The 57,671-nt window shown below is 42.3% G+C and carries 38 protein-coding genes, 2 tRNA genes, 3 rRNA genes and 2 pseudogenes (1 of these 45 only partly in view); 29 read left to right on the plus strand and 16 right to left on the minus strand.

Annotated features, from left to right (window positions below; genetic code table 11):
* Window positions 1-293 precede the first annotated feature (293 nt).
* The 8 genes from J5A56_RS13535 (at window position 294) to J5A56_RS09425 (ending at window position 10,563) form a co-directional block, all read left to right on the plus strand.
* A complete protein-coding gene (locus J5A56_RS13535; RefSeq protein ID WP_021671950.1) occupies window positions 294-551 on the plus strand; it encodes a hypothetical protein in 258 nt (85 codons plus the stop codon).
* A 111-nt stretch (window positions 552-662) separates the two neighbouring features.
* Entirely contained in the window at window positions 663-1,004 is a 342-nt protein-coding gene (locus tag J5A56_RS13540) for a carboxypeptidase-like regulatory domain-containing protein (protein WP_021671951.1), read from the plus strand.
* A gap of 4 nt (window positions 1,005-1,008) precedes the next feature.
* Window positions 1,009-1,743, plus strand: coding sequence for a carboxypeptidase-like regulatory domain-containing protein (locus J5A56_RS09400; RefSeq protein WP_211815592.1), 735 nt, complete (start codon window positions 1,009-1,011; stop codon window positions 1,741-1,743).
* Window positions 1,744-1,754: 11 nt separating this feature from the next.
* Complete coding sequence (locus J5A56_RS09405) at window positions 1,755-2,462, plus strand: carboxypeptidase-like regulatory domain-containing protein (RefSeq protein WP_211815593.1); 708 nt, start codon at window positions 1,755-1,757, stop codon at window positions 2,460-2,462.
* A gap of 11 nt (window positions 2,463-2,473) precedes the next feature.
* On the plus strand, window positions 2,474-3,178 hold the full coding sequence (locus J5A56_RS09410; protein WP_021671953.1) for a carboxypeptidase-like regulatory domain-containing protein: 705 nt from the start codon (window positions 2,474-2,476) through the stop codon (window positions 3,176-3,178).
* Window positions 3,163-3,783 (plus strand): radical SAM protein, encoded by a 621-nt coding sequence (locus tag J5A56_RS09415; protein WP_021671954.1) that lies wholly within the window; start codon window positions 3,163-3,165, stop codon window positions 3,781-3,783. The genes J5A56_RS09410 and J5A56_RS09415 overlap by 16 nt, the downstream gene beginning before the upstream one ends.
* A gap of 88 nt (window positions 3,784-3,871) precedes the next feature.
* Window positions 3,872-9,418 (plus strand): alpha-2-macroglobulin family protein, encoded by a 5,547-nt coding sequence (locus J5A56_RS09420; protein WP_021671955.1) that lies wholly within the window; start codon window positions 3,872-3,874, stop codon window positions 9,416-9,418.
* Between the two features lie 146 nt (window positions 9,419-9,564).
* On the plus strand, window positions 9,565-10,563 hold the full coding sequence (locus J5A56_RS09425) for a 4-hydroxy-3-methylbut-2-enyl diphosphate reductase (RefSeq protein ID WP_021671956.1): 999 nt from the start codon (window positions 9,565-9,567) through the stop codon (window positions 10,561-10,563).
* A gap of 478 nt (window positions 10,564-11,041) precedes the next feature.
* Here the strand turns inward: J5A56_RS09425 and J5A56_RS09430 are convergent, their stop codons facing one another.
* Entirely contained in the window at window positions 11,042-13,477 is a 2,436-nt protein-coding gene (locus J5A56_RS09430) for a DEAD/DEAH box helicase (RefSeq protein ID WP_021671958.1), read from the minus strand.
* A 161-nt stretch (window positions 13,478-13,638) separates the two neighbouring features.
* Between J5A56_RS09430 and J5A56_RS13935 the strand changes: the two are divergent.
* Window positions 13,639-13,889 (plus strand): annotated as a pseudogene (locus tag J5A56_RS13935) (IS1380 family transposase); the annotation flags it as partial.
* 814 nt (window positions 13,890-14,703) lie between these two features.
* Here the strand turns inward: J5A56_RS13935 and J5A56_RS09440 are convergent.
* Genes J5A56_RS09440 through J5A56_RS09450 form a run of 3 tightly spaced genes read right to left on the minus strand, consistent with a single transcriptional unit; the run spans window position 14,704 to window position 15,593 of the window.
* Window positions 14,704-15,009 (minus strand): hypothetical protein, encoded by a 306-nt coding sequence (locus J5A56_RS09440; RefSeq protein ID WP_021671960.1) that lies wholly within the window; start codon window positions 15,007-15,009, stop codon window positions 14,704-14,706.
* 4 nt (window positions 15,010-15,013) lie between these two features.
* The gene (locus tag J5A56_RS09445) at window positions 15,014-15,367 is read right to left on the minus strand and encodes a phage holin family protein (RefSeq protein ID WP_021671961.1); all 354 of its coding nucleotides are present in this window, start codon (window positions 15,365-15,367) and stop codon (window positions 15,014-15,016) included.
* A gap of 10 nt (window positions 15,368-15,377) precedes the next feature.
* Entirely contained in the window at window positions 15,378-15,593 is a 216-nt protein-coding gene (locus J5A56_RS09450) for a YtxH domain-containing protein (protein WP_021671962.1), read from the minus strand.
* A 230-nt stretch (window positions 15,594-15,823) separates the two neighbouring features.
* Here J5A56_RS09450 and J5A56_RS09455 point away from each other — a divergent pair, with 230 nt between their 5' ends.
* The 5 genes from J5A56_RS09455 (at window position 15,824) to thrS (ending at window position 20,203) form a co-directional block, all read left to right on the plus strand.
* The gene (locus J5A56_RS09455; protein WP_021671963.1) at window positions 15,824-16,318 is read left to right on the plus strand and encodes an SPOR domain-containing protein; all 495 of its coding nucleotides are present in this window, start codon (window positions 15,824-15,826) and stop codon (window positions 16,316-16,318) included.
* Entirely contained in the window at window positions 16,318-16,737 is a 420-nt protein-coding gene (gene ruvX, locus J5A56_RS09460) for a Holliday junction resolvase RuvX (protein ID WP_021671964.1), read from the plus strand. The genes J5A56_RS09455 and ruvX overlap by 1 nt, the downstream gene beginning before the upstream one ends.
* Before the next feature lie 65 nt (window positions 16,738-16,802).
* Window positions 16,803-17,363, plus strand: a complete 561-nt coding sequence (gene def, locus J5A56_RS09465) for a peptide deformylase (RefSeq protein WP_021671965.1) — start codon at window positions 16,803-16,805, stop codon at window positions 17,361-17,363.
* A 4-nt stretch (window positions 17,364-17,367) separates the two neighbouring features.
* A complete protein-coding gene (locus J5A56_RS09470; protein WP_036919895.1) occupies window positions 17,368-17,979 on the plus strand; it encodes a tetratricopeptide repeat protein in 612 nt (203 codons plus the stop codon).
* A gap of 274 nt (window positions 17,980-18,253) precedes the next feature.
* The gene (gene thrS, locus J5A56_RS09475) at window positions 18,254-20,203 is read left to right on the plus strand and encodes a threonine--tRNA ligase (protein WP_021671967.1); all 1,950 of its coding nucleotides are present in this window, start codon (window positions 18,254-18,256) and stop codon (window positions 20,201-20,203) included.
* Between the two features lie 679 nt (window positions 20,204-20,882).
* Here thrS and J5A56_RS09480 read toward each other — a convergent pair.
* The 5 genes from J5A56_RS09480 to J5A56_RS09500 all read right to left on the minus strand — a co-directional run bounded on the left by J5A56_RS09480 (window position 20,883) and on the right by J5A56_RS09500 (window position 28,312).
* Window positions 20,883-22,298: a hypothetical protein gene (locus J5A56_RS09480; RefSeq protein WP_021671968.1), complete on the minus strand. Its 1,416-nt coding sequence runs from the start codon at window positions 22,296-22,298 to the stop codon at window positions 20,883-20,885.
* A 349-nt stretch (window positions 22,299-22,647) separates the two neighbouring features.
* Window positions 22,648-25,632, minus strand: coding sequence for a TonB-dependent receptor (locus J5A56_RS09485; RefSeq protein ID WP_021671970.1), 2,985 nt, complete (start codon window positions 25,630-25,632; stop codon window positions 22,648-22,650).
* Window positions 25,633-25,771: 139 nt separating this feature from the next.
* Window positions 25,772-27,040 (minus strand): porin family protein, encoded by a 1,269-nt coding sequence (locus J5A56_RS09490; protein ID WP_021671971.1) that lies wholly within the window; start codon window positions 27,038-27,040, stop codon window positions 25,772-25,774.
* Between the two features lie 10 nt (window positions 27,041-27,050).
* The gene (locus tag J5A56_RS09495; RefSeq protein WP_021671972.1) at window positions 27,051-27,602 is read right to left on the minus strand and encodes an RNA polymerase sigma factor; all 552 of its coding nucleotides are present in this window, start codon (window positions 27,600-27,602) and stop codon (window positions 27,051-27,053) included.
* 26 nt (window positions 27,603-27,628) lie between these two features.
* Window positions 27,629-28,312, minus strand: a complete 684-nt coding sequence (locus tag J5A56_RS09500; RefSeq protein WP_021671973.1) for a NigD-like protein — start codon at window positions 28,310-28,312, stop codon at window positions 27,629-27,631.
* A 334-nt stretch (window positions 28,313-28,646) separates the two neighbouring features.
* Here J5A56_RS09500 and aroB point away from each other — a divergent pair, with 334 nt between their 5' ends.
* Window positions 28,647-29,693, plus strand: a complete 1,047-nt coding sequence (gene aroB, locus J5A56_RS09505) for a 3-dehydroquinate synthase (protein ID WP_036919904.1) — start codon at window positions 28,647-28,649, stop codon at window positions 29,691-29,693.
* Window positions 29,694-29,803: 110 nt separating this feature from the next.
* On the opposite strand, the gene J5A56_RS09510 is transcribed toward aroB, so the two are convergent.
* On the minus strand, window positions 29,804-30,406 hold the full coding sequence (locus J5A56_RS09510; protein WP_021671975.1) for a DUF4738 domain-containing protein: 603 nt from the start codon (window positions 30,404-30,406) through the stop codon (window positions 29,804-29,806).
* A gap of 393 nt (window positions 30,407-30,799) precedes the next feature.
* Window positions 30,800-32,338, minus strand: a complete 1,539-nt coding sequence (locus tag J5A56_RS09515) for a DUF438 domain-containing protein (protein ID WP_021671976.1) — start codon at window positions 32,336-32,338, stop codon at window positions 30,800-30,802.
* A gap of 296 nt (window positions 32,339-32,634) precedes the next feature.
* Between J5A56_RS09515 and J5A56_RS09520 the strand changes: the two genes are divergently transcribed.
* From J5A56_RS09520 to J5A56_RS09550, 7 genes are read left to right on the plus strand one after another with little or no spacing between them, the layout of a single operon-like run.
* Window positions 32,635-33,249: a DNA alkylation repair protein gene (locus tag J5A56_RS09520; protein WP_021671977.1), complete on the plus strand. Its 615-nt coding sequence runs from the start codon at window positions 32,635-32,637 to the stop codon at window positions 33,247-33,249.
* An 8-nt stretch (window positions 33,250-33,257) separates the two neighbouring features.
* Entirely contained in the window at window positions 33,258-33,788 is a 531-nt protein-coding gene (locus J5A56_RS09525; RefSeq protein WP_004359402.1) for an AAA family ATPase, read from the plus strand.
* Between the two features lie 24 nt (window positions 33,789-33,812).
* Window positions 33,813-34,058 carry a DUF3781 domain-containing protein gene (locus J5A56_RS09530; protein ID WP_021671979.1) on the plus strand — a complete coding sequence of 82 codons (246 nt, stop codon included), beginning with the start codon at window positions 33,813-33,815 and terminating at the stop codon, window positions 34,056-34,058.
* 7 nt (window positions 34,059-34,065) lie between these two features.
* A complete protein-coding gene (locus J5A56_RS09535; protein ID WP_021671980.1) occupies window positions 34,066-34,599 on the plus strand; it encodes a ClbS/DfsB family four-helix bundle protein in 534 nt (177 codons plus the stop codon).
* A 60-nt stretch (window positions 34,600-34,659) separates the two neighbouring features.
* Complete coding sequence (locus tag J5A56_RS09540) at window positions 34,660-35,220, plus strand: GNAT family N-acetyltransferase (protein ID WP_021671981.1); 561 nt, start codon at window positions 34,660-34,662, stop codon at window positions 35,218-35,220.
* A 15-nt stretch (window positions 35,221-35,235) separates the two neighbouring features.
* The gene (locus J5A56_RS09545; protein ID WP_021671982.1) at window positions 35,236-35,769 is read left to right on the plus strand and encodes an HXXEE domain-containing protein; all 534 of its coding nucleotides are present in this window, start codon (window positions 35,236-35,238) and stop codon (window positions 35,767-35,769) included.
* 10 nt (window positions 35,770-35,779) lie between these two features.
* Window positions 35,780-36,577, plus strand: coding sequence for a class I SAM-dependent methyltransferase (locus J5A56_RS09550; RefSeq protein ID WP_036919908.1), 798 nt, complete (start codon window positions 35,780-35,782; stop codon window positions 36,575-36,577).
* Window positions 36,578-36,923: 346 nt separating this feature from the next.
* Here the strand turns inward: J5A56_RS09550 and J5A56_RS09555 are convergent, their stop codons facing one another.
* The 3 genes and pseudogenes from J5A56_RS09555 to J5A56_RS13850 all read right to left on the minus strand — a co-directional run.
* On the minus strand, window positions 36,924-39,485 hold the full coding sequence (locus J5A56_RS09555; protein ID WP_036919899.1) for a C10 family peptidase: 2,562 nt from the start codon (window positions 39,483-39,485) through the stop codon (window positions 36,924-36,926).
* A 189-nt stretch (window positions 39,486-39,674) separates the two neighbouring features.
* On the minus strand, window positions 39,675-40,301 hold the full coding sequence (locus tag J5A56_RS13545) for a choice-of-anchor J domain-containing protein (protein ID WP_349251580.1): 627 nt from the start codon (window positions 40,299-40,301) through the stop codon (window positions 39,675-39,677).
* Between the two features lie 1,826 nt (window positions 40,302-42,127).
* A pseudogene (locus J5A56_RS13850) lies at window positions 42,128-44,119 on the minus strand (choice-of-anchor J domain-containing protein); the annotation flags it as partial.
* Window positions 44,120-45,223: 1,104 nt separating this feature from the next.
* Here J5A56_RS13850 and J5A56_RS09565 point away from each other — a divergent pair.
* The 7 genes from J5A56_RS09565 (at window position 45,224) to tnpB (ending at window position 54,634) form a co-directional block, all read left to right on the plus strand.
* Window positions 45,224-48,094, plus strand: a complete 2,871-nt coding sequence (locus tag J5A56_RS09565; protein ID WP_021671987.1) for a cation-translocating P-type ATPase — start codon at window positions 45,224-45,226, stop codon at window positions 48,092-48,094.
* Between the two features lie 596 nt (window positions 48,095-48,690).
* Window positions 48,691-50,221 (plus strand): 16S ribosomal RNA (locus J5A56_RS09570).
* Window positions 50,222-50,424: 203 nt separating this feature from the next.
* Window positions 50,425-50,498 (plus strand) — tRNA-Ile (locus tag J5A56_RS09575).
* A gap of 63 nt (window positions 50,499-50,561) precedes the next feature.
* Window positions 50,562-50,635: transfer RNA gene (locus tag J5A56_RS09580), tRNA-Ala, on the plus strand.
* A gap of 190 nt (window positions 50,636-50,825) precedes the next feature.
* Window positions 50,826-53,728, plus strand: a 23S ribosomal RNA gene (locus J5A56_RS09585).
* A 216-nt stretch (window positions 53,729-53,944) separates the two neighbouring features.
* Window positions 53,945-54,057: ribosomal RNA gene (gene rrf, locus J5A56_RS09590) — 5S ribosomal RNA — on the plus strand.
* The 16S, 23S and 5S rRNA genes sit together here with 2 tRNA genes alongside, the layout of an rRNA operon.
* Window positions 54,058-54,289: 232 nt before the next feature.
* Window positions 54,290-54,634 carry an IS66 family insertion sequence element accessory protein TnpB gene (tnpB, locus tag J5A56_RS09595; protein ID WP_211815505.1) on the plus strand — a complete coding sequence of 115 codons (345 nt, stop codon included), beginning with the start codon at window positions 54,290-54,292 and terminating at the stop codon, window positions 54,632-54,634.
* Window positions 54,635-54,694: 60 nt separating this feature from the next.
* On the opposite strand, the gene J5A56_RS09600 is transcribed toward tnpB, so the two are convergent.
* Window positions 54,695-56,575, minus strand: a complete 1,881-nt coding sequence (locus J5A56_RS09600; protein WP_211815506.1) for an IS1634 family transposase — start codon at window positions 56,573-56,575, stop codon at window positions 54,695-54,697.
* Window positions 56,576-56,795: 220 nt separating this feature from the next.
* Window positions 56,796-57,671, minus strand: the 3' portion of a protein-coding gene (locus J5A56_RS09605; protein WP_211815507.1) for a hypothetical protein. The gene runs 474 nt beyond the window's last position; only the last 876 of its 1,350 coding nucleotides appear in the window; its start codon lies off the right edge, out of view; it ends in the stop codon at window positions 56,796-56,798.

Below are 57,671 nucleotides of genomic sequence, written 5' to 3' on the forward strand. Positions count from 1 at the left end.
GCACCACATGTGCGGAGCATCAACACGAGGTTAGAATAGGGCTGGTGAACTTTGTAACTATCATTTTATTTGTGGCAAGAAATAAATAGCAGATATACAAGGGATGTTTTAAGTAAGCGGTGTAAATATGTTGTCATCTGTTGATAAGCTAATATTTTTTATGTGCATTTTATTGTGAACGTTTAAATTTATCGTCACGTAATAACAAAAATGTCAGTTTGTTTTTGTTTATCTTCTTTTTTTTATATTTTTGTAGCAAAATCTTTTATTTACTAACGCTTAAATAATTATTTATGGACAAGAGTAGAGCTATTTGTAAGGTCTTGAAGGATGTCCGTCAGAAGATTGCAAATGAGAATGGAATAAGCTATCATCCTGAAGAGTGCCACCATAAGGGTGAATGTACAGGTACGTGCCCTGGTTGTGAGAAGGAAATCCGTTACCTTGAAGAACAACTAAAGAATAAGCAGCATAGTGGTTTTGGCTTGAAGGTGGCTGGCATCGCTGCTGGCGTCTGTGTGACCGTATTGCCAATGATGGCTATGGTATAGCCTGAGGAAAAGATTAATCCTGAACAGAAAACTCCGGTTGTAAAGGAGGATAGTGTAAAAGTAGTAGACCTGACCAATGGGAACCCTGATGCTGTTCTATTACGTGGTCAGGTGCTTGATGCAAAGACAAAGGAGACTATTATTGGAGCCGTTGTTATGTTGAAAGGGTCAATGCCACCAAATGGATTGGGGACATGTACCAATCAGGATGGGTGGTATGCAGTAAAAGCTCTACCAACCGACACCTTAGATGCAAACTTTGTAGGCTATCATAAGTCGTTTTTGACGGTTAAAGAACTGTTAGCGACAAAGGATAAGACGATTTATCTTGAGGAGGATACTACCTATAAGCATGTTATTTTCACCGTTGGAGGCATAGAAGGAACAACAGGAAAGTATCGTCCTAAGAAAGGACCTAAGTCGCATAAGGAAAAGAAGTGTAATAAGAAATAAAGTTATGACGAAAGGAAAGAGTACTTGTAAGCTACTGAAGGATATTCGGCAGCAGATAGCGGATGCGAACGGTATCAGCTATCAGCCTAAAGAGTGTCACCACAAGGGGGATTGTGCAGGTACTTGTCCTGCTTGTGAGGAAGAAATACGTTATCTTGAACGTGAGTTGAAAGCACGTAAGGGTAATGGCTTCGGTATGAAGGTAGCTGGTATCGCTGCAGGTATTTGTGCTACGGTTATGCCGATGACTGCTGCTGCGCAAGGTGTTAAGCCCGATAGTACTTCTAATCTTCCTGTGCGTACAGCCAAGAATGATTCTGTAAAGATTGTAGACTGCTCAAATGGTAATGCAGCTGCTGTGGTTGTACGTGGAATGGTAATAGACGGTGATGATAAGGAACCTTTGATAGGTGCTTCTGTTTTAATAGAGGGCACAAACAAGGGTGTGGCAACAAATATTGATGGACTTTTTGCATTGAAGTTACCATCAGACACTTCGTTGGCTATTTCATATATCGGATACAAGACCAAGAAGGTTCTTGTAAGCTCTCTTTTGCATTCTGATGATAATGTTATAGTGCTTGAGGAAGATAGAGATGCAATGTTAGATGGCATTGTAACAATTGCTACACCACCTACCTGTAAAGGTGAAAATAAAGGTAATAAAGATGACCAGAGTGGTCGTAGAACTGATAAGCCTAAGTCGCATAAGGAGAAGAATAAAAAGAAGTATAAGTAAAGATTAGTATTATGGCAAAAGGGAAGAGTACTTGTAAGCTACTGAAGGATATTCGGCAGCAGATAGCGGATGCGAACGGTATCAGTTATCAGCCTAAAGAGTGTCACCACAAGGGGGATTGTGCAGGTACTTGTCCTGCTTGTGAGGAAGAAATACGTTATCTTGAACGTGAATTAAGAGCACGTAAGGGTAATGGCTTCGGTATGAAGGTAGCTGGTATCGCTGCAGGTATTTGTGCTACGGTAATGCCAATGACTGCTGCTGCGCAAAATGTTAAGCCCGATAGTACTTCTAATCTTCCTGTGCGTACAGCCAAGAAAGATTCTGTAAAGGTAGTAGACCTTTCTGAAGGTTGTGCATCACCTGTAGTTGTACGTGGAATGGTCATTGGTAGTGATGATAAAGAACCATTGATAGGAGCTTTTATCTTAATAGAGGGAACAAACAAGGGTGTGGCAACAAATATAGATGGTTTGTTTGCTTTGAAGTTACCACCAGATACTTCGTTGGTTATTTCATTCATTGGTTACAAGCAGAAAACGGTTAGTGTAAGTTCTCTTTTGCGTTCAGATGATAATGTTATTGTACTGGAAGCCTATGATGTGTCGGTGATAGTAGGAGGAATTGGATCTGTTTTACCAAACTACGATGATGTGTATGGTCATAGGACTTATAAGCCGAAGTCGCATAAGGAGAAGAATAAAAAGAAGTGTAAGTAAAGATTAGCATTATGACAAAAGGAAAAAGTACTTGTAAGCTATTGAAGGATATTCGGCAGCAGATAGCGGATGCGAATGGTATCAGTTATCAGCCTAAAGAGTGTCATCACAAGGGGGATTGTGCGGGTACTTGTCCTGCTTGTGAGGCGGAGATACGCTATTTAGAGGCACAGTTACGAGAACGGAAACGCAAGGGGTGGGGCATGAAAGTGGCTGGCTTGGCAGCTGGACTTTGTGTTGCAACTGTTCCGCTTACATCATGTCAGAATACTCCAAAGGACTGTAATGTTGAGAATAAAGCTCAGGATTCTATAGATATGCCAGTTATGGGCGAGAAGGTAGTTATACCCAAAGCACTCACAACAGATTTGAAGAACGCTATCGTTATTAGTGGGCAAGTGTTGGATGCTTCTACAGGTAAGGCTGCTTCTGAAGTTAATGTTATGATATTAGGAGGTAAGAAGAGACTATCTTTGGGCGAAGATGGAAGGTTTGCATTGCAGGTTAATCGCAGTGACACCCTTGTGTTTTCATCTTATGGGTTTGAGGATAAGGTGATCGCTGTGGAGTCTGTTCGTAATCCTAATGATATGGTTGTCCGTTTAGAACCCTCTCTTGCCTTAGTCGGGGACGTAGAAGATATCAGCTATTTAGAGAAAGAGTTATCCGACAGCACAGCACCGCAATCACATAAAGAGAAATGCAATCAGAAGTAACAGCACCGTTTATCGCCATTAATCGGCACAGACTCACTACTGATGGAGAAGGCGTAACAACATTGGTTGCCTTTCATGGTTGTCCGCTTCATTGCCAGTACTGCTTAAACGCTCAGTGCTTGCAGGCTGATGGTGTATGGTGCAGGCTGACGCCCGGTGAGTTGTATAGTGAGGTGGAGATAGACGACCTTTACTTTGTGGCAACGGGTGGCGGTATCTGTTTTGGCGGTGGTGAACCCCTTTTACGTTCAGACTTCATTAAAGCCTTTGCCGAGATAATGAATCCCGAATGGAAGTTGACAATAGAGACATCGCTCAACGTACCGCTTGAGAATGTCAAAGCTATTGCCTCGTTGGTGCAGATGTGGTATGTAGATATAAAGGACATGAACCCTGATATCTACAAAGCGTATGGATGTAAAGAGAATAAGCAGGTAGTTAGTAATCTTCAATGGTTAGCAGCGAACGGATATGCTGATAAGGTAATTATCCGTCTACCCTTGATACCTGAATATAATACAGATGAAGACCGTCAGCGAAGCCAACAACAGTTGGAAGATATGGGCTTTACAAACTTTGATAAGTTTAATTATATTGTGCGGTAGTAGCATTCATCTTATACAATATACATAGCTCATCTTTCGTTTTTTACTTTAAAAGCATTATCTTTGCAATTAATAAAAGAAAGAGAGTATGAAAAAGTCACTTGTCATTTTATCAATTATATTTTTGTTGTTGCCTATCACAGTAACAGCACAGAGTTTTGATGCTTTGTGGCAACAAGTAAATCAAGCTGAGCAAAAGGACTTACCAAAGACACAAATCAGTTTGTTGCAGAAGATTGAACAGAAAGCACAGAAAGAGAAAGCCTATGGGCAAATCTTGGCAGCAAGTCTGTTAGCATCAAGGTTACAGACAGAGATTGCACCCGACTCTGCTGAGGTAGAGTTAAATCGATTGAAGGCAAAGGCAAAGATGGTAGAAGGTAAGGATGAAGTCTTGTCGGCTGTCTACAACTGTATCTTGGGTGTGATAGGACGGAATGAAGAAAGTGGAAATGCTGACGAATACTTCAAGAAGGCACTTGCTAACCCTTCTCTACTGGCAAGTCAGAAAGCAGCCGACTTTAAGCCTTTGATAAAGATAGGTAAAAACGATGATATCTTTAAGGGTGACCTACTGCATGTTATTGGTATGCAGGTGGGTAACTACGACAAATTACATAGCTATTATAAAAGCGTTGGAAACCGTGAGGCTGCTTGTTACACGGCATTGATGGGAATAAAGGAAGAGAAAGAGAGTATTCCAAAGCTCGACTCACTCATGCAGGCGTATAGCGACTTACCGATATGTGGAGAAGTTGCGTTGAAGCGTTATGCTTGTATGGGAGAAGATACTCCGGTTGAGGAAAAGATAGCTTATATTGATAATGCACTTGTCCGTTGGGCATCATGGAATAGAATCATATCATTGCGTAATGCTCGTGCAGAACTGACAAGACCGATGTTTGAAGTGAGTTTCGATAAGCGTAATGTTAGTTCAACGGAGAAGAATAACTGGGTTAAGCTGAATACGCGCAATGTATCGGATGTAATCGTAACGGTTACGCGTACGAAACTATCAGGTAATCATTCTCTCAGTCTTGGAGATAAAGGCGACATGGCTAAGTTGAAGGCAAGTCTGTTGCCTGCTACAACGCAGACGATAACCCGTACTTTCACTGGTCATAAGGATTATGAAGAGGTGAAAGACTCTTTCTTAATGCCTACATTACCTTTGGGTGTTTACCTCATTAAGGTAGAGACGCCTAAAAAGAATTTTACACCAGAATATGCTTTCTACTATGTTAGTGACCTCTATGTAATGAGCGAACTACAGCCAAAGAAGAAAGCACGGTATGTTGTTGTCAATGTTGTGGATGGTCAACCAGTAGCAAATGCAACGGTTCAGGCTACCTATCCAAATTATAATGATAAACCTTCTATCGTCAAGAAACTGGTTACGAACAAGAATGGAGAGGTTGTTTTTGACTCGGAAAGAACTACCCCTGACATCTATGTCTTTACGAATAAGGATAAAGCCTTTGAAGAAACTCAACTGGAGGGGTCGTATGATTACGACAAGGTGAACTATGACAAGATGGTAACTCAGGTCTTCACGGATAGAGGTATCTATCGTCCTGGACAGACGGTGCATGCATCTGTCATCGCTTATCAGAACACAAAGCAAGACTATAAGACTAAGGCTGCAGGCGGTCAGACCTTCGATATGGTTTTGAAAGATGCCAATTATAAGGAGATAGGACGTAAGTCAGTAACCACCGACCGTTTCGGTACTGCTGCAGCAGACTTTAATCTTCCAACAAGTGGACTGACTGGTAGTTTCTCTATTTATGCTGATTTTGGAACAAAAGGATCTAAGCGTTTCCAAGTAGATGAGTATAAGCGTCCAACGTTTGATGTAAACTTTGACGAGTATAAGGAGAAGTATGCTGTCGGTGATTCTATCAAGTTGATTGGTCGTGCCAAGAGTTTTGCTGGTGTACCTGTACAAGGTGCAAAGGTGCATTATGTCGTTACACGTAATATAAGCTATTGGTGTCGCTTCTATGAAGGGAGTGAGGAAGTGAATGAACAAGATGTTGTCACAGATGACAAGGGAGAGTTTGTTGTTACCGTGCCTTTTGTCTTATCTGACAAAGCCAAGAAAGAACTGAAGTCTGGTAAGGGTTATCGTTCACTTTTCTATAACTTTAGAGTTGAGGCTTCGGTGACTGATGCCGCAGGTGAGACACATGACGGTTTTACTTCATTGCCATTAGGAACAAAGGAGGCAAGTCTTTCTTGCAATATTCCTGAGAAGAATCTGCGTGACAGTCTTAAAACGATTAAGTTTAATTATCTGAACGCTGCAGGATCTCCTGTTGATGGCACTGTGAAGTATGTAATTGTGCCACAGCAGAAGGATAAGAATAATTATGTTTATAGCGATTACAAGTCCGCAAAGGCAAATGAGAATGTTGCTATAAAGGGTTTGACTTCTGGTGCTTATCGTCTACATGCTATTTGCGGAACAGATACGATAGATGAGGACTTTGTCGTCTTCTCTTTTGATGATAAGCGTCCAGCTATTGAGACACATGACTGGTTCTATCTGAGTGGAAACCAATTCCCTCGCGATGGTGGTCCTATCTATATGCAGGTGGGTTCAAGTGATGAGAATCAGTATGTTGTTTATTCTATCTTCTCAGGTAATAAAGTGATTGAAACAGGTTCTTTCAATCAAAGCAATAGTATACAGACACGCAAGTTTGTCTATAAGGAAGAGTATGGTGATGAGATATTTCTTAATTATGCTTGGGTAAAGAATGGCGTTCTATATGCTCATTCAGAGAGGATTATGCGTCCGTTACCAGATAAGAGCTTAATTGTGAAATGGAAGACCTTCCGTAATAAACTTATCCCGGGTCAGCAGGAGGAATGGACAGTAACCATTAATCGTCCTGATGGCAAGACTGCCAATGCTCAACTGATGGCAACGCTTTATGACAAGAGTCTTGATCAGTTCTTGTCTAATTCATGGAACTTGGGCAACTTCTTCTCGCTTAACTATACATCTGTTAATTGGGAGAGTCCTGACTATTCTGGTTTGGGTCTTTCATGGGAAGCTAATATCAAACCTTTTGATGTAGACTGGTTGTCTTTCTCGAGATTTGATAGTCGCTTCTTAGAAGATTATGATACGCCAGATGCTTATATTTATTCAGTAACATCAGACCGAATGGTAAGCATGACACGTACCGTTAAGACAATGGCTTTTGCAAAGGAATCTTCTATGAATGAGGTCGTTAAGGTTGGCTTCGGATCTACAAAGAAAACGGAAGTGAAATTTACTGCTCCTGTTGTTAAGAAAGATGAAGAGATAAAACAAGAGAAGGACGAACCGAAGAATGTAAAGCCTTCTATGCGTGAGAATCTCAATGAGACTGCCTTCTTCTATCCACAGTTGCAGACGGATGGAAAGGGTAATGTAAGTATTAAGTTTACGCTTCCAGAGAGCCTTACTACTTGGCGTTTCATGGGATTGGCACACGATGAGGATATGAACAATGGTTTCCTTTCAGATGATATCATTGCTCAGAAGACATTGATGGTGCAACCTAATATGCCTCGCTTCGTCCGTATGGGTGATGAGGCAATGGTGTCTACTCGTTTGTTCAACCAGTCTGAGAAGGATATCAATGCTAAGGCAAAGGTTGAAATCCTTGACCCTGCAACTGAGAAGGTGCTCTTTGCAGACAGTAAAGCTGTTGTCTTGAAAGCGCAGGGTAGTGGCTCAGCAGCTTATAGCTTAGCTTCATTGTTGGCGAAGAATGCCAATAAGCTTACAGCTGACCAGTCCTTACTTGTTGTTCGCTTCACGGTTGAGGGCGATGGTTTCTCTGATGGTGAGCAACATTACCTCTCAGTACTTCAGAATAAGGAGTATGTAACAAACACCTATCCATTCACACAGAATGATGCTGGGGTGAAGACGATTAATGTTGGTAAGCTTTTCCCAAAGAAGAGTACGGATCAGAAGCTGACAGTAGAGTACACCAATAACCCTAATTGGCTGATGATTCAGGCATTGCCTTATGTGGCAGATGCAAATGAAAAGAATGCAATCAGTCTTGTTTCGGCTTATTATGCAAATAGTTTGGGTAAGCAGATCATGAGTACTTCCCCAGCAATTAAGCAGACTATTGAGCAATGGAAGAAGGAAACAGGTAAGGAAACCTCTATGATGTCGGCTTTGGAGAAGAATCAAGAACTCAAGTCTTTGACACTTGACGAGACTCCTTGGGTGATGGATGCTAAGAATGAAACCGAACAGAAACAGCAACTCGTGCGTTTCTTCGATGAGAATCAGTTGCAGAACAAGTTGACATCAACATTCTCAAGTCTAAAGAAACTGCAAAACTCTGATGGTTCGTTCTCTTGGTGGCCAGGAATGAAGGGAAGTCTTTATATGACTGTTGCGGTGACGAAGACACTTGTTCGTTTGCAAAACCTTACAAGTCCTAACCCAGAGGTTACGAAGATGATTAACGCTTCTTTCCGATTTATGGATAAGATGGTGGCAAAGTGTGTGGCTGAGATGAAGCGTGATGAGAAGAGGTATAATACGATACTCTTCCCATCTGATGACCTTTGTGATTATCTTTACACCAATGCTTTGTTCTATCATGACCGAGCTACAAATGACATAAAGTATCTCATTGATCGCTTGGCTAAGAAGCCTACGGACTTAACCATCTATGGCAAAGCGAATACGGCAGTAATTCTTCAGCAGTATGGTAAGATTGAGAAGGCACGTGAATATCTCCAGAGTATTAAGGAATATACAGTTTATACAGAGGAGATGGGACGTTACTTTGATTCTAAAAACGCTTATTATAGCTGGCGTGATTATAAGATTCCAACAGAGGTGGCTGCTATTGAGGCAATAAAGACAATTACTCCTACTGATAGTAAGACTCTTGTTGAAATGCAGCGTTGGCTCTTGCAGGAGAAGCGTACGCAGGCTTGGGATACACCATTGAACTCGGTGAATGCTATTTGGGCATTTATGAATAATGGCAACTGGTTGATGCAGAATGGAGAGCATGCTACGTTGATGCTTGATAATAAGCCATTGCAAACAACACAGCCTACGGCAGGATTGGGTTATGTGAAAGCTACGCAGTCTGTTGATTTCCAATCGACTGAGAATCATGATTTAGTTATCAGCAAGGCAAGCACTGGCACAAGTTGGGGCGCTGTCTATGCGCAGTTCTTCCAGACATCAACAGATATCTCCGATGCTTCATCTGGCTTGAAGATTAAGCGCGAGGTAATGGTTGATAGTGTGCTGTTGAAGAGAGGTAAGAACCTTAAAGTTGGTGATAAGGTGCGTATCCGTTTGACGATCATTGCCGACCGTGATTACGACTTTGTGCAGGTTGTTGACAAGCGTGCTGCCTGCCTTGAGCCTGTTAGTCCGTTGAGTGGTTATCGTTGGGGATATTACATTGCTCCAAAGGATTACACGACTAATTACTACTTCGACCAGATGGCAAAGGGTAAGCATGTCGTTGAGACAGAATATTATATTGACCGAGCAGGTGTTTATCAGACAGGAACCTGCACTGCGCAATGTGCATACGCACCTGAATATAGTGGACATACAGGTGCAGATGTTATTCAAGTAGACGAGTAGATAAGTTTACAAGTAGACAAGTTATTCAGGTTTACGAGTTAATAAGTTTATGAGTTAACAAGTTAACAAGTTATCGATAGCGTTGTGGAGTAGGGGTGTTACCTGAACTCCTCTAACTTCCCAACTCCTTAACTCCTTAAAAAGAAATGCTTCAGATAGAGATAGATAATGGTAGTGGCTTTTGCTTCGGTGTGACCACTGCTATTAAGAAAGCCGAAGAAGAATTGGCAAAGGGTACCAAGCTCTATTGCTTAGGTGACATCGTACACAACAGTATGGAGGTGGAACGCCTTACGAAGAAAGGACTCATTACCATCAACCACGAGCAGATGCGCACGTTGCACAACGTGAAAGTACTGCTGCGTGCCCACGGTGAACCCCCCGAGACCTACGAACTGGCGAAGCGCAACAACATTGAGATTATTGATGCCACATGCCCCGTTGTGCTTGCCTTGCAGCGTCGTATCAAGACACAATACGAGAAAGAGCGACAACCCTCATATCTCATCTCCTCAATGAGCGACACCCCTCTCCGAGAGCCTTCCAAGCTAAGGTCCGTAGCGCAAGACAGCGCCGCCGTATCACTCCCCCCAGCAGTAGGCGAGGGGCAGGCACCGAGCGAAAGCTCCTCCATCGTCATCTTTGGCAAGAACGGTCACGCAGAGGTGTTAGGACTTGTTGGTCAGACCCATAGCCACGCCATCGTCATAGAGAAGTTTGAAGATGTGAAAGCCTTAGATTTCAATCATGACATCTACCTTTACTCGCAGACGACGAAGAGCTTAGACGAGTTCCATAAGATCATTGACTACATCCAAAGTCACATCTCACCCCATGCCAAGTTCCAGAGCTTCGATACAATCTGTCGCCAGGTAGCCAACCGAATGCCCAACATCTCAACCTTTGCTGCCCGTCACGACCTAATCCTCTTTGTTGCTGGTCGAAAGAGTTCCAACGGCAAGGTTCTCTTTCACGAATGTTTGAGTGTAAACCCAAATTCCCATCAGGTTGAGAGTGCGGATGAAATCGATATGAGTTGGTTTGATGGTGTCGAGACTGTCGGAATCTGTGGGGCTACGAGTACGCCAAAATGGCTAATGGAAGAGTGTCGTGACGAGATACTTCGCCATCAGCGAAACCCATAAGCATCCAAAGATAGATGTCTTTAGTTGATATAGCATTATTGCTACCTTTGTCCCTAAAAAGATGTTTGCACTCAACGAAACAAAACTTAAGGGCTTTTCTCTAAAAGCTTAGGAACTTTCTTGACAAAGACATAGGTGCCTTCTACAAAAAGGGAACAAGATAGTCGTTTCAGTATAGACGACAATCTTATGGAACAAGCCAACAGTCCCATTACGTTAGGAAAGAAGGATGAGGAATTGATTAAACTGCAATCCATAAACTAAATAGCAAAGAACCCTTATATGAAATCTGTCATATAAGGGTTTCTCATGAAGTGTCAAGACGTTTTTTGATACTTCCATTAAATGCATAGATAGAACTTTATAGGCGTTTATATGGTTGATACTTTTGAATGCTTACCTTTAAGAATAAATTATTGCCACCCTGCGTCAACTAAGCATCTTATATTTGGATATTCAAGCATTAGCAGGTATCTGCTCATTGTCCTACATTCCCTTTCTCAAAAGAATCAAACAAGCGACCGATAAGCCCAAGCATCTCCGCAACAATCTTCTTGTCCGCAACAGGAATTCGAAGGCTGACCTGACCTGTCTCCTCATCTTCCTCCGTAATAGAATCAACTAACCGTGCTGTATTCTCTTTTGAACGTAGCGTCTCAGTTAGACCAGAGAGGAATGCTACACCCCGCTCAATCATCTTTCTTCTGTCAGTAGTTGATTGAGATGGTACTTGGTTGGCATCATCATGCGTTGACATGTGCGGGTTGTCAAGAGTGACGTCTTTTCTATCTGTAGTATCCTTAACTTTTTCCGCTGCCTCAGACCTTTCTTGATCAGCAACATCAATAATGGAGTCGTTAGCTGAATTATTATCAGTTGTTTCAGTAACCGTCTGACTTAGATCATCCATCATTCGTTCAAACTTGCTACTATCAGCAAACACCGTATCTTCACCATTGTCCAGTACGCCCGCAAAAAGGTTTGATTTGAAACGCAACTTGTCAAGCATAGACTCCTCAAAAGTATTTGCCGCTACGAGGTTTATGACTTGAATGTTTCGTTTTTGTCCAATACGGTAGATACGTGCAATACGTTGCTCAAGCACAGCAGGATTCCATGGTAGGTCAATATTGATAATCACTGATGCCACTTGGAGGTTAAGACCCGTACTTCCAGCATCGGTGGATAGAAAAACACGACACTCTGGCAGGTCGGTAAAATTATTGACTAAATCCTTACGAGCTTTCGATGGAATACCCCCATGCAGATATTCGTAGCCAATTTTACGTTTGTCCATCTCTCGGGCGAGTAAACGAGTCATTCGCTCCCACTGGCTGAAAACGACCACTTTCTCTTCACCACTTTCCACGATATCTGAGATTATACTCATCGCTTCATCTACCTTTGTGTCATAACGACTCTTCTGATCCAGGATATAAGTACTATCGCATACCATACGCATTTGTTGCAAGAAGAGTATTAGACGATTACGATCCGTCTCAGAAAGGAAGTGGTAGGTCTCCCATTTCTTAAGAATCCGACTCACACTTGCCTTTGCCTCATCGTGAATGTCCCTCTGTTCTTTCGTCATCGGCACCATTAGGTTTTTGTCTTGTCGTTCTGGCATCTGCAAGTGTACATCCTTCTTCTTCCTACGAATAAGCACTCCCTGTAATCGTCGTCCAATCTCGTTGAGGTTGCGGTAACCGATTGTCGCACCCTTGTCATCTGTGATAATGTAACGATCACGGAACAAATAGTAGGGACCCAAGAGGAACTGGTCAACAAATTCAACCACAGAAAAGAGTTCCTCAAGACGGTTTTCCAATGGCGTGCCAGATAGAATAACGGCATATGACGAATGGATTTTCCTTGCAGCACGTGCTATCTGTGTGTTCCAATTCTTCAGTCGCTGCACTTCGTCAATAACAACCAAATCTGTTTCTAATCCACCCAATATTTTTACATCATTGCAGACAGCATTATAAGAAACAATCTTGTAAGGCTCTGGGGCAGAATATTGTTCTCTTCGCTTAAGATGCCCGCCCTCAATAACACACACTTGTTGCCCTGTGAAAGTTTCTATCTCACGTTTCCATTGATATTTTAGGGAAGTAGGACAGACTATTAGTGTTGAACCTATCAATCCATGTTTGCGAAGTAGTTCTGCCACACCGATAGCTTGCACTGTCTTACCCAATCCCATCTCATCGGCAATGATAGCTCTTCCCGCACGAGTAGCAAAACGAATACCCTCCACTTGATAGGGATAAAGCTTCGTTCGTAGGAGATTGGCAAAGTCCTCGTTCGTCAATTTATCTATCCACTTCGCACGACGCTTCATCTCTCTCCGCTCCAAAACGAGTTGTAGAGCATCATTATAACAACGGAAAGTGTCGCTAATCTCACGAGCTTGGCGAAGAAAGGTGTCAAAGTTATCGTAAGCAGAATCCAACAAAGCGTGTTCAGCATCAAAATATCGGTCAGCCAAAGCCTCAAATTCCTCTTTATTATCAACCCCTATACGGATACGAACTGTTCTATAAGAGGAATAATCTACATAAACCGAGCTGTATGGAGGAATCTCTCTGCGCACATGATGTCTACCGCAGAACCAACCTTTCACGGCTTCAAGATGTTTACACGTACCCAACTGCGAAGTCTTAAAGTCCATGCACGAACAATAGTTCCATGGGCTTTTAGCACCACGGTAGACAACCTTATAGGTATCCATACTCTTGACTCCCGAAACGACATATTCGCCTGGTGCCAAGTTCTCGTCCACAGCAGAAACAGAGAACCGTTCTTCTCGTGCTACTTGCTTTCGTAGCATAATCTGCCATGTTCTTAATTCTAAACCTTCAGGCTTATATTGATAAGGAATCTTTTTCTTACTCTTAGGCTTTTGCTTCATAATTTGTTTCTAACATAACCTTAATTCCGCAACCAGATGCGTAATTTTGTGTTAATATATTTTATAAGTATCTGAGAAACAATAAGTCTCCTCAGAGTTTTACTATTTGCAGAACTTTCACTAACTTTATGGTGTCAAAAAGAAGTATAATTCTACACGGCATGACAAAGATAGCAATAAAATACGATAATATTGTCCCCTATAGTAGATTTTTTATGCGATGAACGAATTTAAGCGCATCGGAATGGACCGACTGATAGATAACCGTCTCAATGTACGCTGTGTGAACTATGGCTATTAGTATCGTGATATTGTGCTTGCACTATTCTGTGTTTATATCTGCGGTGGCGACCACATAGAGGATATTACCACCATATTGAACAAGTATCTGAACCTGCACCCAACAAAAAAGACATATCAACACATAAAATCATCTCACAAGAAAAAGTACTACGAAGTTAAGGAAAAAGTAAAAACGTTAACGCTCCAAGTTCAATGTTCCAAGTTCAATGTTCCAAGGCGAAATCAGGCTCTCACAGAATGCACAGATATGACAGATGCCCAGGAGGCACAGAGACCTGGCGGTCTTGGAACGCATAGAAAAATCCCTCCAAAAGCTTCAACCCTTGTTCTCCCCGTAGGGAGGGGAGTGATTAGCGAGATACACCTACGAATTACAAAATGATAGAATAGATAGTGCAAGCACCTTGTTAACTTGTAAACTGGCTCTATAACGAATCGTGTGGGCTGTTTGACCCGATTAGAATAATATCTGTTGTAATCATAGAAAGAAGTTGTTTAGTCAGTTTAGTTTTACTCTTTAACACTTTAGCCAACGGAAAAGTATTTTTAAGGTCTTAGTTCATACTATGTTTGTGAATGTTTACCATCATTTGCCGTTGTGCTGATACTCTGCACATGTGGTGCAGATGCTTAGCACATATGGTGCGGAGGGTTAACACCACATGTGCGGAGGGTAAAATTCACCATGATATAAGGATGACAGGGGATGAATTGTGAGCAAAATGTTGTAATACTAAGAATAAACAGGAGGTGTGTATAAGTTTGTTTAGCTCAAACTTTTTTATACTTTGTAGATTAATTTGTCTTCATCTGTTCAGCCATAAGGTCATTAAACATAGGAACGCTGGCAAGGAAAAAACTATTTATCCACACGATTCGTTATAGAACCTGTAAGCTCGTTAGCTCGTTAACTAAAAAAAGTATCACTTTTTTTTCTTGAACAAGCTAAATTTTTTCCCTAACATACCGTTCGGTTTTTTGCCACCAAACTTACGATAGAGTTTCCAGGCAAGGATGGCTCCATCTAACACACCTGCTCCGCTGGTGATGACACCAGTGAAAAACTTGCTTGGACTGCTCTTGTCTTTTGGCTTGTGCATAAGCTCATTCCACAATCCTTCAATCTTGTTGCTGTCTTTGACAATGTCAGTAAGCAGCTGAGCTTTACGCAGGCGTATGTCTTCGATTGACTTATATTCGGGGGTAAAGTGAGATGTGTGTGCCGTCATAAGCTTATTTTGACATAAAAAGATTTCCTAAGAACCTTACTAATGGGCGCGTGATAAGTACGTTGCGCAGCATAATAAAGACGATGAGTAGCAGCAGATAGCTACCCCCGACGATGAGGAAAGCCCAGGTGAGTGAACCGACTAATGGCTGCAAGGCGTAAACGGCAGCAAATGAGAAGTAGATGAGGGAGATAAGAAGGATAGCGCAAAATACGGTTACGACAGTAATGACCGTCAGTAGTCGCACTACCTTTTCTATTACATCGAGCTTCACGTACTCTGACTGAAGCCCGATATAATGTTTTAGCACCTCGATGAGCTGTGCTATTGTTTCTACGTTCTTGTCGTTTGAGAACATTCTTTATGATTTAGATAACTTCTGAAGCTGCGTCTTTGATGTCTTCAACGAATTCGTCAGCTTCTTTACGGCTGAGCTTGATGTCGTGTTTTTTGCAGAAATCGTCAACAGCGTCAGTAATTTTTGTACGTGTGTCAGTTCCTTTCTCTGGAGCTAAAAGGAGTCCGAGAGCTGCGCCTGTGATACCACCACAGAGGAAAGCGCAAATGTAACCTAATGTCTTCATAATCTCTTATTTTTATATTAATGGATATTTGATTCTTTTTCATGGCAAATATAGTCAAAGTTTCGCATATAAGCAATAGATTAGTTGTGTTTTTGTGTTAAAAATCTTATAAAGGTTTTATTTAACAAACTTTATTGGCGTTATTTTCTTCCTTATGCTTCTTATTTTGTAACTTCGCACGATAATTACATAGTAAATTAAAAGTACAATCAATAAAAAACTAAGGGATTATGAAGAAATTTATGGTTTTGGGTGCAGCAATGTGTGTGGCAATGGCTTTCACTGGCTGTAAGTCAAGCGAGAGTGCATACAAGAAGGCTTACGAGAAGGCAAAGTCTCAGGAGCAGAATACTTCCTATAATAATGATAATGCAACGCAGCAGGAGGCTGTTGTGGCACCTGTTGAGACGCAGCCCGTTACGCAGGCTCCAGTTGTTGATAACTATGACAATGAGCCTGTTCGTACAGAGACGGTGTCAGTTGTAAATGGTTCTGGACTGAAGCCTTACAGTGTTGTTGTGGGATCGTTCGGCGTTAAGTCAAATGCAGAGGGTTTGCAGCAGCGTTTGAAGAATGCTGGTTACGATGCTCAGGTAGCTTACAATGCTGGTAATAATATGTATCGTGTTGTTGCTTCAACTTACGACAGCAAGGCTTCAGCTGTTCAGAGTCGCAATCAGCTTCGTGCAACATATGCTGATGCTTGGTTGCTCTACTCTCGCTAATGGGTAGAATTTTATCGATAGATTACGGAAAGAAACGTACAGGGCTTGCAGTCACCGACCCATTGTGTATCATTGCTAATGGGTTGGCGACTGTTCCTACGTCTGAACTTTTCGATTTTCTGACCCAATATATTTCGAAAGAAACGGTCAGCCAGCTTGTCATTGGCAAGCCTATGCAGCCCAACGGTCAGCCGAGTGAGAACCTTGCTCGTGTTGAACAGTTTGTCAACCGTTGGCGCAAGGCACACCCTGAGTTGCCCATCGACTATTATGACGAGCGTTTCACGTCGGTTATCGCCCATCAGACGATGATTGCGGGTGGTGTGAAGAAGAAGACACGGCGTGAAGACAAAGGACTTGTTGACGAGATTTCGGCAACAATTATTCTCCAGGATTACATGCGATCTAAGGGGCTTTGATGCCGTTTATCGGTTAATAATTAGACTTGTTAGATTTTAAGAAAGAAAGGAAAAGAAAAAGAAATATGGTATTACCCATTTACACATACGGTCAGCCTGTTTTGCGCAAGGTAGCTAAAGATATCCCCCTCGATTATCCCGACCTCAAAGAGCTGATACAGGATATGTTTGAGACCAACACTGCCAGTGATGGCGTAGGGTTGGCAGCACCACAGATTGGTAAGTCAATTCGTGTGGTTATTGTTGATTTAGACGTGCTCTCTGATACCTTCCCTGAGTATAAAGACTATCGTCATGCGTTCATTAACGGTCACATTCTCGAGTATGACGACTCAGAGACTGAGACCATGGAGGAGGGGTGTCTCTCGCTTCCAGGACTTCACGAGAATGTGACACGTGCTAAGCGCATCTATGTAAAATGGCTTGACGAAAACCTTGTTGAGCATGAGGAGTGGGTAGATGGTTATCTTGCTCGTGTCATCCAGCACGAGTTCGACCATCTCGAAGGTCGTGTCTTTACCGATCGTCTCACGCCTTTTCGCAAGCAGATGATTACCAGCAAGCTTAAAGCCCTCTTGCAGGGTAAGATTCGTTGCCATTATCGTGTCAAGGCTCCACGTAAGTAAGCCTATGTTGCGTAGTGTCGTAGTATCCTTGCTATGCTTATTGGCATTGCCGTCAGCAGCCCAATATAACATCAAGAAGATGATGGAGGAGGGGAGACGGACGCTTGATCAGGGATACTACGTTATTTCTATGCAGATTTTTACGCGTATCGTTGCCCTGAAACCCAACCTTTATGAGGCTTGGTATCAGATGGCATTATCAAAGTATCATCTTGAGGATTATAAGGGGGCTGCCGATGATTGTCGGCGTGCGTTGGCGTTACAGCCTTACATTGCTGATATCTACGAGCTTTATGGTATGACGAATATTCGTGTAGAGCGTTACGATAGTGCTATCGTAGCTTTTACGCATGCCATAGACATCATTCCCGACAATCGTGATTATTGGTTTAACCGTGCTTATTGTCTTTATCAGGTGGGCGATAGTAAGGCGGCTCTTCAGCAAGTGGATTATATTCTTAAGCGTTGGCGTAACTTCAGTGCTGCCGCTCAGCTCCGTGAAGATATTGTTGTGGGGAGGAAGCCTAAGAAACAGATAATAAGCAAACAACCACCAGCCCCTCCCTCTTACCCCTCCCCCAAAGGGAGGGGAGTGGGCAGCGTGTTATCCCTATAACTTTGAACATTGAACTTGGAAGTTTGAGCTTTGAGCGTTAACGTTTTTACCTTTTTACCTTTTTACCTTTTTACTTTTTACTATTCCCAAGGCGTTTTACTTTTTACTTTTTTACTCTTTTACCTTTTCCAAAGCTTTTTTACTGTCTTACTTTTTCTTGTCGGTAATCATAATTATAAATTTTGAATTATGAATTTTGAATTATACTCGTTGAGTTTTGAATTATAATTTGTACCTTTGCCACAATAATTGATTTATAAAACTAATTTGTAGTATGGTTAAAATCACTTTCCCAGACGGTTCCGTTCGTGAATACGAGCAGGGCGTAACTGGTTATCAAATCGCCGAGAGTATTTCGCCGGCTCTCGCCCGTGACGTTGTATCTTGCGGTGTAAATGGCGTAACAACAGAGCTCAATCGCCCTATCAATGAGGACGCAACCATCGCACTTTATAAGTTCGATGACGAAGAGGGTAAGCACACTTTCTGGCACACCTCTGCCCACCTCCTCGCTGAGGCATTGCAAGAACTCTACCCAGGCATACAGTTTGGTTTCGGTCCTGCGATTGAGAATGGTTTCTTCTATGATATCATGCCCGCAGAGGGTCAGACAATATCGGAGAACGACTTCCCAAAGATTGAGAAGAAGATGCTCGAGCTCGCTAAGAAGAACGAGCACGTTATTCGTCGTGATGTTTCTAAGGCTGATGCAGTGAAAGAGTTTACTGCTGATGGTCAGGAATATAAGGTGGAGCACATCGTCGAAGACCTCGAAGATGGCACTATCTCAACATATACGCAAGGACATTTCACCGACCTTTGTCGTGGTCCACACCTCGTCTCTACAGGAGCTATCAAGGCTGTTAAAATCACCAGCGTTGCTGGAGCTTTCTGGCGTGGCGATGCTAAGCGTGAGCAGATGACACGTATCTATGGTATCACTTTCCCTAAGAAGAAGATGCTCGATGAATACCTCGTTATGCTCGAAGAAGCTAAGAAGCGCGACCACCGTAAGATCGGTAAGGAGATGGAACTATTTATGTTCTCTGACCGTGTTGGTAAGGGGCTTCCTATCTGGTTGCCAAAGGGCACACAGCTGCGTCTGCGTCTGCAAGAGTTTTTGCGTCGTCTCCTCCGTCCTTACAACTATCAGGAAGTTATCACACCAGGTATCGGTGGCAAGAACCTCTACGTAACCTCTGGACACTATGCACACTATGGTAAGGACTCGTTCCAACCAATCCATACACCAGAGGAGGGCGAAGAGTATATGCTTAAACCAATGAATTGCCCTCACCACTGTGAGATCTATGCTTATAAACCACGTTCTTATAAAGATCTGCCACTGCGTATTGCAGAGTTCGGAACTGTGTTCCGCTATGAGAAGAGCGGTGAGCTTCATGGACTTACACGTGTTCGTACCTTCACACAGGATGATGCTCACATCTTCGTGCGCCCAGACCAAGTAAAGGCTGAGTTTGAAAATAATATCGACATCATCCTTAAGGTGTTTAAGATCTTTGGTTTCGAGAACTATGAGGTACAGATCTCACTCCGCGACCCTGAAGATAAGGAGAAGTATATCGGCTCTGACGAGGTGTGGGAAGAGAGCGAGGCAGCTATTAAAGAGGCTTGCGCAGAGAAAGGTCTCCAAGCACGTGTAGAACTTGGTGAAGCTGCTTTCTATGGTCCTAAGCTCGACTTTATGGTAAAGGATGCTATCGGTCGTCGTTGGCAGCTTGGTACTATTCAGGTAGACTATAATCTTCCTAACCGCTTCAAGCTCGAATATACCGCTGAGGACAATTCAAAGAAGACCCCTGTGATGGTTCACCGTGCGCCATTCGGTTCACTTGAACGCTTCGTAGCCGTACTCATTGAGCACACCGCAGGTCACTTCCCACTCTGGTTGACACCTGATCAGGTTGCCATCCTCCCAATCTCTGAGAAGTATAACGACTATGCACGCAAGGTAAAAGCTTACTTCGATGCACACGACGTACGCTCAATTATGGACGAGCGCAACGAGAAGATTGGTCGCAAGATTCGTGACAACGAACTCAAGCGCGTTCCTTATATGGTTATCGTGGGTGAGAAAGAGGCTGCCGAAGGTCTTGTGTCAATGCGTCAGCAGGGTGGTGGAGAGCAAGCTACTATGACAATGGAAGCCTTTGCCGAGCGTATCAATGCTGAGGTTGCTGAGCAGCTGAAAGGATTGGAGTAAATCTTTTCCAAGTCTCCCTCAACCAACGGTCATTGACCGACGGGAAGTAAAGGGAGTGTGCGTTAGTATAAAGCTCGCCTTGGGTTATCATATTACAAACTCTCGTGGTTTCCCCTCTCTCCTCGCAGAGAGGGGGAACACTCGTTTTTCTGTTGGGGAAGTTTATATGATATATCACCGAATAGATACAAAGTTTTGGTAAAGAAGCCTCCAATTACTTTTTATTATAGAGATAAGCAGGACTTTTAGTTTACTGAAAAAATAAAATTTTCTTATTTCATCTAATTTTAGGTAACATCTTTATCGTGGTTATAACGGAAACGATAGACTTCTCCCTTTTACTTTTTTCCCTTGGTAATTACTTCTTTCTTTCTATGAATTAAAAGACTGTGGATTGTGAAATAACTTTACAATAAAAATAAATCTATGGGCATTATAGGCATGAAATAGGCTAATTCTTGCGACTTTGTAACTCGCCTGTAATCAGGCGGTTACGAAATGGGTTCTGAAAAGGTGCTTAATAAGAGTTCAAAAGGGCGTTAGTTAGGGTCTTAAAGGGCATCTTTTACAAGCCAATTGGGCGTTAATTCAAAGCCGAAAGATCACTTATTAAAATCGAGGATGTGAATTATCTTTACAGTGATGAGCGTGAATGCATCTACTGTTGGGTATCGTTGGGTTAATAATTCACCTCAATAGAAGTAGGGTAGAGTCTGTATGGATCGAAAAATTCGGTGCAGCTATTAATCAGGTCACGGAGGTTTGCCTGTACGTTCTTACGATAGCGTTCTTTGCCATTGACAATAACAGTAACAGGTTTGTTCATGTCTATAAGTTTGCTATTAAGATAGATACGCAATTGTCCGCCCTTCGCCTCCTTGTAGGTGCGATTAAATCTCATTTCGATACCCCAATGTTTGTCTTGCTCAACAGCGGTATATTCCACCTCTTTGATATTTATTGTTACCACATTGTTATGAATATTCATGTCATAGTAGGTGCGATTTTCCGATGGCGAAGTTAGTACTTGCAGGTTGTAGAAGCCCGAGCGATGACGACCATCCATCTCATAGTCTTCCCAGAGAACAGTCTTAGGATATGGGTTGCGAACGAACTTTTTTAGCCATGGGGTAGTAAGGTCATAATTAATATGATGTTGCATACCTGGCAGGAGGTTAATGCGATGGACGAAGAGCGGACGTTTGTCGGCATCAAGAGGGCGTGCCAACTGAGCAGAATCAAAGGCTATCTGCGTATAGTAAGTTAGAGTATTGCGGTAGAAACCAGTGTCATCCGCTCCAGTGAGGAATGAGAAACCAATGTTAGCACAGTTTTCTATGGGTGCATTCTTTAGCGGTTCGCCACCTGCCATTGGACCAGCTGCAGCCCAATAGTCAGCATAGAAAGAGGCAAGACGCTGACTGCCATAGCCACCTTCGGATATACCAAAGACATAGAGGCGGTTGGCATCAACATTACCCTCGACAAGTGCCTGTCGAATCAGTTTCTCCCAAGCAAACTGCTTTGCAACCTGCCACCAACGATAGTAATCGCCTTCGTTAGGAATTTGCGGAATAAAATAGAGCGAAGGACCATCTTGGAATCTGTTACCTAAGGTAAGACCAGTCGACCATTCATGTTCCTTTGGACCAGAACCATGCAGATAAAGGAACAACGGTAGCTTTCCTGCTGTGCTTCCCTTTACACCATAGTAGTAAGGCATGACGGCATTCTTTTCCAATGCTTCAGGTAAGTTCCAAGCAGATTTTACTCCCTTTTGCAAGTCTTCAGGCTTCGCAAGTTTCTGTTCATTCAACTCGCGATTTGCCTCACACCATGCTGCCCACACCATCTTTTGGTTTTGAACGATATCTTTGTTCTTAATCAGCTGCTGTATATCTGTCGTATAAGTCTTATTACGTTGAAAGGCATCTTTGCTCTGCAGCTCCTCATTCTGCTTCATTTTAAGCGTTTGAAGGAAGTAATTTTTCACCTTCTCCTGCATATTACCTCCCTGTGCGTGAGCGTTGTTGGTGATAGCAGAGAGTGTGAGCGTTAAGCCCACAGCTACGATAAAGTTATTGATATGCTTCATTGTTTGTCTTTGTATCTTCAATCTATTTGTTTATTTGGGTTTACCCCTTTGAATGATTTTGCTTTGCAGACAAAGGTAAGCATTTTTAGAGGATTGTGCAAGAGTTGTAGCCTCACCCCCTCTCCGAAAGAGAAAGAAGAAGCCTCACCCCCAACCCCTCTCCGAAGGGAGAGGGGAGTAGTCACCGATATACCCTACAAGATGGATTGGTATTATAGATTTGTATAATACCTTTTAGTATCTTCTATAGGGATATCACGGTAATCACTCCCCTCTCCCTTCGGAGAGGGGTTGGGGGTGAGGCTTCTTCTTTCCCTTCGGAGAGGGGTTGGGAGGTGAGGCTTCTATATTAAAAACCACCAAATCCACCGCCTGATGGTGGAGGACCTGAAGGACGTCCACCGCCAAAGCCTTTCCTTCCACCTTCACGTGGACCCATTCCAGGACCATTGCGATCGAAGTCTGGACCATCCTTTGGTTTAGGCATAGCATTCTTACCACCAAAGAGGTTCAGACGATAGGTAGCACGCAGCATGATATAGCTGTTAATACTATTGTATTCAGTATCTGTACGACTCATAGAGTTGATGACACGTGAGAGGTTACTCTGCTGACGTAAGATGTCATAGAACTGCAAGCTGAATGTCAGTGCATTGTCCTTCAACATACTCTGTGAGATTTGCGCATTCCAAAGCAGCTCATTAGTGTTCAATGACGCATCGCTATATCCACGGCGACTGTTCTGGTGAAGGTCTGTCGAGATACTCATGTTCCAAGGGAGGTTAAAACTCAATGTACCACCATAGGCAAACTGCCATGTGCGTAGATTGCTCATACTCTGAAGATTATTCTTCGTGTTGGTATAGTCTACCGAACCATCTAACTCTAACTCTAACCATGAGGTGCGATAGCTGGCAGCGAGTCGCTCGCCAAAGGTCAACGACTTAGTGATATTCTTCTCTAAGTTGCTTGTTCTGTTAAGCTGCAGATAGCTGACGTAGCGATTGAAGTTAGCACGTGTGAAAGTATGGAGATTCCATACTCCAGCTGAGTCAATACTTGTATTGTACATTAATCCTGCATCTGCATCCCAGTTACCATTTACATTGATAGGCTGGATTGTACGTGCACCTGTAATCGCATCGTAAGTCACACTGTTGCCAATCGCATTTCGTGTTGTAGAGAAGTTGGCAAAGGTCATCAATGCCTGTGAGTGACTCTGCTTGTAAGTGTTATAGAACAAGCGGAAGTTATTGGTGAAGGCTGGCTTCAGTCCTGGGTTACCAATAGATATGTTCTGTGGGTCTGTATTGTCGACGATACTAAGCAGCTGACTCATCGTAGGCTGAGTGATTGTACCCTTATAATTGATACGCAGGTTGCTCTGTTCGCTGAACTTGTAACGGAAGTCGAAAGTAGGACTCCAGTTGAATACTGTGCGTGCTGTGTCAACGTGTACACCAAGGTAATCCTGCATATAGGTAGAACGCTGTGGCTGGAACATGACACCCACGTTCATCTTCCACTTGTCACGAATCATTCGCATCATTATCTGCATGTCGTGTGTATATGTGCGATACTCAGAGTAACGGCTCAGATTATCATCGAGATAGCTTGCCAATGGGTTGGACAGCAATCCGAGATAGTTATCCCATGAACGGTAAGCTGGCTGCAGACTACCGAATGTTCCTGATGGCATTGCAGAGAGGTCGTAGGTGTCACGATTGCTCTTTGAAAAGCCATACTTAAACTGATAGCTGAACTGCAGGTAAGTCTTACGGGCAATTGGCTCACTATAAGTTGCCTGCAAAGCATAGTCCCAACTCTTTGTTGGCATAAGGTTATAACGATATGCACGATAGATAGAGTCGTTTCCGAGTGCATCTTGCAACTGGAAATACTGGATGTCTTGTGTTGAGAATGTTTTTGAATCCGAGTCACTATAGTTACCATCTATGCGCAAAGTAACGTTTCGTCCGTTGCTTGAGAGCTTGCGATTTACCTGCAGCATAGCACCCAATGAGGTTGAATTACCATAGCTTATCGTCATGTTACGCTGTGTATTCACCATTAAACCCTGTGATTTTAGCTGTGCGATAGAAGCTGATGACAATGGGTCGTCAACGGTATCGTATGGGTCAGCGTTGTAGGCTGTAGATGTGCTAACAGTTTGTCCATCGCTCTTACTTAGTCTGATGTTTGGACGGAACATGATGTTCCACATAGAGTCAGGGCGCCATTCCAAGCGGAAACGACCATCCCAAGAGTTTGTTCTTGTGTATTCTTGTGAGAGACGGTTGGCAAATGAACCCTGTTGTGCTACGAAGTTCTCGCTTGCAACACGTGAGTTTAGGTCGCCATTAGAATGGTTCCAACGTACGCTACCGTCCCACTGCAAGGTTGTACCATTGTCATAGTTCATGTTGAGACCCACCATTTTCGTTGCGTTCAAGCCCTGTCTTACGCCACCAAAGCCACCACGTGGACCACCACCGAAGCCCATGTCATTGACATTATTGGCAGATGCAAAGCCCATCATGCGGAACTTGTTGTTGAAGTAGGCACCCATAGCCTTCTCAGAGTAACGACCCTTTGTTCCGATACCCAAGTCAATATTTGAGAATAAACCTTTGTTCATTCCCGCCTTGATGCCAAAGTCGAGTACGGTTGATTCATTACCATCATCGATACCCGTCACACGGCTCAAGTCGCTCTTTTGGTCGTAAGCCTTAATGGTTTGTACGATAGAGGTTGGGAGGTTTTTCATAGCGGTCTTAGTGTCGCCCACCATGAACTCTTTTCCATCAACAAGAATCTTTTTTACCTCTTTGCCATTAATCTTAATAGTTCCATCGCTTGACACTTCCGCACCCGGCAACTTCTTTACGAGAGCTTCAATCGTTGAGCCTTCTGGGACACGATAAGCCGAAGCATTGTACTGGAAAGTGTCTGCTTTTACAACAACTTTCGGAGCACTTGCCACAACTTTCACTTCTTTCAGTGTGTGTGAGTCTACTTGGAATTCTAACTGACCTACTGATACGTCTTGCTCATTAGCAATCGTAATGTTTTGAAAAATAGTCTTGTAGCCTACATACGAAGCTTTCAAAATAAATCGTCCGTTTGTTGGAGCTGTAATCTTAAAGTTCCCCGCTTCATCTGATGTAGCACCAATAACATAACTGCTGTCCTGCTTCAACAGCTGAACAACAGCAAATGGCACTTTCTCCTTTAGTTCCGTATCATAAAGCGTACCCGTAACGGTTCTGTTCTGTGCCAGCATTGCAACTGTGCTGGACATTAATAGAACAAAAATCAACAATCTTTTTGCCATAATAATCTTTTCTAATTCTTAATGGTATATATGACGCTAAGAATTTCAAAAAGTTTAATAGGCACATGGATTTTATTTAAAGAAAAGATATGAATATGGGTGCTTGTGGGAGACTTTAGAACTAAGTCTTATTTTATTCCTACTTATTTAAGTTTATTCTGACACCCATATTGAGATTGAAGTTGGTAGGCTTGTCTTTGTAAATATTCTCAACATTGCTCCCATTATTGAAGTGATGGCTTATTCCGGGCTCAATATATGCACTAACATCTTTGCTAATTCTGAGTTCTCCTCCAATGGAAAGAGCGGTAGAGAATACTGGTCTACCTTCTTTAATAGTTGTATGTGTTGGCGTTATTTGTGACATGGCTTCAGCAGATAAGTTGGCTTCACCTTTCACGAGTTTCTCAATTTCAGCACCTGCAGTCGCATAAACATTGAACCTTTTGGTCTTAATGAAACTGTAACTTGCATTTACAGGTATGCCGACGTATTGCAGTTTTTGTTCTACGGCATATTCTGTCCCTCTCTTTTCATAAGAGAAGTTGGAAGTAAGTCGGCTGTAATTGAGACCTGTCTGTAGGCTCCACCGATTGTTGATATTATACCTTATGGAAACACCTAACTTTATTGGTTGATGGTGTTTAGTCCTCGTTCTTCTATCTTTTGTACCTATTGGGCTGTCTTGTATGTTTCTTCCAGAGAATTCTGGGGCATAGTCACCATAAGGGTTTGCTACTGGCAATAGCATCTTGTCAGAATTATGGGAAGTTCCCGTACCATAATTATAGGAAGTTCCTATGCAGAAGCGAGAAGTTGGATCATCCTTCTTCGCATTTGTTGCGTAGATTCTTTCCGAATTCCCCCACGACTGTGGTTTTGTGGTCTGTTGTTTATTAACATCTTCTATCTTTTCTTGCCTTGTATTACTGGTTGTTTCTTGAGTTTCTGTGACATTATTATTATCTGTAGTCGTTTCTTTTTCTTTATTGTCGACTGTATTGCCAGACAAGTTGTTGTCAACAAGTGGATTCTGTATACTTTGATGAGTAGCAACAGCCAGCTTTACGGAGTTTGTCACATAGTTCTCTGGAGTTGTAATTGTAGTTTGAGAAGGCAGAGTGTTCTTTATCTTATTGTTTATAATTGTTGCGCACTGCTTCGGAAGAGATGTGTGGTCAAAAAGCAAGTGACTTAGAAAAATCCCGATACCTATTATGGCTGCAGCAGAGGCAGCACGGTAGGTCCACAAAGGTACTACGCTTGCCTTCTGCCGAGTAGAGCGCATAGGAGCAACTCCACGACGGTTCATCTCCTGTTTGATATCATTGAGAAGACCATCTGGTGCCTTTACATCACATTCATTCTGAATGCGTGTACGCAATGTGTCAAGCCAATCTTCTTTCATACTTTTAATTCTATTTATTTTGCTCTTTCAGCATCTTTGCAAGCATATTCCTTGCCTTGTGGAATTGTGATGCAGATGTATCTGGTTTGATGTTGAGAATTTCTGCTATTTCCTTGTGACTTTTGCCTTCTATCACATATAGGTTGAAGACAGTTCTGTAACCTGGTGGTAGTTTAAGTATTGTCTCTGTTATCTGTGTTATCGACATACTGTCAATATCAGGGTCCTCAGTACTACAATCAGGTATGTCAGTCGCCTTGTCTATAAAAATAGCTGGGTCATTGTCCCTGAGAAAGTGAAGAGATTCGTTGATTACAATCTTTGTGAGCCAAGCCTTTAATGACCCCTTCCCTCGATATTCAAAAGTATGTATCTTAGTGAATATTCTTATAAAAGCCTCTTGTAAAACATCATGCCTATCTTCTTGGTTTCCAATATACCTCGAACACACTTTTGCTAAATAATCAGCATACTCGCCATAGAGTTTATCCATGGCGAGTGCATCACCTTTTTCAAAAAGGCTTATAATATACTGTTCTCTATTATTCCCAAATAATCCCATTGATAGGCAGTGGATTTTCCTCTGTACTATTTACGGCTTTTGTATTTGAATTTGACTGTTTTTACACCTGAGAATGATTGCCACTTCAAAGTCAGGTCCACTGTTTTCCCTTGTGTGTCAGGAAGATCACTAAGTCTGAATGCTACAAGTCCGTCACGAATCAAACCCTTTGTGTCGCCAGAAGCATTATGATGGAGTACAACTTCATATGGATTGTCTCCTTTGACAAGATTCACCACATGTTTTTTCCCATTACCGAAGTAAGTTCTGAAGCGTAAAGTCAAGTATCCGTCCTCTACAACAGTTGTCCAGTCCTTGACTATTTCTACAGGGTCTTTTCCATATACTGTTTCGTTTTGTTTGCCAAGAGTTGGTGCCATATTCTTAGTAAGTATGGTGTCAACCCAGTTTACATATGCACTTTTTGAGTATCCTTCAGTCTTTCCGTCCTGAACTTTGATGTTCGTAAGTGCTCGCAGTTCCTTTTTACCATAAGGAGAAGTCTTCATGTTCGTAGGAAGAATTGTGGTCTCATCATTTAACTGGAAGTAGACCTGTCCTGTGGAACTATTTGTCTTGATTGTCACAAGTGCATTGGGAATATTGGTAGGGTAATCTGTATCGTCATCGTTTAAGCAAGATTGCAAGGATAATGTACCTATCGCTATTCCAAGGATGAGGACAATATAAAGTAATGAATTCTTTTTCATATTCGTTCCTTTTTTAGTTAATACTGCAAATTTACTAAATCATTTTCAATTTTAAGTTGTTGTTTGAATTTATGTCTAATCTGCTCTATAAAATCAAAAGTTAGAATTACTTGCCTCTTTAAATGTTAAAACAGTGTTAAAGTTCGCCGATAGGAATGATAGTGTCTTTTTTTATTCGATTATATTTTATCATTTGATTTATTGCACATAGAGAAAGCGATGTGCGCAATATTTGGTATGTCAGTATTAAAGAGTGTGAAATATAGGCTCTGTTTCGTTTGTAAGTGATAGGAAAAACCGTAATTTTGTGTTGAACTTTAAAGAGAGAAAGCTTATGGGACAGAATATTATTATATCAAAACAGTTCAAGAGTGAATTGGCAACAGCCATCTCTGAATGTGAGAAGGATAAAATCTTCGTACTCGTTGATGAGACGACACATCAGAAATGTTGGGAACTTATCAAAGACGACTTCTGTCTGAAGCAGGCGCAAGTAATTACAATTGGTACGACTGATAGTAGTAAAACGCTTGACACGTTGGCTTCTGTATGGGAGGCATTGCAGCAGGGAGGGGCTACACGCCACTCACTGTTGATAAACCTTGGTGGTGGTATGGTGACCGACCTTGGTGGTTTTGCGGCTTCAACCTTCAAGCGTGGAATTAACTTTATTAATATTCCAACCACGCTCCTTGCGATGGTAGATGCCAGTGTGGGCGGTAAGACGGGTATCAATTTCGGCGGATTAAAGAATGAGATTGGTGTGTTTAGTGAGGCTGATATTGTTCTGCTAAATACCGAATGGCTCAAGACATTGGACACAGAGAATATCCGCAGTGGCTATGCTGAGATGTTAAAGCATGGCTTGATTGCTGATGAAGCGATGTGGGCAGAGCTAATAAACTTCGACCTTACGCAGCCAGACTTGCATCAGTTGAGCGCAATGCTTGGTAAGAGTGTTAGAGTAAAGGAACGTATTGTAGCGGAAGACCCGCAGGAGAAGGGTATTAGAAAGGCTTTGAATCTCGGACATACCTTCGGTCATGCTTTTGAGTCATGGGCATTAGAAAACCATCCAATCCTCCATGGTTATGCAGTTGCGTTCGGTTTGATAGCAGAGCTTTATCTGTCTGCTGTGAAGACTGGTTTCCCAACAGAGCGCATGCGCCAGACGGTCAACTTCATTCGTGAGTATTATGGCACATTGCCTATTACGTGTAATGACTATCCAAAGCTCATTGAGTTCATGTATCATGACAAGAAGAATCGTGGTAATGAAATCAATGTCACTCTTTTAGGGGGTATTGGCGACGTCCGTATCAACCAGTCTGTCAGTGAGGATGAAGTTAAGGAAGCCCTTGACTTTGTGCGTGAGGGGTAAGTAAAGGGTATTGGACTAATAAGGCTAATAAGACTAATAAGGCTTAAGCCTAATCACCAATCTTATCCTATTAGCACTCCCCTCCCTTCGGAGGGGTTGGGGGAGGCTTTTTACACCCCCTCTTCCTCAGCCTTCTCCAACTCACTCTTTGGTTGTTGTTGTGGTTGGTCGCTTGGTGTATCAAGTTGTGTAGCCTTGTTGATACGCATGCGGCTCATATTATCGATGGTTACATCCAATGGTACATACTCATCGCTCTTTGGATCAGGTGACCCCACACTTGCACCAAAGTAGAGTTTGTTACCCTCTGCACGATCGAACATGAAACCAATCAGTGCACCATCCTTACCATATTGGTTATCAGTGTATTCTCTGAAATCATCTTTCGTAAGTGTACGCTCATAAAAAGATGAACCATCTTGACGAAGAATCTGTACCTGGAACTTGTTATCGTAGTATTTACGTCCGTCTTCGTCACTGACGATTGACAATGACTTGTCTGCAAAGCGGTGGATACGAATCGTATAGGTACTACCCATCCATTCTATCTTCTTCTCATATTTGAAGTCGGTCATTGGCTGTGGACCGCTTGGTACCTTTGGTTTAGGTGCTATCTTGGTGATAATATCGTTTGATTTCTTTTCTTGCTTGCAGGCAGTGACACCAAAAAGGATCAAGCCCAAGCTTAATAATTGAAATATCTTTCTTGTCATAATGCGTAATTCTTGTACGCAAAAGTACGTATTTTCTTTGAACCCTGCAAGTATGAAGTGTAAAAGATAGTTTTTCAAGTGGGGTAATGATAACGGATTATAAGGACACGGATAGGATATAAAGAGGAAGATTCTTTATTCCCTGAAATCGCTAATCGAACATAAATCCATCATTAGCATGCTCCTCATAAAGGCACTATTCAAATGGAGTTGACCCTGCGCACCAATGGTGCGGATGCTCCGCACCGTTGGTGTTAGGCATTAACACGTAGCTTATCGATGCTAATGAGTTAGGATGAAAATACTGGACATAAAAAAAGGATGCACGAAATGTGCATCCTAAAGAGATTCTATTGAGAAACAACCTATTACACAATGAGTGAAAAGACCACCTTAGGCGTCTTTGATGCACTCCTTTAGTAAATTGATAAACTTCTCTTCGCCCAATCCTGAACGCTCAGAAGCGGTGCGGACAGTAGCTTTCTTGAGAATCAACTTACCCAAAGGTGTGTTTAGCATTTTGAAAGATGGATAGCGAGAAGCAAGTTCTTTCTTCAGATTTGGATAAGCTGTAAAGAGGTCTTTCAGACGTGTGTCTGGTGTTATCTCAATAGGAGCCCCTGATTGTGCAGCAGATGCTTCGTCGTCTTCATTGTCAGAAGGAGTAGTGTTTGCAGCACTTTCCTCTTCTTTTCCAGCCCACGTCAGCAAGGTCTGTGAACCTGTCAACTCACGGATATGTGTGCAATCCTGCATCATCTCGAGTACACCACGGAAGCGGCCTTCTGCATCGCGCACAGCAAAGTAAACGATGTAGATAAATACTTCTGGCTTGTTAATCCAGAACTCGGCTTTATCTTGTTCGCCACTACGGAATTTCTCTACGATTTCCTCAACGATGTGTACACTCTTACGTGGGTGGCAGTTAGACACCTGTCGTCCGATGACATTCTTTGATCTTGGGAAGATACGATGGTCGGTATCTGAATAGAACTTCACCAACTCGTTCTCGTCCACGAAAGAGATGTCTACTGGAAGATGCTTATAGATAAGGTTAATCTGCTCTAAGGTCAACTTACCAGTTGCCACATCCAACTCCTGCTGTGGTCCTGCAGAATAGCCATACTTGCTGAGTAATGCCTGAAGGTCTTCTGCAAAGCCCTTTTGAGGTGTTGAGTGTTGAGTGTTGGGTGTTGATGGTGTGTCTACTTTGAAGAAGGCAAAACCAATTTCTTGGTCGCCCGACTTCATGTCCTCAAACTCCTCTGCCGAGATAAGAGCGTATGAAGTAGGGTAGAGGATAGTTTCCTCCTTTTCCATCAGGTCGCGTGCATGGGCGATAAGCTCATTTTGTTTAGCGATGAAAGCTTCCTCTTCGCCAGCCTCTAAGAGTCGGAGTGAATCCTTAATCTCATCACGAACGATGTCGTCAAAGTTCCACATTGTTGTCGTTGGGCGGTCGAATCCTTTCTTCTCCAAAAGTGGATAGAGCTGATTCTGCTTACGGTGATAGTGAATAGGATACTGACGAATCTGGTCGTAGAGTTCTAACCACTGGTTTTTAATGACAGGATATTGTACAAGATCCTCGGCCGCAAGGAGCAGTCTTCGCATCTCGTCATTTTCTTTATAATAATGTGAGAGTGGGTGATCCTCTGGTACATCAGGGCGACTGTAGTCCATGAACCCTTCAACGAGTTCAATAATCTTGCGCATGTCAGCACGGATACACTCGTCGTCCTCACGCGACTTCATGTTCTGTTCGATGAAGGCAAGGTGATAAGGGCGAATCTTTCCTACCTTTGTCTTCATCACTTCGCGTGCCTCTTCTAATGAGAGCTGTCCTGTTTCATACTTTTCTTCAAGCTCAAGCATTGCCTGCATTTTCTCCATCTCAATTGCTGGGAGAAAGTCTTTCATCTTATTTGCCATAACTTTGTTACTGATTTTTATTATTTCTAATGCAAAGATACTGAGTTATTGGTAAATAGTAAGATAACAAATGTGACCATGTTAAGTTAAATAATGGTAATTTATTGCTTAAATTAATGTGATGTTTTTGGCTGATTAATGTTTCCCCTTCTATCATTTCTTTTCTTCCTCATAATTTATTATCTTTGCCATAGTTTCATTGGATAAATTATTTTTACGGACAATTTATGACCTTCCATTTTCGAGGGATCTATATCACTTGTAGATATGATTTATCTTAGAAAGGATTTATAACAATGGGGATAGATAATGTCTTGAACAAAATACTGCTAATAGAACATGGTTTTCAGCATATTATTGATGGGGCTGACGAGGTGGTTTCCACGTATCCGAAAGAACAATGTTTTGAACTTGCACTCACGTTGTTTAATCACGAAGCCTATCAAGCCCGAATGTTGGCAACAACGATATTGGGCAGATTGGCAACAGAAGATAATAACGCACTTCGTTTTCTGAAAGAGCGAGTAAGCACTGATGAGAATTGGCGAGTGCAGGAAATGCTTGCAAAGGCTTTCGACGAAGTTTGCCGACATAGAGGGTATGAAGTTTCTTTACCTCTCATAGAAGAATGGATAACAGACGATAATCCAAATGTTATCCGTGCTGTAACTGAGGGACTGAGGATTTGGACAAGTCGCCCGTATTTCAAAGAAAATCCATCGGTGGCTATTGCTCTCATTGCTAAGCATAAGGCACACGAAAGCGAATATCTTCGGAAATCCGTAGGAAATGCTTTAAGAGATATAAGCAAGAAGCACGCAGAATTGGTGTGGCAGGAAGTGGAACGATGGGATTTATCCAATCCTCGAATTTCATTTACTTACAAACTCGCAGCCAAGCTGCTAAAATGAATATTACAATGCGCAAAGCCATTCTTTTTATTTTCTCTGGACTACCAGCAGTTGGCAAATCCACACTTGCAAGATTTTTAGTAAAAGAGTTTGGAGCTGTTTATCTGCGTATTGATACTATAGAACAAGGATTGAAAGATCTATGTCGTATCAATGTTGAGGGAGAAGGCTATCGGTTGGCATATCGTATGGCAGCTGACAATCTGCAATTGGGCAACAATGTCGTGGCTGATAGTTGTAACCCTATTGAACTGACAAGGCGAGAATGGGAAGAGGTTGCTGTCAATAACAACTGTCGTTTTGTAAATATTGAGGTTATATGTTCGGATAAGACAGAACACAAAAAGCGTGCAGAACAGAGAAATACAGAAGTAGCAAATATGAATCTCCCTGTGTGGGATGACATCGAAAACCGAGAATATCACGAGTGGCACAAAAGCCGTATCGTCATTGAAACGGCAGGAAAGACTATTAAACAATGTCAAACCGAGCTAAAAGAAAAGGTTGCAGATAGTCTTTCGCAAGAAGGAGATGGTTAAGAATATGAAGGCATAGACGATTCGTTGAAAGCAACCATCAACGAAAAGTTCTGTTATACAAAACTTGTGTATGAGAGAATAAACCGAAAGCTCGGACTTTATCTATCGCCACAAGAAATAGAAAGTTTTATTTCAGACATTATCATGCATACAGATACGAATCATTTCCTGAAAAAAGGAAAGAACTATTATATAACTAATGATACAGAACATATCCGTATCACCGTTAACTCTTGTACATTCAGAGTTATTTCAACTGATAAAATATAAAAAAACAATGGCACGAGCAACAACAAAAGTGGATTTAATAACATCTGCTAATGAACAATTTGAGAAGATGTGGAAGCTCATAGACAGTATGAGCGAAGAGCTACAGACAGCAACCTTTGCAGAAAAAATGGCTGCAATGGGCAAAGAAGCACATTGGAGCAGGGACAGAAATCTGCGCGATGTACTTGTTCATCTGTATGAATGGCATCAGTTGTTACTGAATTGGATAAACTCCAATCGTGAGGGAGAATGCAAATCTTTTCTTCCTGAGCCTTATAATTGGAAAACATATCCAGTAATGAACGTGGAGTTTTGGAAGAAACATCAAAGCACATCGCTATCAGATGCAAAGGCAATGTTAAAAGAAAGCCATCAACAAGTAATGGAATTGATTGCAACTTTCTCTGACAACGAACTCTTTAACAAGGGTATATTCGATTGGACGGGCACCTCTACGCTTGGTTCTTATAGTGTTTCAGCAACCTCAAGCCATTATGATTGGGCGATAAAGAAAATAAAAGTACATATTAAAACACAATAAACAAACAATAGAAATCTTATAATAAGGCTAATAAAGAAACGTGGAAGATAAGAAAAAAGTATGGGACTACAAACAAAACGCCTGCTATTGAGAGCGTGGAAAGAAAGCGATGCTGAAGCATTATACAAATATGCTCGGAATCCAAACGTTGGTCTGATTGCTGGTTGGCCACCGCATACAAGTGTAGAGAACAGTCGTGAGATTATAAAGGTAGCATTCTCTGCTCCTGAAACCTATGCAGTTGTGTTGAAAGAAACAGGTGAAGCTATCGGTTGCGTTGGAATAATGGCTGTAAGAAGTGAAGTCAAAAGCGCAGATATGGCAGACAACGAGTGTGAGATAGGTTATTGGATTGGTGAACCCTATTGGGGACAAGGCTTGATACCTGAAGCCGTAAACGAATTGCTTCGGTATGCGTTTGAGGACTTAGGGAAAACTACAGTTTGGTGTGGGTACTACGATGGCAACGAGAAATCGAAACGAGTACAAGAGAAATGCGGATTCGTTTACAGTCATACAGAAGACAATAAGACTGTTCCACTGTTAAATGAGGTTCGCACAGAGCATTTTACCAAAATCACTTTAGAGGATTGGAAGAAACAGTATGGTAGTTTGAAATAAATAACAAGAGAAATTATGGCAAAAATAAACTTAATAATGATGCTTCTTCCTTTCGTGTTTATGGTTCATGATTACGAGGAAATTATTATGTTTAGGTGTTGGATTGACAGAAATAGGGAAGAATTGAAAAAACGATTTCCTAAAATCGAATCGTTTTTTACTCGACAAGGACCTTTCGATTATTCTACTTCGACCTTTGCCGTTGGTACTGCTCACGAGTTCATACTTATTTCTGTTGTTTCGTTTTGCTCGGTTTGGACAGGTCAATATCAATGGTGGTTTGCTGCATTGACAGGATATTTCGTTCACCTGTTAATGCATATTGTGCAGTGGATTGTATATCGAAAGTATGTGCCCGTTATCATTACAAGCCTCCTTACATTGCCTTACTGTATCTATTCTTTTGCTGAATTCTTAAAAGTAACAGTTTTATCTTTCCCACAACTGGTTCTATGGGCAGTTATTGGTATTGTTCTTACCATACTAAGTGTGTTTTCTGCATTCTTCTTTATGGATAGGTTTCAACGTTGGGAGAAGGGTAATAAATAAGAAATACATGATGGAAGATTATTATAAGATAAACAAAGAAGCGTGGAATGCAAGAACAAAAATTCATTTGTATTCTTCATTTTACGACTTGGACAAGTTTAAAAGAGAGGTAAAGTCTGTTCCCGACTTGGATTTGTCTCTATTAGGAGATGTTCGAGGAAAGTCTATTCTGCATCTTCAATGCCATTTCGGCATGGATACACTTTCCCTGTCAAAGATGGGAGCTAATATCGTTGGTGTGGATTTCTCGGAAGAGGCTATACAAACAGCAAAGTCGTTGAATGAGGAATTAGGGCTGAATGCACAATTCTGTTGCTGCAATATCTATGATGCGCCTACTGTGTTGAAAGGGCAGAAGTTCGACATTGTATACACATCTTATGGTGTAGTTAATTGGTTGCCAGACTTAATCCAATGGGGACAAGTAATTTCACAAACGCTGAAAGACGGTGGAAAGTTTGTTATCGTGGAATTCCATCCCATATTGTGGATGTTTAATGAAGAATTCTCGCAAGTCCGATATGCTTATTCACGCAAAGAGCCTTACATTGTGGAAGAATCTACCTACACTGATTCGGAAAATGACAATTGGCAAAAGACCGTTACGTGGAATCATGGGTTAGCTGTAGTGCTGAATGGTTTGCTCAATAATGACTTACAGGTCCAGTCTTTCGGGGAGTATGATTACTCACCTTTCAACCTATTTGGGAATATGGCTGCTGAAAAGAATGGAACATTCAAAGTCGCAGGAAAGAATGGCGAGATACCATTGCTGTTTTCTGTTGTTGCCGTGAAACCTTCAAAGTGAAGGAAAATTTTATAAAGAAGGAACGGCATGGCTATTGAGAAAAAGTCGTGAGATATTAAAGAACTTGCTTCATTAAAAACGAAGCAAGTTCTTTCAGTTTAAGGCTGCGGTGTTCTTGGCAAATAGTAGGATGGCAAATGTTACTTTATGAAGTTAAATAATGATAGTTTATTGCTTATGTTAGTGTGATACTTTTGTCAGATTAATGTTTCCCCTCTATTATCTCTTATAGGGTTCTTTTTCGTGTAATATTTTATGGTTAGTATTCATAGCAATAGGATAAGGAGTAAGTGTTAAATGAGAAAAACAGGGATGTGAGCACTTGTCACATCCCCTAATTTTTGTGTTATTTAATTATCAGCTTCTTGCCGTTGACAAGGTAAACGCCCTTGGAAAGACCTTTAAGGCTTGAAACGCCTTTGGCAATACAAGTACCATTGAGACTATAAACATCGAAGGTAACTGTGCTTGCTGTTTGTGGAGTATTAAGTATACCATTAGGTGATAAGGTAATGGTAAGAACAGCAGTTGAATACTCAAACTTATAGTTTTCAGCTTCTGCATCGCTCACTGTAATCGTATACTTACCAGGTACGTTGTATTCAGTAACCTTTTTACCCTTACTATCTGTGATGGTGAAAGTAGGTTCTTTTTCCAGTGCGACTGTCGTTTCGTTATTTTGTAATTCGTCAACAGTATAGCCGAATGAAGGTGTTTGTCCTACCTCTATGGTCACGTCTTTAGCATGCATCTTTGCCGTTGCTTTTTTCACGATGAGGAAGCCATTGGCAAATTCTACCTGCTCTTCTGTTATCGTTCCTCGCTTTACGACAATAGTATATTTGCCTACCGGCGAAGTCTTTGTAGCCTCGCATGATAGTTCTGGCGTACCTTCAACATAATCGCCCTTGAGTTGCCAACCAAGTTTTGGATTCTCACTTCCGTATGTACGAATCATGTTACGAGCCTTTATGGTAGTCCCAAACTCAACAATGTCGAAATCCTTCCACTGTGCATTACGCTTATAGTGGTTTTTAGTTCCAGATGGAATCTGAAGCTTTATTTCACTTTTACTAATATCGGTAAAAGCATTGTGACCTAAGACAGGCACTTCCTTGGAGTAGAGACGGATAATGCCGAGGGAATTATTACCAGAGAAAACCTCATCACCAATGGTTGTAATGGTGTTAGGGAGTACGATTTTTGTTAGCTTACTGCATCCAGAGAAACCATAGTTGTGAATCTTTGTGATGCCTTTTGCCACGTTGAAGTCACCTTTGTTATTTGGCATAACAGCGATAATCTCCTTTGAGTCCTTTGTCATTAGCGTCTGACCATCAAAGATATAGTTCTTGTCATCGCCTGTAGGTATACTAATTGAATCGAGTCGTCCCAGCTTTCCAAAGGCTCCGTCGCCGATTGTCATCGTCGATTTCGGTAGGATGAGCTTACGTATTGACTTACAGTTAAAGAAAGCACGCTCTGGAATCTCATTGTCATTCGTTGTCAGCTGACGTTTATCATCTACAAGATATGGGTCTCCACCACTTACGATAACAGCGTCGCTAAGGTCAAGAGAGACGAGGGAACTGCGCTGGATAGTTCCGTCTGGGTTGTTACCTGCTATCTGTCGGATAGTGCGGAGGTCAGTAGAGTTAATCTTGCCATTGATTTTCAAAGAAGATATTTTACTCTTTATGCTGTCTGCAATGAGCTCTTGTAATCTTCCTGGGGTATCAACGGTGATGGTATCCTGTATGGTTTCTGTCTTTTCACCCTCAATACCGATGATCATATCTTGGTCTTCGGAGAACTTATACGACTTAGGGTTGAGGAGGGCAATATCATAGAATCCGTCACTGGCACCATCCCATCCCCAGTTAATCCATACCTTTCCCGTTTCATCATATCCAGAGAGAACAAAGGCATGACCACCATTCTTGTTGTCAACACCCGTATAGAGAATGGCACGACGTTCATTAATTTCATTATAAATGATGTCCATCCATGCTTGTTCACTGTATCTGCGGCGCTTCAACATCTGTGTTGTTTCTGGATAGCCGAAGTTTCTTCTTAGTCCTCGGGCTGCATTCTCGGTGTAAGTTCCCGAACCATCTGTAGCATAATTCATGTCGGCAGCCACACCACAATCCAACATCAGTTTGGCAACAGCATCGCCCTGTTCCTTAGAGTAGTGTCCTTTGTAACTATCAATCATGTTTGCATAGTCATAAAAGCTCTCTTCATAATTAACGGTCACTATCTTCTTTGTGCCATTAGCTTGTTTTACATAAACAGAATGAGTCCCTCCTGTACCTTTCTCTGGCCACCTATTGTAATACATAATCTGTGCCATAGCGGTGGCAACACAACCTGTTACGGTCCTTCCTGTGCTACCATAGCCCTGCCATGAGCCTGTACCTGACGTGGTTCCTTCAGGACAAAGGTTGTTGTAAGGTTTCTCCTGTCCCCATATAGAAGTGACAAATGATGGGATTTTAGCAGCATATTTACTTTGATCGGGAGCTATCATAGTGCGTGGTTTGCCTGCTTTTACAATACCATTGATAGCTTCTTCTACAGCTGAGAGATACCATTTGAAACCAGTATTGCTTGTGTTTTTGTCGAAAACTGTATTCGAATAAGCGATGACAGCTGGTAGGAGATCGTCGTTGCTGACGATGACAAATCCGCCATTATTATATCCCATGACGGTAAAAGCTTTGTTTGCGAGGAGGGTTCTGGGCTCTTCTCCGCTTGCACGTGTCATTGATAACGATGGCGATTGTCTGAAAACTTTGGCTGCTACAGCTTTGATTACAGCCTTTGGTCTTGGTGCTGCCGTTATTGTTAGTGCCGCTGTGAATGTAAATAGCAGCTTTAGGAATAATCGTTTTCTGAAATTCATAGAAGTGTGGGGTTATTTGTTTAATCTGGCTTTGTGTCTTCAGAATACAGAAAGATAATCATTGTCTGGTGACGAAGCCAGTTTGCCTCTTACTTATTTTATATAGAAGAATGATGCGGAACCGCAACCCTTATGAGGGTTCCGGCTCCGATTGTGTCAATCCTTTTTTTCTGGATTGTGTTCTGTTCATTATCTTATGATAGTCTTTTGACCATTGATGACATAGATACCTTTGCCCAATGATTTCAAGCTTTTTGCATCTTTGAGAAGTAATTTGCCGTCAATAGTGTAGACATCATAGAGAATCTCACCATTAGCACCTACCTTTTGGATGACTGTTGTCACCTTAATAGAAGTTGGTTCAGACTCTGATCCATCTGCATAAACAGCTGTTACGCTGTAATTATGGTCTGTTCCGTCCCATACTATATCGCCACTTTCCAGCTTGATACTGTTTGATAGATATTCACCATCACGATAGATATTGTATGAAACAGGTCCAGTGCTACTCTCGTAGGTAATATCGTCAATCATGAAGATGAATGCCTGATCAGAAGAAGTGTTATGATGAATAGCAAAGTATCTTGTCCCTTCAGGAACATCAACCTTCACTTCTGTCCATGTGGCAGTGCTTTGTTCGTGAGTGTCGCCCACCTTCTGGAAGCTTGCCTTTTGGTTATCGGTGTTTGATACGAGAACATCGAAGCTCTCCTTACCATAAGACTTATCTGCAGAATTAACGTTGTTAACCCAGAAACTGATGGTTTGTGCCTTGCCGGAAAGGATTGGACTGATGAGCCAGTTGCTTGCTGCAATAAGTTTTTGTCTTCATTTACCTGATAAATGGCTACAAGTGATTTGCTTCCAGAGTGTGGATCAAGCCCTTGACCAGACTTAAATATGTCAGAAGGTTGCCAGTCCATGAATGCAAACTGTTCACCTTGATGTTGATAAGTAGCCCCCTTAGCAAGCGGAGCTGCAAGTCCTTGGTCTTCATCAATGGTTGTCCAGTTACCGAAGGATGTACTCCAAGGTTCATAACTTTCAAAGTCGTCAGACTTTTGTTCTATTGTTGACTCTGGAGCTTCCCATTTTAGTTTTAACTTATTGTCGTCCACTTTGACATTTGTGAGGTTCTTTGGTGCAGGAACATCTGCTGCAGCGCAATTAATGATTGCTTCAGCCTCATTATTGTCAGGTTCAAGATCGTCATCAAGTGGAACTGAAGCTTTTACGTTAAGTGTCTCAGCCTTGTCAAGAGTAGTTGTCCTATATTCAATCTTATACTCCTTCTTGTCAAGCAGTTTGAGACTCTCTATATTATCCTCTTTGATAATCTTACCATTAACGGTGAGTTCAAGCTTGGTATTCTTTAGTTCATCGAGTCCAATATTTGTTACTTTGACATTGATTTCAGCCATCTGCCCCTTCTTGACGTTGTCTGTTGCTGTTACCTCAACAGCCGCATCTTTCTGTAATGGGTCAACAATATTGATATTGTCCATGTATACTGGAACCTTTGTGATGTTGTCTGCAATACCTATGATACGTAGGAAGACAAAATCTTCGTTGGTTAGTTCTGTAGGAACATCAACGATAAAGTTCTTCCATTCACCATTTGTCGTGGTAACATTAGCTTTCTCACTGGTCCAAACAGGCTCTGTTACATCACCATTCTTCTTAGCAAAACGTAATTCAACCTTCTGTTGAGCGTTCTCGTCAGCACGATAGTAGAATATCAGCTTTGGATTTTCGGCTCCACGAAGACTAATCTTACCTGTTATAAGTGCTGATGTACCTGGTTTTGAAGGGTTGAAGACGACAGCTCCGTTGTCATTGTCACAAGAAACATCCTTGGTAAGAGCCCATGAGGTGCTGCTGCTTGAACGCTCCAGACCCATGAATTGACCTTCAATAGAACCATTCTTGAAGCTGTTATGGAATGGTAAAGTGTAAGGTTTTCCGACGATGATGCCAGCTGCAACCCAACTACTTTCGCCTGCATCATTTGAAGCCTTAATAGCCCAGTGCTTATAGTTCTGCTTTCCCTCATTGGTGTTCAGACCTGTAACAGTGTATTCTGTCTTTCCTTTTATCTTGGTAAGCTCATCGCCAAGCTCGCCCTCGTCAGTCACATTATTCACTTGATAAGTCACCTCTGCAGGAAGAATAACACCCTTATGAGCACCTGTTGGGACATCCCACTTGAGATTAGCAGATGTCACAAGGTCGGTTGCTTTGATTTTACCCATCATTGGGACATCTTGTCCAACATATACTGATACGTTTGCTTTCTGACCAAAGTCTGCCTCGTTGTATGCTACAATTTCGTAGTTATTCATACCCTGAGCAGCTGCATCGTCAACAACTTCCTGTGCACTACCAGGTGCTGGGTTTTTAATCTCCTTAACAAGACGGTCTTTATTACGAATAATAATCTTCGTAATGCTGGTCAAATCTGTTTTATCAATAGCCTTTGAAGGAGCTTTGAACTTTAGTGTAGCTTTCAGTGCAGCTGTAGGATCAGCTGTAGCGGTGAGGTCTTGAACCATTGCTGGAGCTTTCTCGTCTGCAGCACCCTCAATCGTCAAGGAGTCGAGGAAGATAGAGAACATATTAGGATCAGATATTCCGTGGAATCCTACGAAATAGTTTCCATCGGTAGTAGCCTTTATCTGACCCGTAAAGGTCTTATAATTCCTATTGTTGAGTACTGTTGCAGGGAGCAACTCTCCAGTCATTGCCTCGATAGTGTTATTTGTTCCCCACTTCACTTCTAAGCGTTCTGGATAAGTAGTACCACCAATGGCCAATGCCTTGAATGATACGTTGTAAGTCTTACCCTGTTTCATGTGAATTGGAGGAGTTATTAGCCAATCGTCACCATGGTTCTTTGGATGATATTTACACTTAAAGACTCCACCCTTGGCATTGCTCCAATACCATGTACATTTGTCCTTGTTGGCATCAATAATGGTGTAGACCTTAGAGTCTTCCTTCGTTAAGAAGTCATCGAAGAATGGCACCTCCATAGCGTTACCATACGTTTCTCCGTTGGTCGTCGCCAAATCACTCTTCTTTGTTGAGTTGATAGCTTGTACAGAATAAGAATAAGAAGAAAGTTTGCCCTTGGTGAGTGTCTCACTGAACTCAGTAGCTGTCTGCCCTGAAGAAACTTTTTCGGATGTGCCGCCTACGTTACGGAAAACATCATAGGTTAGTTGACCAATGTAGCCTTTGTGCACACCTTCCTTTGGAGCTTCCCATGTTACGGTGGCATGACCATTCTCATCAAGTGTCAGCTTCAGGTTATCCACTGCCTTTGGACTGTCATTTCCAGCATACATAGAATGCTTTGCACGTGGACCATCACCTGCCTCGTTACTCAGAACTACGATGAAGTTAACCATACCTTCATTAACTGTTAAATCGGTTGAAACCTCTTTACCAGCCTCAGCTTTCCCCTTAGAAACTTCGGCACTATTAGCATAAATGATGTAATCAACATTACCTGTTAACGCGCTACCATCGAATTTCTTGGTTGGAACATTGAATTTCAGTTTACCCGTGAGTGATCCTTCTTTGAATTCGGTCTGTAAATTTTCTGCAGCAGCAGGGGCTCCACTGGCTGTAGCTTTGACAGGGAAGGTTAGAGCCATAAGCGTAAGCGGTGTTGAATAGCCACCTACTGGAGTTACATGACCTGTTGCGAGGTCAACAGTGTAAAGCTCAAACTTGCCATCTTTATCCGTAGAAGCCCAGTAGAACTCATTGGTGCGGTTGTCAAACTCACCACTCTGATAATAATAACTGCCCTCATCATCGGTGATATTCACGCCTGTTGAACCTTTCAGCGTTTCTGTACCAGTCTTGCGGTCAATCTGGTAGAGGTCGCCTTCTTTGCTGATACCGTATGCGAAGCCATCATTGGCAATACCCAATGCTACATAAGAGTGTGTGGCAGGTGCAATAGTTGTACGGGTTAGGGTTTTGTAATCAATTACACCCCATTCGAAGTTTTTAAGATCTTCCGTGTAGAATTCTCCGAATACCTCGCCAGTCTTTGGATCGTTAGCTGTTTCAAGAGCAAGGAGAGCAAAGTTGCTTACATACAATGGCTCCTCTGATATTTGCCAGTTTGTTGTGTTGAAAGCAAAGTGCTTTAGAAGAATAATACCAAGTGATGACATGCTGGTATCAAGAAATATACCGTGGAGTTCGTTATCAACGAGACCACTTCCTCCGTTAAAGAAGGCTTTACTGTAGTCTGCCAACTGCTCAAAATTGATGGCTTCTACAGGATGGAAAGAGAACATGCCACTCTTTTCTTTTGATACAATATTTCCCCACATGACCAGCTCGGGGTTTACTGTTACCATTTTTCTTGATACTTTGGGGCGGATAGTCACCGTTGGAGTGAAAAATGGTGATGGAGTTTCCATGGGAAGTGTTTTCCCTAAGAGCTTAGGGAAGGCCTTGAGCTGGTCTAACTTCTGCTGTTCTGTCTCCTGTGTGATTTGTGACTTGGCAATGAGGAGTGATCTCTTGCCCTCTTGTTTCACTTGAGCGGAAACTTGCAATACTGCCATGGCTGTAGCGAAGATGGCAATAAGTTTAGTAAATCTTTTGCTCATTCTTACATGGTTTTAATTAATAAAAAGAGTTATTTAAGACTCATAATAGAGTTTTCGCAAATATATTAAAAATATGCAATGGGCGCAACTGATTTTAAGGAGAATTTGATTTTAATTAACGAATAAAAGTTTTTTATCACATAAATGTGATGATTTATGTAATTTTATTAAGTAAAAATAGAAAATAATAATAAAACGTTGGAATGTAGAAGCTGAGAACGCCCGCATTCTTTCCTACCCCCCTTTTATGGGCTCTTTCATTAAATGCGTAGGTGTTTGTTGTGTATAGAACAGTTAGACACTTTTCTTTTTAATGTCTGAAAAATGCTGGTAGAAATCTGAAAAATTATTACATCACTTGAAGAAAATGTTCTTAAGAAAGAGCCCAAAATAAGTATAAGAGATTATTTTGTAAACAACATTGTATCAAATAGTTACAAGAGCCTTTTGCAATAGGTGCCTAATTGAACCTCAAAAGGGTGTTAGTAAGACCTCAAAAGGGCATCTTTTGCAAGTCAATTGGGCATCTTTTCGAAGCTAAAAGAGCATATGTAGATTTTAAGGGGTGTGAAAATAGTTTACAAACCCTAATGAGTAAAGGAGTAGATTTGTTTTAGAAGGAACGAAACACGATTATGAATAGATTGGGTTCTATAAGTTTTTCAGGTCAGTCGTCTTGTTATTATTTTTCTCTTTGACCATCTGAAATTATATTTGTCATACTATATCAGCATATAAGCCTACATTTTCTGTCTATGTATTTAATGGAAGAGCCTTTTCTGGCCGCTATGTTTTTGTGTAATACGGAAGAGACAGGGTACTTTAGCACATGAATTATTGTGGTTCTAATCTTTTTAATTCCTTATAGCACCAATTATACTGTAAAAGGGATGATTTTCTCATATTTTATTTGTATTTTTGCCGTGTCAGCCGTTAGGTATGCTATATTTTATTATTACAGCATTAAGGTAAGTCTGTTCTTCTATATGACAAGGTGTTGGACTTTTTTATTAATGTTGGCTGGTATATTCCATCGGAAGTGTGTTTATTGACTGGTTGGAGAGTGGGATTGATTCCTTCTAAATTAATTTGATTAATTGTTTTATGAGGCAAAAAAAACATTATGAAGGTTTGACTGACACAGAGGTGTTGGAGAGTCGTGAGCAATATGGGGCTAATGTATTAACGCCTCGAAAGAAAGTTCCGCTTTGGAAACAATTCTTAGAGAAGTTTGGAGACCCTCTAATAATCGTTCTACTCATTGCTGGTTTTCTCTCTATATGTATTTCTTTTTGGGAATATTGGGGACTCCATAATGAGGATGGAGTAGCTGTTTTCTTTGAGCCTATCGGTATTTTTATAGCAATCTTTTTGGCGACAGGTATTGCTTTCTTTTTTGAGTTGAAAGCGGATAAAGAGTTTTCTATCCTCAATCAGGTGAATGATGAGGAGGAGGTTGAGGTTATCAGAAACGGAAATACAACAACGGTTGCTAAAAAAGATATCGTTGTTGGTGATATTGTTATTATCAATACGGGTGCTGAGATACCTGCTGATGGTAGGCTGTTGGAGGCTATTTCGCTTTATGTCGATGAGTCTACACTGAATGGAGAAAGTGTACCTGCTTATAAATCCGTAAAAGAAGAGGATTTTGATAAGGATGCTTCCTATGCTACGAATCAAGTACTGCGTGGAACGAAGGTGATGGAAGGACACGGTATCTTTAAGGTTGAGGCTGTAGGTGATAATACAGAAAATGGTAAGGTGTTTGAAGCAGCACAAATTGATGATAGTGTAAAAACTCCTCTTAGCGAGCAGCTTGACGGGCTGAGTGCTCTCATTACCAAAATAAGCTATATTTTTGCTGGTTTCATTATCTTCGGTAGGTTGATAGTTTTCTTCCATTGGAAGCCTATTGTGTGGACATTGGCTATTCCTACGATTATCTTCTTTTGGCTGGTCATTAAAAGGTTTAATCGTTGGAAATGGTATGTGAAAACGACTGTTACAATAGCTTACTTCTGTATTTTGCTATGTAGCGTGATCATCTTCCACGATTATCTCTTACCAGATAAAAGTATGTCTGGCTTGTTTGCTCATTTACTTAATACAATGATGATTGCCGTAACGTTGATTGTTGTTGCGGTGCCAGAAGGACTCCCGATGGCTGTAACTTTAAGTTTGGCGTATAGTATGCGGCGAATGATGAAGACCAATAATCTTGTACGTAAGATGCATGCCTGTGAGACGATGGGCGCCACAACGGTTATCTGTACGGATAAGACGGGTACGCTGACACAGAATCAGATGCGGGTTCATCAGACTCAATTTTATGCTTTGGATAACCAGAAGTTAGATGACGGTCTTGCTTCTCGCTTGCTGAAAGAGGGTATTGCGGTCAATTCTACAGCTTCAATAGATTGTACGGATGCTAATAACCCTAAGGTCTTGGGTAGTCCTACTGAGGGAGCTTTGCTGCTTTGGTTAAATGAGTACAAGATTTCTTATCAAGAATTGAGAGAGGAAGCGAATGTTGTGGAAGAGCTTCCTTTCACTACTGAACGAAAGTATATGGCCGTCCTCGTTAACTCTGCATTGGTGGAGGGTAAACAGATTCTCTATGTCAAAGGTGCGCCTGAGATTGTCTATGGACTCTGTAGCCAGACGGAATGTAATGTGGCTAAAGGGGATATTGAATGTCAGTTAGAAGGCTATCAGGAGCAGGCTATGCGTACTTTGGGTTTTGCTTATCAGATTTTAGATGGTAAGACGGAAGTATTTAAGGATGGACGTGTTGTTGCAGATAATTTGACTTTTCAGGGGATTGTTGCTATTAGTGACCCTGTGAGAAGTGATGTGCCTGATGCTGTTCGTGAATGTATGAAGGCGGGTATTGATGTGAAGATTGTCACAGGTGATACGGCAAGGACAGCCAAAGAGATTGGTAGACAAATCGGGTTGTGGACAAGTAATGATACTGATAAGAATATTATTTCGGGTCCTGAATTTGCTGCTCTTTCTGATGAGGAATTGGATAAACGGGTAAAGGATCTGAAGATTATTTCTCGTGCCCGACCGTTAGATAAGAAACGACTTGTGGAAGCGCTGCAACGATGTCACGAGGTGGTTGCTGTTACGGGTGATGGAACGAACGATGCGCCAGCATTACAAGCGGCACATGTGGGACTTTCTATGGGTGATGGTACTGCCGTAGCTAAGGAGGCTTCTGATATTACAATTATTGATAACTCTTTTAGTAGTATTGGTAAGGCTGTGATGTGGGGACGCTCACTTTATCAGAATATACAACGTTTCTTACTCTTCCAACTAACGGTGAATGTGGCGGCTTGCTTTCTTGTACTTGCAGGTGCATTTATGGGTACGGAGTCTCCACTGACAGTAACTCAGATGCTATGGATAAACCTTATTATGGATACCTTTGCTGCAATGGCACTGGCTTCGTTGCCTCCATCTGAAAAAGTGATGAAGGATAAGCCGCGTGATCGCAACGCTTTTATTATCAACCGGTCAATGTGTTGGAATATCATTGGGGTGGGCGGCTTGTTCTTTGTGCTGTTGTTTGCCTTACTTTATATCTTCGAGCACGCTGATATTAAGGCGTTGAGGGATATTCTTCATTTGCAGCTTGGAGAAGTGAATGGACTTAGTCCTTATGAGTTAACTTTGATTTTTACCATCTTTGTGATGACGCATTTCTTCTATCTGTTTAATGCACGTGCTTTTGAAACGGGGCGTAGTGCACTTCACTTTAAGGGATGTCGCGGATTACTCTTTATCATTTCGATTATCTTTATTGGACAGATTGTAATGGTGGAACTCCCTATTTTGCAGAAGTTCTTTAATATTGTTAAGGGTGGTCTGTCTGTTGAGGATTGGGTTATAATCTTAATGGGGTCTTCTTTGGTCTTATGGGTTAGGGAGGCTTGGCATCTGCTGAAATCGAATAGAGGTTAAATGTATAGCGATTATTGACAGTTTTTGTGAATGATAAATAGCATATTTAAAGATAGAATTTGTAGAATTCTTCACATTATTCAAATGATTCCAGAATAGATAGAGACCTTGACGGCTTTCGTACAATAACGAGAAGTTGAAAATCCAACCGGAGGTATATATAATAAGGTGTAATAGCTTTTGTCTTTCTTCTAACAAAAGAAAAATGCTTTTTTGATAAAAATTCCCCTCAAAACATTTGGAGGTTACATAGAAAGTCTATACCTTTGCACTCGCTTTACAAAACCCGCCACCTGGCGAGTTGTATGAAGCGATAAAGAAAGAGTTCTTTGAAAAGATTTACATAAACAGAGAAGTAGTACAAGAAGCGTCTGTTTGATTTTTATCAAATAGATGGGTAAAAGAAACGAACCGATCAATTCCTTGTTCTTGCTTTTGAGGCACTGCCTCAAAATTTAAGTTCAAGCGAAAAGGTGCTTTTTAAACTTAAATTCTAAGGATAAGCGTTCTGAAACAGAGATTACTCGGTGACGTGTTTGGGAGTGGTGGTATTCATTACCACCTATCACCCCTCATTCATCACCAACACATATTTTACAATGGAGAGTTTGATCCTGGCTCAGGATGAACGCTAGCTACAGGCTTAACACATGCAAGTCGAGGGGAAACGGCATTGAGTGCTTGCACTCTTTGGACGTCGACCGGCGTACGGGTGAGTAACGCGTATCCAACCTTCCCATTACTGTGGGATAACCTGCCGAAAGGCAGACTAATACCGCATGGTCTTCGATGACGGCATCAGATTTGAAGTAAAGATTTATCGGTAATGGATGGGGATGCGTCTGATTAGCTTGTTGGCGGGGTAACGGCCCACCAAGGCGACGATCAGTAGGGGTTCTGAGAGGAAGGTCCCCCACATTGGAACTGAGACACGGTCCAAACTCCTACGGGAGGCAGCAGTGAGGAATATTGGTCAATGGACGTAAGTCTGAACCAGCCAAGTAGCGTGCAGGATGACGGCCCTATGGGTTGTAAACTGCTTTTGTATGGGGATAAAGTCAGTCACGTGTGATTGTTTGCAGGTACCATACGAATAAGGACCGGCTAATTCCGTGCCAGCAGCCGCGGTAATACGGAAGGTCCAGGCGTTATCCGGATTTATTGGGTTTAAAGGGAGCGTAGGCCGGAGATTAAGTGTGTTGTGAAATGTAGACGCTCAACGTCTGACTTGCAGCGCATACTGGTTTCCTTGAGTACGCACAACGTTGGCGGAATTCGTCGTGTAGCGGTGAAATGCTTAGATATGACGAAGAACTCCGATTGCGAAGGCAGCTGACGGGAGCGCAACTGACGCTTAAGCTCGAAGGTGCGGGTATCAAACAGGATTAGATACCCTGGTAGTCCGCACAGTAAACGATGGATGCCCGCTGTTGGTACCTGGTATCAGCGGCTAAGCGAAAGCATTAAGCATCCCACCTGGGGAGTACGCCGGCAACGGTGAAACTCAAAGGAATTGACGGGGGCCCGCACAAGCGGAGGAACATGTGGTTTAATTCGATGATACGCGAGGAACCTTACCCGGGCTTGAATTGCAGAGGAAGTATTTAGAGATAATGACGCCCTTCGGGGTCTCTGTGAAGGTGCTGCATGGTTGTCGTCAGCTCGTGCCGTGAGGTGTCGGCTTAAGTGCCATAACGAGCGCAACCCTTCTCTTCAGTTGCCATCAGGTAATGCTGGGCACTCTGGAGACACTGCCACCGTAAGGTGTGAGGAAGGTGGGGATGACGTCAAATCAGCACGGCCCTTACGTCCGGGGCTACACACGTGTTACAATGGCCGGTACAGAGGGACGGTGTAATGCAAATTGCATCCAATCTTGAAAGCCGGTCCCAGTTCGGACTGGGGTCTGCAACCCGACCCCACGAAGCTGGATTCGCTAGTAATCGCGCATCAGCCATGGCGCGGTGAATACGTTCCCGGGCCTTGTACACACCGCCCGTCAAGCCATGAAAGCCGGGGGTGCCTGAAGTCCGTGACCGCAAGGATCGGCCTAGGGCAAAACTGGTGATTGGGGCTAAGTCGTAACAAGGTAGCCGTACCGGAAGGTGCGGCTGGAACACCTCCTTTCTGGAGAGAATGTTTATCAATTTGACGAGTAACGCGTTTACAAGTGAACAAGTTTACATGTAGACGAGTTGACAAGTTAATAGAATAGAAAAAAGAAGTTAAATAGAACCTTGGTTCGTTTTCCTTCTTGTACTCACTGAAACTGTTTTAAGAATAAGAGAAAGGAAGTCTGGCAAAAGATGCCGCAGAGTTTCTTCCAACTCAGTCCTATAGCTCAGTTGGTTAGAGCGCCACACTGATAATGTGGAGGTCGGCAGTTCAAGTCTGCCTGGGACTACACATCGGCGCTAAGTCCTTGTGAACTGGGTTAAATTAGACTAAGACAATTTCTCTATCCCTTGGGGGATTAGCTCAGTTGGCTAGAGCACCTGCTTTGCAAGCAGGGGGTCAACGGTTCGAATCCGTTATTCTCCACTTTGCTGTTTTTTACAGCATACGATCTTTGACATATTGACACAAGCAAGACTGTAAAGTAGAACTATTCTTTCTTTAAATGGAAGAATTAGCATTCTAATTATTGAAGTTTTAAACTTCAAAATCTTTAGAATCACACAACAGCTGAAAGTATGAGCTACATTCTCTGTAAGGAATTACAGAGAAGGCGAAGAAAGTAAGAAAGGGCGCATGGCGGATGCCTTGGCTCACGGAGGCGATGAAGGACGTGATAAGCTGCGATAAGCCTTGGGTAGGTGCAAATAACCATTGATCCAAGGATTTCCGAATGGGACAACCCATCAGGTTGAAGACCTGTTATCACTACATTAGGTAGTGAGGCTAACGAAGGGAACTGAAACATCTTAGTACCTTTAGGAAGAGAAAATAAATAATGATTCCCCTAGTAGTGGCGAGCGAACGGGGAAAAGCCTAAACCTGCTTTGTGGCAACGCTTAGCAGGGGTTGTAGGACCACGCTGTCGTACTTAGATTGTGAGGAGAATGTTCTGGAAAGAACAATCATAGAGGGTGATAATCCCGTACCCGAAGCATGACGAGACGTAGTGGTATCCTGAGTAACGCGGAACACGTGAAATTCTGCGCGAATCCGCCGGGACCATCCGGTAAGGCTAAATACTCCCGTGAGACCGATAGTGAACGAGTACTGTGAAGGAAAGGTGAAAAGCACTCCTATTAGGAGAGTGAAATAGTTCCTGAAACCATGCGCCTACAAGCGGTCGGAGCTGCTTGCGCAGTGACGGCGTGCCTTTTGCATAATGAACCTACGAGTTACCATGTCTGGCAAGGATAAGTGTCATGAGACATGCATCCGCAGTGAAAGCGAGCCTGAATAGGGCGTCAAGTCAGATGGGGTAGACGCGAAACCAAGTGATCTACACTTGCCCAGGTTGAAGTCCGGGTAACACCGGATGGAGGACCGCACGGATAAGCGTTGAAAAGCTTCCCGATGAGGTGAGTGTAGGAGTGAAAGGCCAATCAAACTTGGAGATAGCTCGTACTCCCCGAAAGGCATTTAGGTGCCGCGTGCATCGATCTCCATAAGAGGTAGAGCGACCGATAGGTCAAGAGGGCTTCACCGCCTATCGAGACCTGACGAACTCCGAATGCTTATGGATAGCAGATGTGCAGTAAGGGGGCGGGTGCTAAGGTCCGTCCCCGAGAGGAGAAGAATCCAGACCGCCGTCTAAGGTCCCGAAATTCTGTCTAAGTTAGTCTAACGAAGTCTGGTCCCCGTGACAGCTAGGATGTTGGCTTGGAAGCAGCCATTCATTCAAAGAGTGCGTAACAGCTCACTAGTCGAGGGTCCGGGCATGGATAATAATCGGGTATAAGTCAGATACCGAAGGCGCGGGATAGTAATGTATATTAAAAGTATCGGTAGGGGAGCATTCCATCGACGTTGAATGGTGAAGGTAACTGATCCTGGAGTTTATGGAAAAGCAAATGTAGGTATAAGTAACGATAAAAAGGGTGAGATTCCCTTTCGCCGAAAGACCGAGGTTTCCCGGGCGATGCCAATCAGCCCGGGGTTAGTCGGGTCCTAAGTCTCAGCCGAATGGCGAAGGCGATGGCAGATGCGGTTAATATTCCGCAACTCGTATGTTCAGTGATGTGGAGACGGAGCAGTGACACTGCCGCGCCCTGACGGAATAGGGCGTTTAAGTGTGTAGGTTATGATAGTGGCAGGCAAATCCACCACTTGAGCTGAACCACGAAAGTACAACACTTCCTTCGGGAAGAGTTGAGTGCAGGTAATCATACTTCCGAGAAAATCCGCTAAACTTAATGTTCATACGACCCGTACCGCAAACGGACACACGTGGTCGGGTAGAATATACTAAGGCGTTGAGAGATTCATGGTTAAGGAACTAGGCAAATTGACCCCGTAACTTCGGGATAAGGGGTCCTCATAGCAATATGAGGCGCAGAGAATCGGTCCAGGCAACTGTTTAACAAAAACACAGGGCTGTGCAAACTCGAAAGATGAGGTATACAGCCTGACACCTGCCCGGTGCCGGAAGGTTAAGAGGAGATGTCACCAGCAATGGGAAGCATTGAATTGAAGCCCCGGTAAACGGCGGCCGTAACTATAACGGTCCTAAGGTAGCGAAATTCCTTGTCGGGTAAGTTCCGACCTGCACGAATGGTGTAATGATCTGGACGCTGTCTCAACCATGAGCTCAGTGAAATTGTAGTATCGGTGAAGATGCCGATTACCCGCGATGGGACGAAAAGACCCCGTGAACCTTTACTACAGCTTAGCATTGACCTTGGTCATCCGATGTGTAGGATAGGCCGGAGGCTTTGAAGCGGGTGCGCCAGCATTCGTGGAGCCATCCTTGAAATACGGCCCTTTGGCTGTCTGAGGTCTAACACGCAGATAGCGTGGACACTGCTTGGTGGGTAGTTTGACTGGGGTGGTCGCCTCCAAAAGCGTAACGGAGGCTTCCAAAGGTGCCCTCGGGCCGATTGGTAACCGGCCTTATAGAGTGCAATGGCATAAGGGCGCTTGACTGGGAGGCAGACATGCCGAGCAGGCAGGAAACTGGGGCATAGTGATCCGGCGGACGTGTATGGAAACTCCGTCGCTCAAAGGATAAAAGGTACTCCGGGGATAACAGGCTGATCCCCCCCAAGAGCTCATATCGACGGGGTGGTTTGGCACCTCGATGTCGGCTCGTCACATCCTGGGGCTGGAGAAGGTCCCAAGGGTTGGGCTGTTCGCCCATTAAAGTGGCACGCGAGCTGGGTTCAGAACGTCGTGAGACAGTTCGGTCTCTATCTATCGTGGGCGTTGGAGTTTTGCGTGGTGCTGACACTAGTACGAGAGGACCGTGTTGGACAGACCTCCGGTTTACCAGTTGTGCCGCCAGGTGCACCGCTGGGTATCTGAGTCTGGATTGGATAAGCGCTGAAAGCATCTAAGTGCGAAGCCAGCCGCAAGATTAGAACTCCTCATAAGGGTCGTCATAGACGATGACGTTGATAGGGTGTAGGTGTAAAGACGGTGACGTCAAAGCCGAGCACTACTAATTGCCCGAAACTTTCTTCGGGTCTCCCGCCTCCGTTAGTGGAGTGCGGGGACCGGTGACTCAGACTTTGAGCTGTGTATTCTTCTAAAGGAAGAAGAAAAGTTCTAATATGTTTTGCTTGTGGAAATACGTCACCTTATACGGCTGACAGACGAGTCTTTGTTATCAAAAGATGAGTGACAAACAAAACGAACTATGATATCAAAGAAAACAAGACATGTCAGTTGAAAGTTATATCAGGTGGTTATTGCGACGGGGTCCCACCTCTTCCCATTCCGAACAGAGAAGTTAAGCCCGCTTGCGCCGATGGTACTGCAATGCAATGCGGGAGAGTAGGTAGCCGCCTTCTTTTACGAGAGCCCTGAAGAGAAATCTTCGGGGCTTTTTTGTGTTTTTAGCCTGATTAGCCTAATGGGGCTTATAGGGCTAATAGCGGCTCAGTAGAAAAGAGGTGTGGAAATTTTCTTAATTAATATATTTTCTTTCCTTTGTATTATGGAAGAAAAATACCTATATCGTAAGCATCCAAAATTCGCTGTCTTTTGTGGATACCGCATTGTTGCTACCTTTGCACAAAAAAGATGTTTGCACTGAATGAAACAAATGTTTATCGGGTTTGTTGTTCTCCTGTGGATATGCGCCAGGGGATGCTTCGATTATGTCAATTCGTCCGTGGTAACGATTTTAATCCATCTGATGGTTGTGTCTATGTGTTTTATAATCGTTCTCGCAATCGTATCAAGCTGCTTCATTGGGAACGATGTGGTTTTGTCGTATACCACAAGCAGATGGCACAGGGTTGTTTAAGTGGTAAAATCATGCAGCAAACCAAGGGATTTTATGAACTTCGATGGGATGAATTGGTCCTTTATATAGAAGGTATAAATCCTCATTGTTATCGAGGAAAACGTTACAATAAGCTTTAACCCAAGTTTAACCCCCATTTTCGCCTATTTCTTGCAGCCACCGTATTTTCCTCGTTTTTCTTATGGGCTCTGTGTCCTACAAATTTTATTCTTTTTGTATGGTGAGTGTTTTAAGTTCAGCTTATCGTATATCTGTTTTGCTTGCTTCGAAGGACTACTACATTGGCGCATCTCGATGTTCTCACCTAATGGATTCTTCCCTTTTGTTGTGACGAGCTTCTGGGTGCTCATACGTCGTACAATCTCGGTCCAGTAACAGGATTCTTCTTCTCGTTTTAATTGACAACGGATGGTGTTTACCACCCAATAGGCTAATAAACCGAAGAAGAGGTGTGCGTCGCTTCTCTCATCTTTCTGATGATAGATAGGACGGAGGTTGAGGTCATTCTTTAGTTGCCTGTTCGTGCATTCTATCTCACGAATGAGATTGTAGTATTCCCATGTCACGCGCTCATCAAGTGTCCTGACATTGCTGCGGAGGAAGTATATTCCGTGACCAGATTCCATTGTGGAGAGGTCTTTTATCTCCCAGTCTATGCGCAGCATCAGCTTGGGTTTCTTCTCATCTTTTATGTAGCTTATCTGATAGAACTTCGCTATAGATGGGTACTTCTGTATGGCACGTCCTGTACGTTCAACAACCTTTTCATAGGTTTTCGTTCCACCTTTCTTGGAGATTCCATCGTTTACTCTCTGCAGTTCCATCTCAAAACGCTCTCTCCAGACCCTGTTCATGGACGACTCTGTCATAGCTTTCGAAGGAGATGTTATTTCGAGATAATAATCCTTGTCATCCTCTGTCTTAACCTCTTTCAGCGTTATCTTCTGCCGACGGGCATCCATTACCGTAACACTCCTGTTATCATCACTGAGTGTATAGTCCTTCATTTGCGTACGGGATACGCAGAGATAATTGTAACCCTTTTTCTTTATTAGCTCCAAGTTCTCTTCCGTGGCAACACCTGCATCCATGACAACGAGCGTATCCTTTGTTCTTGATGGATTCCTCTTTGCTAACGTATCAATCATATTGGGTAGAGACTTGGGATCTGCTGTATTACCCTCTAAGATAGAAGAATAACGTATAAAACCTTCTTTATTGATACATAATGCAAGTACAAGTAGCTTACAGTCAGAGCGTTTTTCTTTTGATCGACCGAACTTGGCTTTATCGCTATTACGCTTGCTACCCTCGAAATAGAAGTTGGTTAAGTCGAAGAGCATCAACTTGTTGTCTATATTAAAGAGATCGTCAGTAACGTTGCACAGATGACGCTCTAACTGTTCCTTTAATTCATATAATTTGTCAGTGACTTTATACAGAGAATTGATTCCTGGTGTCCAGCCAGGAACTCCACTATAAAGTTCACCGGCAGCCGAGTTATCGCGCAAATAATAATAAGACGAACGTTCAGAAACTGCATATACTGTGCGAACAATCAATGCTGACAAAGCCGTGTGTATCGTATTCTCAGTCCAGCCGTTTTTGCGCAGGAAACCCTCTAATTGCAGCTTGTCTATTGTCTGCTTGCAGAGCCACTCAGCACCAACATTCCTTGCGTCAGTATAGTTTGCCGTCTCAAGGTCAATGTAGTTCTCGTATTTTCTCAGCGACTTCTGCTCTTCCTTATTAAACCGATCGATTCCACCTTCTTTCTCCATACGGCTCCACCATTCGTCAGCCTTTGCCTGTTCAATAGGAGTAAGTCCGTCAAGATGTTTTTTAAAAAGCGAGGGTGTACTTCTGTTTTTGAAGCGTTCGGTAAGAGCGTATGCAATTTTTCGAACCTGTACAGCAGTAAGTGAAGGTTCGAACCCGATGTTCAACAGAATTAGCGAATGTACATGACCCTGCACATCACGATATGACTCCTTGATGCGATAATAAGGAGCCATGTCGCCTGTTGCAGGGTTGAATCGTGTCTGTACATTTGCGTGCATGAGTGCAAAGTAACAAAATAATTTTGATATGACGGTGTCCTACAATTCGGATTTTACTCCTCGTTACAATACCCTATGCTTGATTATCAATCATTTATAAAATAGATACTACACAAAACATCCCGAATATTTATGAAAAATATTTTTGCCAGTTAAACTTGGGCTAAATAGATGATTATTAGATTAATAAATAGAGATGACTTTATTTTGCAGTGATATATTATAATCCGATAAAATCTTCATGTTCTTTTGTTAGCGGTATCTCCTCTTTTGAGTAAGCTACTAATAATTTAATCATTTTCTTTGCCGCCTCAATATCTCTAAGTTCAGAATTAAAAACTCTTTCTAATTCCTCAATCGGGTTTTTATAAAGAGAATGATAATTTGTTGCATACTTCTTTATGATAAACATGGAATGATAATATACATATAATCTCAACAATCCATAACCATAATACTTATGAGTATGAAAAAACATTGAAGCTGTTATTGTAACATTTATTGATAATTTTAAATCTAATTGCTCGAACCTGCATATCTTTGCTGATATTTTGGCAATATCATCTTTGATATTTGAGAACTCTGAATCATTATGATTTACCAGAACTTCACGTAAGGATAATAGATTAGTTTCAGTCGGAAATGAATCAATAGAAGCTGATAAATGAGTAGATATCATGCTATTAATCCTTTCTTCGATACCCAAATTCGAATCGACTAGCTTTTTTAAGCAAAGACTTAATAGGAGCAAATAACAAACTAACCTGACAGGAGAGGACGCGTCAGTTATCTGACTGGCTAATCCAAGTGAGGATTTTACAAGATACTCAGCATTATCATATTCATTAAATTCTAATAAGATGGGAACCAATTCATTAAGTAATCCACAAGCTATATTTTTTTCTTTGATGAGATCTGCAAAACATTCAATGGTATAATGCGCTAATACAAGAGCATTTTTTTTGGGTAAATTCAGAGCAGCTGCAATCATAAAGAGGTACATTGTATTGGTACCAGTTCTCGCCTTGTTATAAGCTTCAAGGAATTGTCTATTTGGATGGTAAAACATTGTTAACATAGGTGTGGCAAAATTCTC

Source organism: Prevotella melaninogenica, from assembly GCF_018128065.1.
In the GTDB taxonomy this organism is placed as follows: domain Bacteria; phylum Bacteroidota; class Bacteroidia; order Bacteroidales; family Bacteroidaceae; genus Prevotella.

What these genes read in the sequence shown, in the direction of transcription:
- J5A56_RS13535 (WP_021671950.1), top strand. Translation starts at nt 294, where the DNA reads ATGGACAAGAGTAGAGCTATTTGTAAGGTCTTGAAGGATGTCCGTCAG.
- J5A56_RS09400 (WP_211815592.1), top strand. Translation starts at nt 1,009, where the DNA reads ATGACGAAAGGAAAGAGTACTTGTAAGCTACTGAAGGATATTCGGCAG.
- J5A56_RS09405 (WP_211815593.1), top strand. Translation starts at nt 1,755, where the DNA reads ATGGCAAAAGGGAAGAGTACTTGTAAGCTACTGAAGGATATTCGGCAG.
- J5A56_RS09410 (WP_021671953.1), top strand. Translation starts at nt 2,474, where the DNA reads ATGACAAAAGGAAAAAGTACTTGTAAGCTATTGAAGGATATTCGGCAG.
- J5A56_RS09415 (WP_021671954.1), top strand. Translation starts at nt 3,163, where the DNA reads ATGCAATCAGAAGTAACAGCACCGTTTATCGCCATTAATCGGCACAGA.
- J5A56_RS09420 (WP_021671955.1), top strand. Translation starts at nt 3,872, where the DNA reads ATGAAAAAGTCACTTGTCATTTTATCAATTATATTTTTGTTGTTGCCT.
- J5A56_RS09425 (WP_021671956.1), top strand. Translation starts at nt 9,565, where the DNA reads ATGCTTCAGATAGAGATAGATAATGGTAGTGGCTTTTGCTTCGGTGTG.
- J5A56_RS09430 (WP_021671958.1), bottom strand. Translation starts at nt 13,477, where the DNA reads ATGAAGCAAAAGCCTAAGAGTAAGAAAAAGATTCCTTATCAATATAAG.
- J5A56_RS09440 (WP_021671960.1), bottom strand. Translation starts at nt 15,009, where the DNA reads ATGACGGCACACACATCTCACTTTACCCCCGAATATAAGTCAATCGAA.
- J5A56_RS09445 (WP_021671961.1), bottom strand. Translation starts at nt 15,367, where the DNA reads ATGTTCTCAAACGACAAGAACGTAGAAACAATAGCACAGCTCATCGAG.
- J5A56_RS09450 (WP_021671962.1), bottom strand. Translation starts at nt 15,593, where the DNA reads ATGAAGACATTAGGTTACATTTGCGCTTTCCTCTGTGGTGGTATCACA.
- J5A56_RS09455 (WP_021671963.1), top strand. Translation starts at nt 15,824, where the DNA reads ATGAAGAAATTTATGGTTTTGGGTGCAGCAATGTGTGTGGCAATGGCT.
- ruvX (WP_021671964.1), top strand. Translation starts at nt 16,318, where the DNA reads ATGGGTAGAATTTTATCGATAGATTACGGAAAGAAACGTACAGGGCTT.
- def (WP_021671965.1), top strand. Translation starts at nt 16,803, where the DNA reads ATGGTATTACCCATTTACACATACGGTCAGCCTGTTTTGCGCAAGGTA.
- J5A56_RS09470 (WP_036919895.1), top strand. Translation starts at nt 17,368, where the DNA reads ATGTTGCGTAGTGTCGTAGTATCCTTGCTATGCTTATTGGCATTGCCG.
- thrS (WP_021671967.1), top strand. Translation starts at nt 18,254, where the DNA reads ATGGTTAAAATCACTTTCCCAGACGGTTCCGTTCGTGAATACGAGCAG.
- J5A56_RS09480 (WP_021671968.1), bottom strand. Translation starts at nt 22,298, where the DNA reads ATGAAGCATATCAATAACTTTATCGTAGCTGTGGGCTTAACGCTCACA.
- J5A56_RS09485 (WP_021671970.1), bottom strand. Translation starts at nt 25,632, where the DNA reads ATGGCAAAAAGATTGTTGATTTTTGTTCTATTAATGTCCAGCACAGTT.
- J5A56_RS09490 (WP_021671971.1), bottom strand. Translation starts at nt 27,040, where the DNA reads ATGAAAGAAGATTGGCTTGACACATTGCGTACACGCATTCAGAATGAA.
- J5A56_RS09495 (WP_021671972.1), bottom strand. Translation starts at nt 27,602, where the DNA reads ATGGGATTATTTGGGAATAATAGAGAACAGTATATTATAAGCCTTTTT.
- J5A56_RS09500 (WP_021671973.1), bottom strand. Translation starts at nt 28,312, where the DNA reads ATGAAAAAGAATTCATTACTTTATATTGTCCTCATCCTTGGAATAGCG.
- aroB (WP_036919904.1), top strand. Translation starts at nt 28,647, where the DNA reads ATGGGACAGAATATTATTATATCAAAACAGTTCAAGAGTGAATTGGCA.
- J5A56_RS09510 (WP_021671975.1), bottom strand. Translation starts at nt 30,406, where the DNA reads ATGACAAGAAAGATATTTCAATTATTAAGCTTGGGCTTGATCCTTTTT.
- J5A56_RS09515 (WP_021671976.1), bottom strand. Translation starts at nt 32,338, where the DNA reads ATGGCAAATAAGATGAAAGACTTTCTCCCAGCAATTGAGATGGAGAAA.
- J5A56_RS09520 (WP_021671977.1), top strand. Translation starts at nt 32,635, where the DNA reads ATGGGGATAGATAATGTCTTGAACAAAATACTGCTAATAGAACATGGT.
- J5A56_RS09525 (WP_004359402.1), top strand. Translation starts at nt 33,258, where the DNA reads ATGCGCAAAGCCATTCTTTTTATTTTCTCTGGACTACCAGCAGTTGGC.
- J5A56_RS09535 (WP_021671980.1), top strand. Translation starts at nt 34,066, where the DNA reads ATGGCACGAGCAACAACAAAAGTGGATTTAATAACATCTGCTAATGAA.
- J5A56_RS09540 (WP_021671981.1), top strand. Translation starts at nt 34,660, where the DNA reads ATGGGACTACAAACAAAACGCCTGCTATTGAGAGCGTGGAAAGAAAGC.
- J5A56_RS09545 (WP_021671982.1), top strand. Translation starts at nt 35,236, where the DNA reads ATGGCAAAAATAAACTTAATAATGATGCTTCTTCCTTTCGTGTTTATG.
- J5A56_RS09550 (WP_036919908.1), top strand. Translation starts at nt 35,780, where the DNA reads ATGGAAGATTATTATAAGATAAACAAAGAAGCGTGGAATGCAAGAACA.
- J5A56_RS09555 (WP_036919899.1), bottom strand. Translation starts at nt 39,485, where the DNA reads ATGAATTTCAGAAAACGATTATTCCTAAAGCTGCTATTTACATTCACA.
- J5A56_RS09565 (WP_021671987.1), top strand. Translation starts at nt 45,224, where the DNA reads ATGAGGCAAAAAAAACATTATGAAGGTTTGACTGACACAGAGGTGTTG.
- tnpB (WP_211815505.1), top strand. Translation starts at nt 54,290, where the DNA reads ATGTTTGCACTGAATGAAACAAATGTTTATCGGGTTTGTTGTTCTCCT.
- J5A56_RS09600 (WP_211815506.1), bottom strand. Translation starts at nt 56,575, where the DNA reads ATGCACGCAAATGTACAGACACGATTCAACCCTGCAACAGGCGACATG.